The following is a 40448-nucleotide window of genomic DNA, read 5'->3' as shown; positions in this document are numbered from 1 at the left end:
AAATATGACAATGTGAAAATAGATATGTAGGAAAAACTATCGTTAATGTTCATTTTTGTAGGTTTTTACGAACTGTTTGAGGGGGCGTGTCATATTTGATATAAATAGAGGTGAATCCCATGAAAACTGAGTCTCTATGTCGCACCTAAATTATAACCACCTTTACTATTTTTGGATGGTCTGCAAGCAAGGGTCTGTTACTAAAGCTGCTGAAGCATTGTTTTTAACACCTCAAACAGTAACTGGTCAGATTAAAGCGCTTGAAGAAAGAATGGATGGCAAATTAACGAAGCGTAATGGTCGGAGTGTTGAACCCACAGAGCTCGGTCAGCTAGTTTTTAAATATGCAGATCGTATGTTTGGCTTAAGCTACGAGATGCTTGATATCGTTAACTATAGTCAGCATTCCAATATTTTATTTGATGTCGGTGTCGCAGATGCTTTGTCTAAAAGGTTTGTAAGTAAAATATTAATGACCACCATCCCTGATGACAGCCGAATCCATTTACGTTGTTTTGAGTCTACTCATGAGTTGTTACTTGAACAGTTATCACAACATAAGTTAGATATGATTTTATCTGACTGTCCTGTTGATTCAGGGAAGAGTCCTGGGCTATTCAGTAAAAAACTAGGTGAAAGCGGTATGAGCTTTTTCTGTTCTGGTGATATCGAAGGGGTTAGCTTCCCAGCTGTATTAGAACAAAAGAAATTACTCATTCCTGGAAGTCGAACATCAATGGGCAGAAAAGTCTTACAGTGGTTTGATAGGCAAGGACTAAAGCCAGATATTCTTGGTGAGTTTGATGATGTGGCATTAATGAAAGCCTTTGCTCGTTATCATCCAGATGTGATCTTATTAGCGCCAACGGTTTATATATCAGAGCTTGAAGAAGACATCTCTTTACAGCTACTTGGAAATATCGAAGAATTTAAAGAAGAGTACTACGTCATATTTGCTGAAAGAATGATTCAGCACCCGGCAGTTAAAAATGTATGTGATGCCGATTTCAGTAAATTGTTTGAATAACCTCATCTATAAATGAATAGTTTGGAAATACATCAATTTGGATTATTATCCCAAGTATATTGATAGTAAATAGTATTAGTAACATCGAATTTTCTGGTTATTAATGTCAGAAGTTGTATAGGAGTCGGCTTATGAACTTGAAAGATATGGAACAAAACTCATCCCAAGCGGTGATTTTGTTAAAAGCGATGGCTAATGAGCGACGTTTACAAATTTTATGTTTACTGCACAACTCTGAACTATCTGTTGGTGAACTGTGTGGAATGCTGGAATTAAGTCAATCTGCGCTATCTCAACACTTAGCGTGGTTACGTCGAGATGGTTTAGTCCAAACGCGTAAAGAAGCACAAACTGTTTATTACACATTGAGTAGTAGTGAAGTGAAGGCGATGATTGAACTTCTACACAGCATCTACTGTGAGTAAAACGAGCTGTAAATAAAAACTAAGTATCGAGTCCTGAAGTGTAGAAGCTGAAGGTCAAAATTTGTATCAGGCTCTATTAGAAAAATAGAAGTAAGCTTTAAGTGCTAATTAATGGCTTAGGGCTGGTGGTAAAAGCGACATGCTCAAATTTTAGATATAAAAAAACCGGCCAAGGCCGGTTTTTTCGTTAAGCGTTGTAATCGCAGTTCTAATTAAAGAGCTTTGATTGCAGCAGCGAAACGAGACTTATGACGAGCAGCTTTATTCTTATGAATAAGGCCTTTAACCGCCATACGGTCTAGAAGTGGTGTAACTTCTACAAGAGCTGCAGTTGCAGCTTCTTTATTGCCAGCTTCAATAGCTGCAATAGTTTTTTTCATGTAAGTGCGCATCATAGAACGACGACTAGCATTGTGCTGGCGACGTTTCTCAGCTTGGATAGCGCGCTTCTTAGCAGATTTACTGTTTGCCAAGGGTCTAACTCCCAAAAACTTAGTTCGGTGACAATTTAAGGGCGAGGACTATCCCTCACTAGCACTTAATTGTCAAATGATTTGTGCAAAAACCCAGCTAAGCCAAACAATATTTGGATTGGAAGAGTCATCGCGGTTAAGATGGCGGGGATTCTAACAGCATTTGTAGACCAATGCTAATAAATATACCTTCAAGAATAGGATAGTATTTATCCTTGCCTAAAAGTAATCAACCAGTGTCAGAGGTTTTTGTGAGTAAACGACTGTTAAAGTCAGGCATGATCGTCAGTGCAATGACGTTTGTTTCCCGAGTGTTAGGGCTTGTACGAGATGTTGTCGTCGCCAATTTAATGGGGGCTGGAGCAAGTGCCGATGTCTTTTTCTTCGCAAATAAAATTCCCAATTTTTTGCGCCGATTATTTGCCGAAGGGGCATTCTCTCAAGCTTTTGTACCTGTATTAACTGAATATCATGCAAAAGGTGACAAAGACAAAACCCGTGACTTGATTGCTAAAGTGTCAGGTACCTTAGGTGTATTAGTTTCCATTGTGACCATTGCTGGTGTTTTGGGATCTGGGGTTATAACGGCCATGTTCGGGGCTGGGTGGTTTATTGATTGGCTTAATGATGGACCGTCAGCACCTAAGTTTGAATTGGCGAGCTTTATGCTCAAAATTACTTTTCCTTATTTATGGTTTATCACTTTTGTTGCTTTATCTGGAGCCATTCTTAATACCCTAGGTAAATTTGCTGTTTCATCATTTACCCCTGTTTTTTTGAATGTGATGATTATCGGCAGTGCGTGGTTTATCTCTCCTAATCTTGCTCAGCCTGAAATTGGCTTAGCGATCGGTGTATTTTTAGGTGGCTTAGTACAGTTTCTTTTTCAAATGCCCTTTCTTATCAAAGCTGGAGTATTGGTTAAACCTAAATGGGGATGGCGAGACCCGGGTGTTGTAAAGATCCGCACGTTAATGATCCCCGCGCTATTTGGTGTATCTGTCAGTCAAATTAATCTGTTGTTTGATACCTTTATCGCGAGCTTCTTAGCCACTGGCTCTATTAGTTGGCTTTATTATTCAGATAGATTACTAGAATTCCCACTCGGTTTGTTTGGGATTGCTATTGCGACCGTGATTCTTCCTGCTCTATCCCGTAAACACGTAGATGCCGAAGGCGAAGGTTTTGCTCATACTATGGATTGGGGCATTCGCATGGTTCTTCTATTAGGCATTCCAGCAATGTTGGGGCTGATTGTTTTAGCTAAACCAATGTTGATGGTTTTATTCATGCGCGGAGAATTTACACCTCATGACGTAGACCAAGCTTCAATGTCTCTTGTCGCTTATGCTTCGGGGCTGCTGAACTTTATGTTGATTAAGGTTTTAGCTCCCGGATATTACTCACGACAAGATACAAAAACGCCAGTGAAATACGGCATTATCGCCATGACGACTAATATGGTGTTCAACGCTATCTTTGCTTATTTCTATGGATATGTAGGGTTAGCCATTGCCACGGCACTTTCCGCATTCGTGAATATGGCATTACTTTACCGAGGCTTACATCGAGCGGGTGTGTATCAGCTAACTAAGACGACTTTAATCTTCAGTGCAAAATTGGTGTTAGCGGGTGGTGTCATGGTCTCGGCAATTTTATGGCAGCTAGAAAGCTCTCAGCAGTGGTTATCTTGGACCTTCGCTGATAGAGCATTTATGTTAGCGGCATTAATAGGTTTTGGTGCGGTTGCTTATATCGCTTCAGTGCTTGCTTTAGGCGTCCGAGTAAAACATTTAAAAGCCGCGACAGATTAATGCTGATTAGTATATAATCCGTCGGTTTCACACAATAAATGATGCAAAATTACAGGTTTTAGCTGGTTATAATGGAACTTATCCGAGGCATTCACAATATTAAAGCGCAGCATAATGGCTGTGTATTAACCATAGGTAACTTTGATGGTGTTCATTTAGGGCATCAGGAAGTTTTACAACAAGTATCGCGTCAAGCTGACTTGTTAGCGTTACCTTCTGTTGTCATGACATTTGAACCGCAACCTATGGAGTTTTTTGCTAGGGATAAAGCGCCGGCGCGCCTGACTCGCTTGCGAGATAAGTTTGTTCAGCTCAGTAAACTTGATATTAATCGATTGCTGTGTGTGAATTTCAATCAGTATTTTTCGAGTTTATCTGCCGAAGCATTTATTAAAGAATTGCTTGTCGATAAGCTTGGCGTTAAATTTTTAGTTGTTGGTGATGACTTCTGCTTTGGTAAAGGTCGTACTGGTAATTTCGCTATGTTAAAGCAAGCGGGTGAAAAATATGGTTTTGAGGTGGTGAGCACCCAGAGCTATTGTTTAGATAAACGCCGCGTGAGTAGCACGGAAATACGAAATGCATTGGCTGCAGATGATTTTGCAAATAGTGCAACGATGCTAGGGCGTGATTACAGTATCAGTGGTCGCGTTTCTCATGGTCGTAAATTAGGAAGAACGATAGGTTTTCCTACTGCTAATATTCCTCTTAAACGCTGTGTCTCTCCTGTATCTGGAGTCTATGTTGTGAAAGTTCTCGACCTTGATGGGGTGACCGTCGGTGGAGTGGCTAATATAGGTCAAAGACCAACCGTTGATGGAATTAGGCAACAACTAGAAGTACACTTTTTTGACTTTAAAGCTAATTTATATGGTAAACAGTTAGAAGTAGTACTTTTACATAAACTGCGTAATGAAAAGAAATTTGAATCGTTTGACGCACTTAAAAATCAAATAGAATTAGATGCTGAAGCTGCAAGGGTGTTGCTGCTTCAGCTATAGAATTAACCGGATGATTCCACTGGTTAAAATAATGTCTAACCTCGCCCAATATGACGGAATTAAGAATCGATGAGTGATTATAAAGATACCCTGAACTTACCTGAAACAGGGTTTCCAATGCGCGGCAACCTGGCTAATCGTGAGCCAGAAATGCTTAAACGTTGGTATAAAGAAGATCTTTACGGTGAGATCCGTAAAGCAAAGAAAGGTAAAAAGTCTTTCGTACTACATGATGGCCCTCCATACGCGAATGGCGATATTCATATTGGTCACGCGCTGAACAAGATTCTTAAAGACATTATTATTAAATCTAAGACCCTTTCTGGTTTTGATGCACCGTACATTCCTGGTTGGGACTGTCACGGTCTTCCAATTGAATTAATGGTTGAGAAGAAGAAAGGTAAGCCTGGTCAGAAGATCTCTGCTGCTGAATTCCGTGAAGAATGTCGTAAGTACGCTGCGGGCCAAGTTGAAGGTCAGAAAGAGAGCTTCAAACGTCTGGGTATCATGGGCGAATGGGATAAACCTTACCGCACTATGGATTTCGGCACTGAAGCGAACATCATTCGTTCTCTAGGTAAAATCGCAGACAAAGGTCACCTACTTAAAGGTTTCAAACCTGTTCACTGGTGTACTGACTGTGGTTCTGCTCTGGCTGAAGCTGAAGTTGAATACAAAGATAAAGTTTCTCCATCTATCGATGTGAAATTTTCTGCAGCTGACGAAGCGGCTTTACTAGAGAAATTTACTCTAGCGGAAGGCCACGCTGGTCAAGGCGAAATCTCTATCGTTATCTGGACTACCACACCATGGACTCTGCCTGCTAACCGCGCAGTATGTTTACGTGATGATCTTGAATACGTGCTTATCCAAGTTGAAGAGAATGGTGAACAGCCAGCTCAACGTATCGTTGTTGCTTCTGAACTAGCAAAAGACGTAATGGATCGTGCGGGTATCGAGCGTTTCCATAACCTTGGTTTTGCAACTGGTGCTGAGCTTGAACTTTCTCAGTTCAACCACCCGTTCTACGACTTTACTGTTCCTGCTGTTCTTGGCGATCACGTTACAACTGACTCAGGTACTGGTGTTGTTCACACTGCTCCTGGCCACGGTCAAGAGGATTTCGTGGTTGGTAAGAAGTACAACCTAGAAATTGCTAACCCAGTTGGTTCAAATGGCGTTTATTTGCCAGATACTGAGCTATTTGCTGGTCAGCATGTATTTAAAGCTAACGATTCTGTTTTAGACGTTCTAAAAGAGAAAGGTGCACTTCTGCATCACCACGCTTACGAGCACAGCTACCCACATTGTTGGAGACACAAAACTCCAATTATCTTCCGTGCAACACCGCAATGGTTCATATCTATGGATCAAGCAGGTCTACGTGCAAAAGCACTGGAGTCAACGAAGAATGTTGAGTGGATGCCGGAATGGGGTCAAAGCCGTATCGAAGGTATGATCGAAGGTCGCCCTGAGTGGTGTATCTCTCGTCAACGTACTTGGGGTGTGCCAATTGCTCTGTTCGTTCATAAAGAAACATCAGAACTTCACCCAGATAGCCCAGCTCTTATTGAAAAAGTAGCGAAGCTTGTGGAAGAAAAAGGCATTCAAGCTTGGTGGGATGTAGATTCTGCTGAACTGATGGGTGCTGAAGACGCTGACAAGTACGAGAAAGTACTTGATACGCTAGACGTATGGTTTGATTCAGGTGTAACGCACTTCTCTGTTGTAGATTCACGTGAAGAGTACAACTTCCCGAATGAAGAAAGAACGCACAGTGCTGATCTTTACCTTGAAGGTTCAGATCAACACCGTGGCTGGTTCCAGTCCTCTTTGATTTCATCTATCGCGATGAAAGACGAAGCACCATACAAGCAAGTGCTAACGCACGGTTTCGTGGTTGATGGTAACGGCCGTAAGATGTCTAAATCTATCGGTAATGTTGTTGCTCCTAAAGATGTAACCAACAAGCTAGGCGCAGATATTCTACGTCTATGGGTTGCTTCTACGGATTACACTAACGAAGTTGCGGTTTCTGATGAGATCCTTAAGCGTTCTGCTGATGCTTACCGTCGTATTCGTAACACAGCTCGTTTCTTCCTAGCGAACTTGAACGGTTTCAACCCTGAAACTGACCTAGTTCCTGCTGAAGAAATGGTCGCACTTGACCGTTGGGCTGTTGGCCGTGCTCAAGCTGCACAAGAAGAGATCGTTAAAGCATACGGCGAGTACAACACTCACGGTGTGACTCAGCGTCTAATGCAGTTCTGTTCTATCGAAATGGGTTCTTTCTACCTAGACGTAATTAAAGACCGTCAGTACACAGCAAAGCAGGGCAGCCATGCTCAACGTAGCTGTCAAACTGCGCTTTACTACATCGTAGAAGCGCTAGTTCGTTGGATGGCACCTATCATGTCATTCACTGCAGATGAAATCTGGAACGAGATGCCAGGCGAACGTGACACGTTCGTATTCACAGGCGAGTGGTTCGAAGGCCTGTTTGGTCTTGCTGACGACGAAGAGCTAAGCAACGAATTCTGGACTGAAATCCAGTCAGTTCGTGGGGCGGTGAACAAGCTTCTTGAGGATGCACGTAAAGAGAAAACAATCGGTGGTGCATTACAGGCTGAAGTTACTCTATACGCTGACGACGCACTAGCGGCTAAAATCAACAAGCTAGAAGATGAGCTACGTTTCGTACTTATCACTTCTGCTGCTGTTATTAAGCCACTTAGCGATAAGTCTGATACAGCTCAAGCGACAGATGTTGAAGGTCTGTACGTTGAAGTTGCAGCTACTGAAGCTGAGAAGTGTGATCGTTGCTGGCACCATACTCCAGATGTAGGCACAATTGAAGGTCACGAGAAAATTTGTGGTCGCTGTGTGTCGAACATTGACGGTGAAGGCGAAGTGCGTAAGTACGCATAATTTGCTAGCAAGCAACTGAACTTTTTAGAAATAATATAGCCCCAGTATCTACTGGGGTTATTTTTAGGTTTTAGGAAAAGGTATGAGTGAACAATCACTAACATTGAAACAATCAGGTGTACGTTGGCTATGGTTAGCTCTGCTAGTCTTTATTGCTGATATCGCCATCAAGTTAGTCGTGATGGATAATATGGGTTATGGTTGGGCAAATCGTATTGAGATTTTGCCGTTTTTTAATTTACTGTATGTTCATAATTACGGCGCTGCCTTTAGTTTCTTGAGTGATCAAGGTGGGTGGCAACGTTGGTTATTTACTGGTATTGCTTTTGTTGTGACAGGCATGCTGACTTACTGGATGAGTAAGCTTCCTGCGGCTGAAAAATGGAATAACATTGCTTACGCAATCATCATTGGTGGCGCGGTTGGTAATGTCTTTGATCGCGTTGTGCATGGGTTTGTAGTGGATTACCTAGACTTCTACTGGGGAACATACCACTGGCCTGCTTTTAACTTAGCGGATATGGGGATCTGTATCGGTGCTGCGATGATCATCTTAGATGGCTTTCGTAAGAAAGATGAAAGTAAATAAGCGGTACTGAAGTCAGTTTATAACTCACAGATTAGAATAGCCCTAAGCGCTGTCGGTTGATTCCAACAGCGCTTTTTGTTTATGCTGCACAGGATAAGACAATCAAATAAAACTGTTCTTCCAATAATAAAGAAATCTAAGGAAAGTCACGTGGTAGCAATTAAAAAAGATTCAGCAGTCACTCTACATTTTACAATCAAAATGCAAGATGGATCTGTTGCCGATAGTACCCAGAATATGGGCAAGCCAGCGAAATTTATTATGGGTGACGGAAGCCTGAGTGAGAATTTTGAACAATGTTTGTTCGGCTTAGAAGCGGGTACAAAAAAGTCGATTGAATTAAAAGCAGAAGATGCGTTTGGTATGCCAAACCCAGATCATATTCACCATATGGACCGTGCGAAATTCGTTGGTGATGCTGAAGTAGAAGTCGGCACTATCATGGCATTTTCAGGTCCTGACGGTATGGAAATCCCAGGTATTATCACTGAAATTGCTGGTGACTCGGTGACGGTTGATTTTAATCACCCTCTCGCGGGACAAGACGTTACTTTTGATGTGGACATTTTAGAAGTTGAATAGAGATTGACGGGCAAGGCTAAGAGGTTCTAGCCTTGCCTTCAGATAGACATAGCACCTTACAGTCGATTCTAACCAAGCGCTTCACTGTTTTTGAGCTTCACTGTAGAATGCATGCTTCGCTCATCGCGAACTCCATGGAAACGATTTTAGCCCCGCTTTAAGCTTATAGCCTCTGCGTTAAGCTATGGGTATGTAAAGTGACAATGAATTGAGCAATAAAATGAAAATAATGTTAGCTAACCCTCGTGGCTTTTGTGCCGGTGTTGATCGTGCGATCAGTATTGTTGAACGTGCACTTGAAATGTATCAGCCGCCTATTTATGTTCGTCATGAAGTGGTTCATAACCGTTTTGTTGTTGAAGGGTTAAAACAGCGTGGTGCTATCTTTGTTGAAGAAATCAGTGAAGTGCCTGATGATAATATCGTGATTTTTTCTGCCCATGGTGTATCACAAGCGGTTCGCAAAGAAGCGAAAGAGCGCGAACTTACAGTCTTTGATGCAACTTGCCCATTGGTAACGAAAGTTCATATGGAAGTGGCTCGTGCGAGCCGTAAGAATATGGAAGTGGTACTGATTGGTCATGCTGGTCACCCAGAAGTCGAAGGTACGATGGGGCAATACGCGAGTAAGTCAGGTGGTATGTATTTGGTTGAAAAACCGGAAGACGTTCAATACTTGAAGGTTAATGATGCGTCCAACTTGCACTATGTCAGCCAAACGACATTATCGGTTGATGAAACCGCTGATGTGATTGAAGAGCTGCGCCGTGTTTTTCCTGAGATCCAAGGTCCACGTAAAGACGATATTTGTTACGCGACACAAAACCGACAAGATGCCGTTCGTGAAATGGCGAATGATGTGGATGTGGTTATTGTTGTTGGTTCTAAGAACTCATCAAATTCCACAAGGCTAAAAGAATTAGCCGAAAAACTAGGTACGCCAGGTTATTTAACAGATTGCCCAGAAGACATAAAACCTGAATGGGTAGAAGGTAAGGTTAAGATCGGTGTTACAGCTGGAGCATCAGCTCCTGAAGAGCTTGTGAATCAGATCCTTGATCGTATTCGAGAGTTAGGTGCTGAAGGAATTGAAGAGATTCAAGGACGCGAAGAAAATATGTTCTTCGAAGTGCCTAAAGAGCTGCAAATAAAACAGATAGACTAGGCGAGTCTGAAACGAATCGATTCTGAATTGGAACTTGAGAATGGGTAACCACCAAGTTCCATCAATCGAGCATGCTCAATTTAAAGCGTTTTGTTTAAACTCATCTATTAGTGTATTCCCAACTGTTCTTTTAATACCTTCAAGTAGCGACGGCTCACCGGGATCTCAAAGCCCGTTGAAGTGATGATTTCAGCCAGTCCATTATCTAAAAGCTTTATTTCCTGAATCCATTGTATGTTTACTAAGAACTGCCTGTGACAGCGAATCAAATGAGTTTTTTCCTCTAATATTTTGAGTGTCAGTTGTGAACAAGCGGTTTGAGTTGAGCTTCGTATATGGACACCACTAATATCAGAATAAGCACATTCCACCGATTTACTCGACATAATCACAATTCGGTTATGCCCAATGCATGGGATTTGCTCTAAATTTTCAGGCGCAATTTCATTAACACTTTGCACCGGTAGAGTGAGCCCTTGGTTGTGCACCTTGCTTAATCTAGTCACACTTTTTTGTAGGCGCTGTGGCTCTACGGGTTTGAGTAAGTAATCAAAAGCATTATCTTCAAATGCTTGAATCGCATATTGATCGTAGGCGGTAACAAAAACAACGTAAGGCATGGAATCAGGATCGAGCATGCTTAGCAACTCAATCCCGGTTACTTGGGGCATTTGAATATCAAGATAGACTACATCGGGCTTTAACTTATTTATTTTCTTCAGACCTTCAATAGCATTACTTGCAGAGCCAATCACTTCCACACCGCCAGTTTCAAGTAGTAGCTCCGTTAATTCTTCTCGAGCAAACTGTTCGTCGTCGATGACTAATGCCTTCAACATATTTGCTCCTTAAAAATGTGTGGCTTTCGCAAAGCTACCTGAACTTGTAAAAGTCTCTTTCCTTGTGACATTTCTAAACCTGGTTATGAGTGTGTGAGTGGAGGTGATCGGGTTTAGGGATCATAAAGCTCATTCGTGTAAATTGCTGTGGAATGCATTCTATTTTTAATGACGACGGAGCACCAAATAGATGAGTGAGTCGCTTATCTACAATTTCCATTCCTAAGCCTAGGTGGTTTTCCTTAGGCTTTTGATAGTTACCGGCATTGTCTTCGACTGTAATTTGAAAACCATGAGCAGTTTCTTGGCTGTATATTCGAATACACCCACCTTCGAGTAAGTTCGATATCCCATGCTTAATCGCATTTTCAACCAAAGGTTGCAGAGTGAAACTTGGGAGTTTTAAGTCATATAAACTAGGGTCTATCTCCCAAACTATTTCAAGCCTGTCAGTAAAGCGAGCCTTCTCTATCGTAAGGTAAGAATTGACGTGAGCAAGCTCATCTTTAACCGTCACAGAACTGATATTTTGCTTGAGATTACTGCGGAAGAATTGAGAAAGATGCTGTATGAGACCTCGTGCTGTATCTGGGTCTTTTCTTGTGACCGCACTAATCGTATTCAAAGCATTGAACAAAAAATGAGGGTTTACTTGTGCGTGTAAAAGTTTGATTTCGGCTTGAGTAAGCAAGGTTTGCTGCTGCTGATAGTTACTAAAAAGAAGTTGGCTTGAAAGCAGCTGGGCAATACCTTCAGCCATTGACATGTTGATGGTTGAAAATAATTTTAGTTTAGGTTCGTACAGCTTTATCGTGCCAACCACCTGATCACCTGAACGTAATGGAATAATAAGTGCAGAACCTAATTTGCAGGTGGAAGATAGCGAGCATTGATATGGATTGTCTTTACCATCCAAATAAATAATATCGTTCTTATTCATCGCTTCGAGTGTGGAATGCGATGAAATTGGCGTATTGGGTTTATGGTGTTCATCACCAATTCCAACAAAAGCTAAAATCTTTTCTCTATCGGTAATAGCGACTGCACCAACATTGGTTTCTTCATAGACAATACGAACAATTTGTTCTGCATTTTTTGAATTAAACCCACCGTGTAATATTCCCACAGAGCGTTCTGCAATGGTTAAAGCTCGACGAGAAAAGGTCGCTGAATATTTCTCAAAAATGGTTTTTTTATCTTGGATAATACTCATGAAAAGTGCTGCTCCGCATGAGTTAGCAATAATCATTGGCGCAGCAATATCGGAAACAAGTGCGTAGGACTGAGCAAAAGGCTTGGCAACGATCAGCAAGACAAGCATCTGGATAATTTCGGCAAACAGCGTGATTGAGAAAACAACCATAGGGTTAAATAGCTGCTCAGTTTTATTCCTACGAACCAAATAAATATGAAGTAGCCCGCCAATTAAACCTTCCGCGGTAGTAGAAATAGCACAAGCAAGATCGGTAAATCCACCTAAGGAATATCGATGAATCCCTCCTGTTAGCCCAACGGAAAAGCCAACAACTGGACCTCCAAATAACCCACCCATGACAGCCCCAATAGCTCGTGTGTTGGCGATAGCATCATTGATTTGCAAGCCAAAATACGTCCCCATGATGCAGAATAAGGAGAATACGACATAGAGGCTGAGCTTATGACTTAGGCGAGAAGATACATTGAGTAGGGGAAGGAAAATGGGTGTTTTACTTAGCATGTAAGCAAGTACTAAGTAGACGCACATTTGCTGAAGCAAGGAGAGAACCAGTTCCATTACAAACCCTTAAAGATGAGATGTTATAAGTTTAAGTGATTGATAAATATTAAACAAATAAGGGATTGGCTTAATGCTTAAGGTGCTCGATGTAATGATTAAAGTTAGGTCAAAGCGAGTGACCTAACTTTAATCATTATTGACTTGCTGTTTTAACCCTCAGGTTAATTCATTTTAGACATTTGAAAAATCAGTAGAAAATGAAAAGTTCAGAGGTATCAAATAACTTAAAAAATGAAAAATCTTCCATGTTTTTCTCCTAGCACTAGAGTATTTAGGCGTTTGGTTTTTATCGTTATCTATTTAACCCTAGTGCAGGACATGGTGGTTTTCCACGCCTATTTCTATTCTTATTTGTTGGTCTAGTATTGCCTTGTTTTTGTTTAGGTAAAACTAAGCCCATCACATGATGGGCTTAGAAGGATTTATTTAAGTTTCAATAAACCCAAGTTGCAAGCAAAGGTGTTACTTATTATTGAACCAACAGTGATTGGTGAGATCATTGTCTCTATGCAGTTTTAGTGACTGCTTTATTCTCATCAGCTGATTCATCTTGTTCATTTGCGTAGTCACGCTCACCTTTCCCTTTGGAAATTTTGATGACATAAGCGGCAATCGATAGTGCAGATACAACGCCGACAATAGTCGATAATTGCATTGGTAAGCCAAAACCAAGTTGGCTGTTGCTTAAAATAAAGGTGATACATACTGTTGTCATGAAAATAGCTGGAACTGTTGTTATCCAGTGCAATTTATTATGGCGTAGTAGGTAGGCAGATGCTGTCCACAGCATCATTACTGCTGTTGATTGGTTAGCGAAGCCAAAGTAGCGCCAGATAATACCGAAATCGACTTGAGTCAAAATACCACCTAGAACGAACAGAGGTAATGCCATCAGTAGTCGGTTACGCAGTGTTTTCTGTTCCATGTTGAAGTATTCAGCAAGAATAAGACGGCTTGAACGGAACGCTGTGTCACCAGAAGTGATTGGTAGAATAACCACGCCAAGGAAAGCAAGGATACCGCCAAATACACCCAGTAGACCAAATGAAGCGCTGTATACCACATTACCCGGACCACCGTTTGCAATCGCGTCAGACAGAGACTCAACTGAACCGAAGAAAGATAGAGCAAGTGCACACCAGATTAGGGCGATAATGCCTTCACCAATCATTGCACCGTAGAATACGAAGCGACCATTCTTTTCATTTTCCATACAGCGCGCCATAAGTGGAGACTGAGTCGCATGGAAACCAGAGATAGCACCACAAGCAATGGTAATGAATAGTGCCGGCCAAAGTGGTAGGTCATTTGGGTTCATGTTGGTGAACATGTCTTTCATCTCAAAACCACCCATGATTTGGTGCTCATCAGATAAGCCAATCGCAGTGATTAATCCAACAGACATGAAAATCAGTAGTGCGCCAAATAGTGGATAGAAGCGGCCAATAATTTTGTCGACAGGGACAACTGTTGCGATGATGTAGTAAGCAAAGATGATGACAACCATAGTGCTTGCAGACATCACGAAATCAGTTTGGTCGTTCACTAGGTTAGTGATCATGCCAGCTGGAGCCGAAACGAATACCACACCAACAAGAAGCAGTAGGACAATGGCAAAGATGTTCATAAAGTGTTTTGCGCCATTGCCTAGGTAACGTCCAGTGATGGTTGGAACCGAAGCTCCGCCATTTCGGATAGATAACATGCCAGAGAAGTAGTCGTGTACTGCGCCTGCAAATATACAGCCTAGTACAATCCATAACATTGCCGCGGGGCCGTATAAAGCACCCATAATAGGCCCGAAGATTGGTCCCACACCTGCGATATTAAGTAATTGAACTAAATATACTTTAGGTGTCGACATGGGTACGAAATCCACACCATCTTGTTTGGTAATTGCTGGGGTTTTACGGTTCTCATTGATACCGAAAACCTTTTCGATAAAAGTACCGTAAATAAAATAGCCACCAATTAAAGCTGCTACGCAAGTTAGAAACCACATCATAACGTGTTATCCCTGAGTTGAATGAGTAAGTCAGAGTGCATACTAGAATATGGAAAAAGAAGCTTCACGTGATACTAAAGTGAGTGGTCGAATAGCAAATTAAGTGGTGCTTATTTAAGTTAAGTGGTTTTGGGAAAGCTTGAGTGGTTTAGGATAAGCGCGAGTGGTTAATTAAAATGTCTAAGTGGTTTTAATTTATTTAAGCGGTTTTATCACTTCAGTTGTTAGTTCTTAAAAATATCTAACGCTTTACTATGTCGAGAGTTTCAACAATGCTTAATTTGTTTGAGCGCACTAGAGCACGGCAAATATGAGTACTGTGATTAATAAGGGATTTAAATCGTTCACTGGTTATTATGGCTTTTTAGTGGCAACCTACAGTTATAAAAGTAAGGGATTGAAATGAAAAGAATAACAACGTGTTTATTGGCTATGGCTGTATTGTCTGGTTGTACTGCAAATCTTCAAGATCTAGCAAATGAAGGTGATTGGGTAGAAATTGGTTATCGAGATGGCGTGAAAGGAAACCCCCAGCGTTTATATAGTGAGTTATCAGCATTAGGGAGTGTTGATCAAGCGAGTTATGAAACGGGTTATCAGCAAGGCGTCGAAGAGTTTTGCGATCCGAACCATGCCTTTCAAATTGGGTTATCTGGTCAGTATTATGAAGGTGTATGTGCTGGCTTTGAGCATGCTCAGCAGTTCCGTATGGAATGGCAACGTGGCTGGACTGAATACAGTAACTAGGCTTTCCTTTTAAAGATCTAGTTGAGTATATTCAACTTAACGCGCTTTTATCTTTAATACGATTAGAGATAAAGCGCGTTCTGCTTTTAACTAGACCTGCATTTCACGAGAACTCTATTCAATGAGATCCAAATCTAAAGCTCAGTATTGATCTCGACTGCTTTACGTAGGAAACCTTGTTGCTTAGAAAGTTGCAGCTTTGCGGTCTCTATATCTAGATCAGTTAAGATCATTAAGATCGCAAGTTTAACCTCGTAATTGGTTTCTCTTAATGTCGACACGGCTTGATGCTTTTCACAATCTGTCGCTTGCATCACAATTCTTGCTGCTCGAGCGACCAGCTTTTCATTAGTAGCTTTTACATCCACCATCAAGTTTTGATAGCTTTTTCCTATTCGGATCATACTCGCCGTCGTAAGCATGTTGAGAACCAGTTTTTGTGCCGTGCCTGATTTTAAGCGAGTTGACCCCGTTAATGCTTCAGGACCCACAACAGGACTAATGGCGATTTTAGCAATATCAGCAATTGGAGAATCAGGATTACAAGACAGGGCGATGCTGGTGGCACCGATATCATTGGCATACTCTAAACCGCCAATCACATAAGGTGTCCTACCACTTGCGGCAATCCCAACGAGTACATCATCTTTAGTAAAGTTAATGTCTTTTAGATCGTTTTCCCCAAGTTCAGGTGAATCTTCGGCTCCTTCTTTGGCTTTTAATATAGCCTCTGGACCTCCGGCGATAAGACCGATCACCATTTGGTCAGAAACGCCAAAAGTCGGTGGGCACTCTGAAGCATCAAGTACACCTAAACGACCACTGGTGCCAGCGCCCATATAGATAAGCCGAGCCCCTTTTCTAAAGGCTTCCGTAATTTTATCTACGGCTTGAGCGATTTCGGGTAAAACTTTCTCGACAGCTAGGGGGACTTGTTTGTCTTGCTGGTTAATACGTTCAATTATCTCGTGTGATGAAAGAAGGTCTATATCCATGGTATCTGGATTTCGACCTTCAGAGACGAGCTGAGATAATGCTGAAATTAAAGCGTCGTTGGTCATAGGTATCCTTAAAGATTGTCTACGAGCAGCTGCGGGGAATCAGTCTGCATAATATAAAACACCCAAAGATGCGAGCTTACTGGCTCCTGTCACTTCAGGTAAATTACTGGGTAAGTTATGAATACGCCTTTGTGCTAGCCATGCGAAAGCCATTGCTTCCATGTAATCAGCGCTGACCCCTTTTGAGTCTGTGGAGGCAACATTCCAATTAGGAAGTAAGTGTGCCAGCCTTTCCATTATGAGTGGATTACAGGCGCCACCACCGCAAACCAGTAATTCGGGTTCAGTCCCCAAGCGATAGTGGTTTACTTCGTTTGCTATTGTGGCTGCGGTAAATTCGCAAAGTGTGCGTTGTACATCTTCAACGGCTATAGGCTCAAATTGAGCTAACTGTTTTTCGAGCCAAGGTAAATTAAATAGTTCTCGCCCCGTACTTTTTGGAGGATGTTGCTCGAAATAAGCGTTAAGTAATAGCTGTTCTAAAAGTGGTTGGTGAATGGAGCCTTGTTTAGCAAATTGTGCATCACGATCGAACTTTTGGTTGAGGTGCATATCGACCCAAGCATCCATCAGCATGTTACCAGGTCCGGTGTCATAGCCAAGTACCGGGTGATTTGGTCGCAGAACGGAAATGTTGGCAATGCCACCAATATTGAGAACGATAACTGAGCTAGATCTTGCCTTGAATATCGTGTGATGAAATGCAGGGACTAAAGGTGCACCTTGCCCGCCTAGCGCCATATCTTTTCGTCTAAAGTCAGCAATAGTTTGAATGCCAGTTTTGGTTGCAATGACGTTGGCATCGCCTAACTGCATAGTAAAGGGAGAGGAGCCGGTTGGTTGATGAAAAACCGTTTGACCGTGGTTACCTATCGCAGTGATATCTTTTGCAGAGTAGCCAGATCTTTTGAGTAAATCTAATACGGCATCAGCAAAGAGGTGACCAAGCTGGTGGTCTATCTCACCAATGGCTTTTAGATCTGTCGCTTGACCAATACATATATTGAGTAAGCTTTGTTTCAAGCTATTAAGCATTGGGTACTCACCATGGGCAATAAGGGAAATTTTATTGCCATCAATACTGACTAATGCTGTGTCGACTCCATCCATGCTAGTGCCAGACATCACACCAATATAAAGCTCTCTTTGATTCATTCCTAAACTCTTCCGACATTGGGTTAAAAACATTGTAATGCAAAATCAAAGGGAATAATCTCGATAAGTTTATGAATTTTAGGCTTAGTAAGGGATAAATATGGGACCGTTATGGCTCGATGTTGCAGGTTATGAATTGACGGCAGAAGATAAAGAAGTTTTGGAGCACCCAACCGTAGGTGGTGTCATATTATTTGCTCGTAATTACCATGATAGTGAGCAGCTTCTTGCCTTGAATACCGCTATAAGAAAAGCGGCTAAGCGTCCTATTTTAATTGGTGTTGACCAAGAAGGCGGAAGAGTTCAGCGTTTTCGTGACGGGTTTTCTATCATTCCTGCTGCTCAAGAGTTTGCGAAACATAAAAACGGCGAAGAATTAGCGAAGCAAGCTGGGTGGTTAATGGCGGCTGAGCTTATTGCTCATGATATTGACTTAAGCTTCGCGCCTGTATTGGATAAAGGTCACGAGTGTAAAGCGATAGGAAACCGTGCTTTCGGCGATAATATTGAGACGATCGTTCGCCACAGCAGTGCATTTATATCGGGGATGAAATCAGTAGGGATGGCCGCAACAGGTAAACACTTCCCTGGGCATGGTGGTGTGATTGCTGATTCTCACCTAGAAACACCTTATGATGAGCGCCATGATATTTTTGAAACCGATATGGCGATCTTTAAGGCTCAAATTGAAGCGGGCATTCTTGATGCAATGATGCCAGCGCATGTGATTTATCCCAATTACGACGACCAGCCAGCGAGTGGTTCGAAATACTGGCTTCATACTGTACTTAAGCAGCAATTAGGATTCAAAGGGCTTATTTTTTCTGATGACTTAACGATGGAAGGCGCGGCAATTATGGGTGGACCAGCCGACAGAGCGAAGGCTGCTTTGAATGCGGGTTGTGACATGGTGTTGATGTGTAATAAACGAAATGCACAAATTGAAGCTCTTGATCATTTAGCGATTCAAGAAGTGCCTTTAGCCAACTCATTGCTTAAAAAGCACAACTTTGATTTACCAACTCTTCATTCGGATAGCCGATGGAAAGAGGCTTCAGAGCAAATTAAGAGAATGTTAAACGCTGGGTGATAAATAAACACTCTACAAGTTTTAAGGAGGCGATATGAGAAATATCGCCTTTTTTGTATGTGTGAGACGTGGTTTAGAACTATTTGTATCTTGGAGCTAATTAAAGTTAGCGTGTAAATTTTAATTTACAGTTAATGTTTTTTATTATTTACACTTGCAATCGTTTTTATAGCTGTTATTTTAGTTTCTAAAGATTGTTAGCCCATATGGAAGTTTGGGTGTAAAAATAAATATACAGGTTGAGTTATGCAAAAAAGTGAATTAAGCAATGTCAATATCATCGACGAACAGGTACTGATTACTCCTGAAGAACTTAAAGAAAAATTGCCTTTAAGTGATAACGCTCGTCGCTTTATTCAAGAGTCTCGTGAAACTATCGCTAATATCATTCATAAGAAAGATCACCGTATGCTTGTAGTGTGTGGTCCTTGTTCTATTCATGATCTAGAAGCTGCGAAAGAGTACGCGAAACGCCTTAAAGCATTGTCTGAAGAGCTTAGTGACCAACTGTATATTGTGATGCGTGTGTACTTTGAAAAGCCAAGAACCACCGTTGGCTGGAAAGGTTTAATCAATGACCCACATCTAGATGGAACGTTCGATATTGAACATGGTTTGCATGTAGGCCGTGAGCTTCTTGTTGAATTGGCAGAAATGGAAATTCCATTAGCGACAGAAGCACTTGATCCAATTAGTCCTCAATACTTAGCGGATACTTTTAGCTGGGCAGCAATTGGTGCGCGTACTACCGAGTCACAAACACACCGTGAAATGGCAAGTGGTCTGTCTATGCCAATCGGCTTCAAAAATGGTACTGATGGCAACTTAGGTACGGCAATCAATGCAATGCAAGCGGCTTCTTCAAGCCACCGTTTCATGGGTATTAGCCGCGAAGGTCAAGTTGCATTACTGACGACTCAAGGTAACCCAAATGGTCATGTGATTTTACGTGGTGGTAAGCAGACTAACTACGATTCAGTATCTGTTCATGAGTGTGAGCAAGAGCTTCAAAAAACAGGTCTTGATGCTGCATTAATGGTGGATTGTAGCCATGCAAACTCTCGTAAAGATTACCGACGTCAGCCATTGGTAGCTGAAGATGTAATCCATCAAATTCGTGAAGGCAATAAATCGATTATTGGTCTTATGATCGAGAGCCATTTGAACGAAGGTAACCAGTCTTCTGATATCCCTCTGAATGAAATGAAATATGGCGTTTCAATTACGGATGCATGTATCAATTGGGATTCAACTGAGGCACTATTAAAACATGCACATACGGAGTTAGTCCCGTTCTTAGAGAACCGTCTGAAAGGTTAGTTAAGGTTTATTAGTCAGAGTTTAAAGTTTAAGTGCCTCATTGATTTGGGGCATTTAAGATCTGTCGTTAGTTAGATTCGGGCTAGCACAGGCTTATAGATGAGTAAGGAATAAAATGGCCGTTGAACTGAACGCATTACGCGACCAAATAGATGCAGTCGATAAACAAATGTTGGATTTACTGGCTCAGCGCCTTTCTTTAGTTGAGAAAGTCGGAGAGGTTAAAAGTGAGCACGGATTACCTATTTATGTACCAGAGCGTGAAGCAGCGATGCTTGCCTCTCGTCGTAAAGAAGCGGAAAAAATCGGTGTGCCGCCTCAGTTAATTGAAGATATTTTACGTCGTACTATGCGTGAGTCTTATGCCAGTGAAAAAGACTCTGGGTTTAAGTGTCTCAAACCAGAACTGCGTTCAGTTGTGATTGTTGGCGGTAATGGTCAACTTGGTGGTTTATTTGGACGTATGTTCAAACTTTCAGGTTACGATGTAAAAATCCTAGGAAGTAAAGACTGGGATAAAGCTGATGAGCTATTAGACAACGCAGGCCTTGTTGTGGTTACAGTGCCAATTCACTTGACGGAAGGTGTAATTGAAAAGCTAGGTAACTTGCCGAGTGACTGTATCTTATGTGATTTAACATCCATTAAGTCTAAGCCTTTGCAAACCATGCTTAACATGCATTCAGGTCCTGTTGTGGGTTTACACCCGATGTTTGGTCCTGACGTTCCAAGCCTTGCTAAACAAGTGATTGTTTACAGTGATGGACGTGGTGAAGAAAGCTACCAGTGGCTATTAAAACAATTTGGTATTTGGGGCGCTAGCTTATGTCAAATGGATGCCGCTGAACATGATCATGGTATGACCTTAATTCAAGCACTTCGTCACTTTACTTCATTTGCTTACGGCCTGCATCTAAGTAAAGAAAATCCGAACATTGATCAGTTGTTGAAACTTAGCTCGCCAATCTACCGATTGGAAATTGCGATGGTTGGTCGTCTGTTTGCGCAAGATCCTAATCTATATGGTGACATTATTCTGTCATCAGATGAAAACATTGAGATGATTCGTCGTTTCCATAATTGCTTTGGAGAAGCATTGAAGATTTTAGATGGCAAAGATAAAGAAACCTTTGTTCAAAGCTTCAATCAAGTCAGTGACTGGTTTGGTGATTATTCTCAACAGTTCTTAGAAGAAAGTCAGAACCTATTAAAGCAAGCCCACGACTCTATTCATAGAGGCTAAAATCGGTTTTAAATCATAAAAAAGAGCGACCATTTGGTCGCTCTTTTTTGTATTGAATGTCTAGAAAGTATTTGGTCTATAGCAGGCCAAAAGCAATTAGATCATAGTAGGCTAGAAGTAATTAGATCACCGTAGCCCCAAAGCAATTAGATCATCATAGGCTAATTAGTTGTGATAGGCTTTTTGCTATCTTCACTCGATACCGTTTCAATACTTGAATCTTTGTATGGAACATTGGTTAAATTAATTTGTAGCCTAACCACGTTATCAATTAATTGAACGAGTGGACCCCATTTCACTTTTGTTTCTTTTTCGAAAACGTAATTAAAGTTCTCGGGTGTCCAATCCATTAAGTACTGAGGGTTAAGTGAACGCCCTAAAAAGCGTACTTCATAGTGCAAATGAGGACCGGTAGAGTTACCAGAGTTACCACATTTTGCGATCACATCACCTTTACTTACAAACTGACCGCTGCGAACGTTAAACTTTTGTAAGTGAGCATATGAACTCATGAAACCAAAAGAGTGACGCATGGTTAGAAAGTTACCAAAGCCTTTTTTACTTGGTCTGACGGTTTCGATCACGCCATCAGCTGGCGCAAGGATTTCTTCACCACGCTTACAAGTCAGGTCAATACCGGTATGGGTATGCCTTTTGCCGGTTATTGGGTTAGTTCTTCGACCATAAGATGAAGAGATTCGCTGGTAAGCCATAGGGCTATCATTTGGAATCAAGCGGAACATTGTTGCTCTTACCGCTGAATCAATCGCCGCTGCATCAATACGATCTTCTAAGCTAGAATCATCCGCTAGTAAGTCTTCATCTGCTAAACCTAAAACAGATTCAACATCAAAAACACGCTTTCCGAGCAGTTGAATTTTCCCTTCTTTCTCTGTTAGCTCTTGAGATAAAGAGTGGTTGGTATCCACTTGCTCTTGATACAGAGATTCTACCTCATCTTTTTCAATATGAAGTTGGTTGATAGTACTTTCAAATTCAGCTTGGTTTTTTGAAGTTGTAATTTGTTGGCTTTGATTTTCTGAATATAAATATACAGATCCGCCTATTAATACGGGCACTGATAATAGTGCAGAGGCAATTAATAGAAGGGATTTTCGACCAAAGTAAAACGTCTGTTCCCCTTGGTCTGAAGGAATAGTGATAGAAACTTTTTGGGACATAACTACATAACAAAATGGTTTATTTAACTAACTAGAGCATGTGCTTATTGAATTTAGCTGCCTAGATCGGATAAGTGTTCAATTTCTCGGTGAAGTAACTCATCATCACCGACATTGAGTTCAACTAAGCGTTTCAAATGACTAATACTATCAATATCTAAATGCTCTATGCGTAAACGCATTGAGGTATTGTTGGTAGAAATAATTGAAGCTTCTAGTTTAATCACTACATCACTATCATTTAGCTGAAAGCTAACATGGAGAGGTAAAGAGTGATTGAATAACAAAGCATCATCGCACTGTAGTAATACACCATGTAGGGATAAATCTTGAACAAAACCATTGAGTTGTAATTGGTCTTGTGAAGCTTTAGCTGGAACTTGGTAAATGATTCGTGAAAATCGACGTCTTTCAACCATAATAGTTCTCTCTCATGATTTATTATAAGTACGATGACTTGTAAATACCTAAGGTCGCGATAATAGCGACCTTAGATTAAAATACAAGCAAATTTACTTTGCGATACGCTTGTACTTAATACGGTGAGGCTCTGCAGCTTGTGCACCGATAGTCTGTTTTAGCCATTCAGTATAGTCAGTATAGTTGCCTTCGTAGAAGTTAACCTGACCTTCATCACGGTAATCTAGAATATGAGTAGCAATACGGTCTAAGAACCAACGGTCATGCGAGATAACCATTGCACAGCCAGGGAACTCAAGAAGCGCTTCTTCCAGTGCTCGTAGTGTTTCAACATCTAGGTCATTGGTAGGCTCATCGAGTAGTAATACGTTACCACCTGCTTTTAGCAGTTTTGCTAAGTGAACACGGTTACGTTCACCACCAGACAATTCACCGATAATCTTCTGCTGATCGATACCCTTGAAGTTGAAACGAGAGCAGTATGCACGCGCAGGGATTTCGAAGTTGTTGATCTTAATGATATCAGCACCTTCAGAAATCTCTTGGAATACAGTTTTTGTGTCGTCCATGCTGTCACGGAACTGATCAACAGAAGCCAGCTTAACCGTTTCGCCTAGTTCAACTGTGCCTGAATCTGGCTGTTCAGCGCCACTTAGCATCTTGAATAGTGTCGATTTACCTGCACCGTTGGCACCCACGATACCCACGATTGCGCCTTTAGGCATGCTGAATGATAGGTCGTCGATAAGAACGCGATCACCGAATGACTTAGTTAGGTTCTTAACTTCAAGAACTTTGTCACCTAAACGTTCACCTGGCGGGATGAATAGTTCGTTGGTTTCGTTACGTTTCTGATATTGGCCTGTCGTTAGTTCTTCAAAACGAGCCATACGAGCTTTAGACTTAGCTTGACGGCCTTTAGGGTTTTGACGAACCCATTCCAGTTCTTTCTCGATAGTCTTTTGACGTGCGCTTTCGCCCGCTTTTTCTTGCTTCAAACGCTCATCTTTTTGCTCTAGCCAAGATGTGTAGTTACCTTCCCATGGAATACCTTCGCCACGGTCAAGTTCTAGAATCCAGCCAGCTGCGTTGTCTAGGAAGTAACGGTCGTGGGTAATTGCCACAACAGTGCCGCTGTAATCAACAAGGAAGTGCTCAAGCCATGCTACTGATTCTGCATCCAAGTGGTTGGTTGGTTCATCAAGAAGCAGCATGTCTGGCTTTTCAAGAAGCAGACGACAGATAGCAACACGACGACGCTCACCACCTGATAGGAATTCAATTTTCGCATCCCACTCAGGAAGACGAAGTGCATCAGCAGCACGCTCTAGAGCAGTCTCTAGGTTGTGACCGTCTTTTGCTTGAATTAGAGCTTCTAACTCACCTTGTTCTTTAGCAAGAGCGTCGAAATCTGCATCTGGTTCTGCATAAGCAGCGTAAACCGCATCAATACGCTTAAGTGCATCAGCAACGTCAGAAACGGCTTCTTCAACGATTTCACGAACCGTTTTTGATTCGTCTAGTACAGGTTCTTGCGGTAGGTAACCGACTTTAAGACCTTGCTGTGCACGAGCTTCACCATCGATATCAGTATCAATACCAGCCATGATACGTAGTAGGGTAGATTTACCTGAACCATTTAGACCCAAAACACCGATTTTAGCGCCAGGAAAAAAGCTAAGAGAAATGTCTTTAAGAATTTGACGCTTAGGTGGAACAGTTTTGCTCACCCGAGACATGGTATATACGTATTCAGCCATTGCCGATCGATCCTAATTATTGTTCAAAATTATTGGCTATTTTATACCAATATTGGGGAATATGTTACTCCCTGCCAATAAATCGTATTTTGATGCTTGCTCTATGAAGGTTTAGGTATTCATTATCTTTAAAATACTCAATAAATACCGAGTGTGGACATGGTTGGCTTAGATACAGTAATAATTCAGATGAAGTATTGTTAATTTAATAATATTTACACTCAAAACCTTTACATTTACTGCGATATTTGGCGTTAATAGAGTCATTGCATATCAAACACGCACTAAGGAATAGAGCGGATGTTTTCTCGAATTTTCAAACCTAAGCTAGCAGCTCTAACTGCTGTCATAGTGTCATCAATATCAATGATTCCAAACGGACTTGCTAGCGGTATATCAGAATTAGAAATGCAGCGAGTCAATTATGAAAAGGCACAAGATATTCTTGATAAGAAAGACTTAAAAGCTTATCAAGCGATTCGTCCCAAAATTACCGATTACCCTTTAACGCCATATGTCGATTATCGAGCTTTTTTGGTTGGGCTTGATAAAAAGTCTCCTTCAGAAGTCAGAACCTTCATTGCTGAGAATAAAGCTTTTCCTTTCTCCAATCGTATTAGTGCACCTTATCTGTCTGCTTTGTCTAAAAATAAAGATTGGAAAGGGGTGCTGGAGTATCAAACGCAAGAGCCTGTTGGGGAAAAATACCAATGTATCTACTACCGAGCTCATTATGAGCAGGATCAGAGTGAAGTTGCTTTTAATGGTGCGAAGCAACTCTGGTTAAGCGGTAATGGTGTGGATGATCAATGTGACCCATTGTTTAACTCTTGGGATGATGCAGGGCTACGGACTGATGAGTTAATTCTAGAGCGTATGCTGTTAGCTTTCGAAAACCGTAATGGTAAATTGATGAGCTACCTAATAAAGCAATTAGACAGCAATGAATCAATTGCTCAAGCAAAAGCGATGAAGGCGCTTTACCGTAAGCCTGAAGGCGTTCTGACTTTTGCTAAAAAATACCCAGCTAATGATTTTTATCGTTCTCAAACGGAGTTTGCATTTGAAAAACTGGCGAGAAAGTCTTCTACAGAAGCACAGTCAGTTTTTGAAGACGTAATTAAAGCGCAAAAGTTCCCCGCAGAAAAACAGCAAGAAATGGCTGATTATGTTTCATTTCGCTTAATTAACACTGATTCAGACGATCTAGCTGCGTGGCGAGATGAGGTCATTAGTACAACTTCGAAGCAAACATTGTTAGAGCGAAGAGCTCGCCTGGCGATTCAGCATGCTGATTGGCAAGGGCTTGTTAAATGGATATCGAAGCTGGATGAATCACATCAAGCTTCTTTACGTTGGCAGTATTGGTTAGGTCGTGCAGAAGTTGAGACAGGCAAGGTAACTCAAGGTAAGCAGCGACTCATGGCGATAACAGGGCAAAGAAACTTTTATAGTGTTGCTGCTGCCAAAGAAATCAAACAATCCATTAATTTTTCAACGTCGTCGATATTGCTTGATCGTGAAGCGGTACAGCCTTACCAAGAGGCATTAGTACGAATTACTGAACTGATAGATGTCGATAAAATTGCAGCAGCAAAAAGTGAATGGCGATGGTTGCTTGCAAATGTTTCTAAAGAAGAAAAAGCCATGCTTGCAGCTTATGCCGCTCAGAAAGGTTGGAATCACTTATCTGTAACAGCCAGTATCTCAGCAAAAATCTGGGATAACATAACCCTTAGGTTCCCTGTTGCTCACAAGTGGTGGTTTAACTTTTATGCTGAGAAAAATGGTCTAGATCCTATCACCTTGATGTCTCTAGCAAGGCAAGAAAGTGCACTCGATGCTGATGCTAATTCTCCTGTGGGGGCTCGTGGGATCATGCAGATCATGCCTGCTACAGCTAAATACACTGCGAAAAAATATAAGCTTGCGTATCAAGGTCGTGATGAACTTTATGAGGTGGGGAAAAATATTGAGATTGGTAGCCATTACTTAGATGGTCTATTAAATCAATACGATAATAACCGAATCTTTGCTTTAGCTGCTTATAATGCCGGTCCAAACCGAGTGAAGCTATGGCGTAAAAGAACGGATGGTAAGCTTGATGCCTATGCGTTTATTGAAGCGATTCCATTCAAGGAAACTCGCGGTTATGTGCAAAATATCTTAATGTTTGAAACCTATTACCGAGACATTCTAGGTGTGGATGGTGCTTTCTTAAATGAGCATGAAATCCATAAAAACTATTAGTGAGTAGTTGTGTCCTTCGGTAGGCGGGGTCATTGGGAGTCTAAATTTTAGTCGTAAGCATGAGTTAGCCTTTATAGCTGGCTCATGCTCTTTAACATTGAATAGTTTTGCGTGTTTCGGTATACCTAGTGCTAACTAGCTTGGAAAAAGCCGTACGATGAATGCTATTAATAATAAAGTGAGTCGTTCATTAAGCAGGGTAGCTGAGAATAGGCATTCGATTTTTCTCATGCTTATCTGTCTTATGCACGGTTCTAGCATGAATAAATTAAGAAGTAAGTGTAGGTCATGGCATCACAACCAGAATATGAAAATTGGCAGCAGTTAATGGATTTAGTAAAAAATGCCGCAGATAGCGGGCAGCATGAATTACTACTGACAATGATGATGACTTCTGACGAAAGAGACGCCTTAGTGGCAAGAGTGAATATCCTTTGTGAGTTGATCAAAGGTGATATATCACAGAGGCAGGTTAGCCAGATGTTAGGAGTGGGTGTTGCAACCATTACTCGTGGCTCAAATGAGTTAAAAGCTAAGTCTGAGCAAGAGAAAGAAGACATTGCTCAGTTACTACTGAAATAATAGCTTTAGACTAGATTCAAACTAAAAACGCTAGCCTAGGGGGTAGCGTTTTTTTCGTCTCTCACTTTTCATAGCTTATAGCTGTAGGTGTATCAAGGACCGATAAGTTTGTTTTGTTATCTGTTATTTGCTAATAGTTTATGGCAAGACTAAACGTTATTTAGCTGGAAAGTGCTCAGGGTTCATGAAAGGAATGAGCGCTAAAATCAGGGCTTGATGATAAACAGAGCTTCGAGAAAGTTGATTGTGGGTCAATAAACCAATAGCCCCACCTTGTTGCTTAATATTGTTGGTACCAAATACTTCATCCATCACATCACCCAATTCGTTAGCATGCTCTAGCTTATTTAAAACTGCTGGTGGGAGCATAAGGCTAGCTGAACGAGATTCACCTCTTTGTTTCTGAGATTCAATGATCATCCAAGCAAAGGTCACAGAACCTTCTATTCCAGCTTCCAACCCCACATAAAAGTCAGCACCAGGTTGAGTAAGTTCTGAGTTTCTAACTCGATTTTCAGCCCCTAGATAAGTTTCATCATTAGTCATGGGTTGGTCTGCAACTCCACTTTCTACACTTACTCCTGTAAACGTGAAATCTTCATTTGGGAAAGCAGATTGGAAAGCGCTTTTTACGGCATTAATTTTTGCGGGGTTTAGCGAGGCAATAACTACAGATTTCATGGTTCGGCTCTTAATTTCTGGCGGCGGTTGCCACGCGTAACTTTACTTTAGATTGATTATACATACTGCGTATTAGCGCCTAAACGTGTTTGTGACCAATACATTAGTTCTTCAATTGGCATAGGTTTTCCAAAATAGTAACCTTGCATAAAATCACACTGGTAGTTAGCGAGCCATTGATACATTTCTTCCGTTTCAATGCCTTCTGCGGTCACCATTTTATTTTGAGCATGGCATAGTTCGATGATTGGCTTAACAATATGCTGATTATTGGTTGCCATGAGCGTATCTAAGAATACCTTGTCGAGTTTGATTTTTTGAACAGGGTATTGAACCAGTTGTGTAATAGAAGTGTACCCCGAGCCAAAGTCATCAATGGCGAGCTTGTAACCTAAGCGAGCTAATTCTCTAAGCAAAGGAAAGCCTTGGGATTCAGATTCAAATGTTTCAGTTATTTCAAAATCAATCAGCTCAGGAGGAATTTGATTCGCTTTCGCGTGTTGATGAATAAACTCAGATAAGCGAATCGTTTCTAACTCTGCTGAAGATAAGTTGATTGATAATTGAATAGCATGAGGAAATTGAGCTTGTACTTGATGGAACGACTCAAATGCGTTTTTGATAACCCATTTATCGACAATATCAAATAAACCCGTTTGCTCAGCTATAGGAATGAATTCATCAGGGGAGACAAATCCTAATTCTTTAGAGAGCCAACGTAGCAAGACTTCAACACCAACCACTCGCTGCCCTTTTGCATCTAAATAGGGCATGTACATCAGCTTAAATTCATCATCAAAATGATTTTCTCTTAATGCTCGTTCTATATCTGCGCGGCGTTGTACAAGCTTATCAAGGTCTAATGAGTAGTAGGCATGTTGGTTTTTACCCGCTCGTTTTGCTTGGTACATAGCAGTATCTGCATTGGAAATGAGCTTCTCTATGTTGTCACCATCGGTAGGGTAGGTGGCAATACCAATACTGGCAGTAATAGGGAAGTTACCTAGCTCTGTAATGAAACCATGTTGCATTGGCGCGAGTAATTGGTCAGAGAAATCTTTCGCGACATCACCAGAGTTAGCTGGGGCATTGATGAATACCGAGAATTCATCCCCTGATAATCGTGAAACCATGCAGGTTGCAAAATGGTGACTTTGGTAAGCGTCACAAATGTTTGAAATTCGTTGGGCAAAAGAGACCAAAATAGAGTCACCGATTTGGTGTCCGTACTTATCATTTACGAATTTGAAATTATCGAGATCGAGGTAAAGTACCCAGATAGAACGGTTTATATTTGGTACAGATAAGGAGATTTCAGCATGATTTTGAAATTGATGGCGGTTTGCTATTTGAGTGAGTTGATCTCTTTCGGCTAAGATTTTTGTTTGCTGATAAGTATCATCTAACTCTTGATACATATTATAAAATCGATCAGATAAACGACCTATTTCATCATTATTGTCTAACCGCTCAATGTTTTTCCTTTGTCGCCTTTCTACTTGTTTTAATTGTAAATCTAAGCGGGTAATTGGGTTAATAATGGTTCGGTATAGCAGGGTCAGTAATAACCCCATGGTGACAAGAGCTGACAACACAAATGAAGCGGTAATTTCATTCCAGATTGAATTGAGTTTATTAGTCATCAAAAATTGAGCGGGATCGACGGTTGCATAAAGTGCAGGGGCTAACTGTATTGATTGAGTTAGTCCAGTTTCGATTTGAATTCTTTCGTTAGAAAAAAATAAGCTGGTTTGATAATCGTATTCGATTTGTTTTCGCAATGTACTGAACTTATCCAATGAAACGGAGACGACAACAAAGAATACATTATCAACTTGGTAGCTTAATGGTGTTACCAGTGTGCGTTGATCTAACACCTCATAACGGACCAACAGACCTTCACCTTGAGAGTTGCGAGTGTAACTGATGTTGGAGGTTTCTAGGGTAGTTTGATATTGATAGTTGATGTGTTGAAGTATTTTAGGGTCTATCTGAGCTAAGTGATCATGGCTGTTGTCGGCGTAGTATAAAACATTACGATTCCCATCTAGGAGAGCTAAGCCTGTAAAACTGCTGTTTCCATCTTGAAGTAGATCAATGGTTTCTTTCAGATTATCAATCAGTTCCACTTCGCGATATGGGTTTTCATTAAGAAGAAAGTAATGTTTTATGATGTCACTTTTAATGAGAGTGTAAGAGTAACTATTAAGAAATGACCGAGCTTGACGAAAGTGACCTGCTAATTTTTCCATATCAAGCTGTAGAGCATTTTCTTCCCGCTTGATAAAAGCATCTTTCTGGTTGGTATAAATAATGTAGCTAGACAACGCAGTACTGCACAGTATTACAGGGGCTATAAGAAGTAAAATTTTAGTACTTAGCTTCATGAATGACTACAACAGTATTTATAAACTTAACGTGTAAGCCTATATCAGTTAGAGGTTCGGTGCTATTCATTACCCCTTATTCCGTGAGCTCTTGTGATGGGAATAGAGTTTTATATCAAGAAATGTTATTGATTTTAGGGGGGTACCGTTTGAAAGCTTAGTGGATGTATGACTAGAATTATCACCAAGCTAAGTCGTCAGTTCAGTGTCTATTGCATTTATGCATCACTGATTCGAGCATGATGTTTAAATCATTTCTAGCCAGTGATACATAATTAAATGTTTCTATATTCGGAACATTACTGCAGCTTTACTTGCGTTGCTTTGATATTTTCACTTGGGTAACAACCTAGCACTTTCAAGTGTGTCGTAAGCTTAGTAAGTTCTGCAATGGCATGCTGCATATTTTCTGAATCAAGATGAGCTTCTAAATCGACATAGAACATTTCTTCCCAAGGGTTGCCCATGATTGGACGAGACTCAAGCTTTGTCATATTGATGTGATGACGTTGAAGAACTAGCAAGGTTTCCACAAGGGAGCCTGCCGCTTGCGATGTCGACATAATTAGAGTGGTTTTTGCCGGAATTTGCGTAGAAACCTCAACTGGTTTACGCGCTACAACGATGAAGCGAGTATGGTTCTCTGTTTGGTTTGCAATATTTCCCTGTATAGCTTGTAAGCCATACAATTTACCACTTGAAGCGTTACCAATTGCGGCAACATCATCGCTACCTAACTCTTTCACTTTCAACATCGCATCAGCAGTACTTGCACATGACTCCAGTGTTACTCCATTCATTCGGCTTAAAAATTCGCTGCATTGCTGGTGTGGTTGGGGGTGTGAGTAAAGTGTTTTAATGTCTTCAATTCTAATATCGTTTTTAGCGACCAAACAGTGCTCAATTGGCTGTGACAGTTCACCAACAATGTACAATGTTGTGTGCTGAAGAAGGTCGTACACTTCATTGATAGAACCTGAGCTGGTGTTTTCAATAGGAAGAACACCATAATCGGCATGACCAGACTCAACCGTAGTCGTTACTTCTTTAAAGTGACCGCAGTTAAGCTCAATTAGCTCCATATTTTTACGGCTAAAATACTCTCGACTTGCTAAATGAGAGTATGAACCTTTGGAACCTAAGAACGCGACTCTTGCTAGTGGCTTACGACTTTGCGGGTTCGCTAGGTTTTGTAAGTAAGACTGCTGCAGTAAGACAGAGTCTTCGATGATTGTATGGAAAAGCTTAGTAATATATTGGGCATCGAGTTGGTATTTATCTTTGCCATTATTAATCAGTTTTACTAATAGCTGCTGCTCACGCTCTGCATCACGAACAGGTTTAGAGGTCTCTACTTTACTTTTAGCAACTTCAATACTGAGCTGTCTGCGTTCTGAAAGTAGTGAAAGTAGCTGGTCATCCAGATCATTTAAGCGAAGGCGAATCTCATCGAGAGAAATATGGCGGTCAGTCATGAATTTTTCCTTATAAAAAAGCCTCCCTTATTCGGGAGGCTTTCTGTTCGTTTTTGACTTGTTTTTCTAAAACGACTTAGCCTCCGATTTACGGAAGAAAAAAGAAGTCAAAAATAAACAGGTGTTGGTTATGCATAAAATGTGATTTTTTTATGAGTGTTTACCCACAATAAGCAAGCGTTGTTCGAGCGTCAAGCAAAAAAATAGCGCCGTAGAGGCGCTATTCTCGAATCTTCTCATTTCCTTTATTCAGCTTCGGCTTCGAACTCTTCTATTTCAGGTTTTTCTGAACGGCGAGCTTCCGGTTTATGGATAAGCTTATTAAGTTGACGCTCTAGTTTTTGTTCAACTTCGTTGATTGCTACGTATAGGTCATCATGAATAGATGACGCAACCAGTTTTCCTTTTGGTACTGTCAGAACAGCTTCAAATTTCTTTTTCTTATTTGGTTCTTCGCTAAAGCTTGCTTGGCATCCAATGATGTCAATTTGCCATTTATCAAGCTTTTTAAATTTACTTTCAATGTGCTCACGGATTGCAGAGGTGATGTCAATATTCTTACCAGTGATATTCATTTTCATAGATTCTTTCCTCTGTGGTATCCCTCATGGGTTAACTTCAGATTACTGTTTCAAGGAATAAAAAACGTGATTAAGATCACCTTTGTGGTGTGCGGTATTATTATTAAAATCAAATGTGATCTTACGCAAATCTTTGTTCTTAAAATAATAAAACTGCTTGTTATCAATGACGAAAAGTCTAAATTGGAGGCAAGGTTCCGCTAAAAATTATTGCTGTTTTTAGGGGAGTTTTACAGCTTTGAAAAATGAGCGGTTAAATAACCACCATTCGTTTGAGGACGTTTAATAGGATAGATATTTTGATGGAACGAAGTTTTATCAAATACTGCTAACTGATCAATATCAATGAATGCAGAATTCAATAAAAAGCCGCTTAAACTTTCTCTTTCTAGCTAAAAGTATTTTAAGCGGCTTTTTTGATTTCGAATATGTATGTGTCTGTTAATCAGGTAACTAGCTTTACTCTCCAACTTATCGTAAAGCTTGGAAGAACACTAAGGTAGGTCGCTATTAATGCTTATGTTATTTTTTAGTAACTTAGCATTGCCTGCACCCTTTATCGCTTGTATAGCTTCGAGTTGTTTGTAAATCACATAGTAACGGTTGATGTTTGTGACATAAGTTACGGGTTCTTTACTGACGTATTTTCGTGTGATGATCTCAACATTTTTAAACCACACATTTGGGTCGTATCCCTTTTTCTTTGCAAGGCTTCTCATTTTTCTAATTTTAGCTGGACCAGCGTTGTAGGCAGCTAATGTAAAATATATTTGATCATCAGGGCTGATAGCTTCATCGTTAAAATATCGGTCTTTGATAAAGCGCATGTACTTGATGCCAGCATGAATATTATTGTCGACCTTATGTATATTGGGAATGTTAACGTTTTTATCTCTCGCGGTGCTTGGTAAAACTTGCATAACACCGATAGCTCCCTTATGAGATACACGGCTTTGATCTAGCCCGGATTCTTGAAAGCCTTGAGCTGACATCATTAAAGGGTCGAATTCATATCTATTTGAATACTTTTGGAATACTTCAGATAAATTCGCAACTCGGTCCACTTTTTTGGGGTTAAGCACTCGGCTTAGCCAGCGTGTATTATCAATATATTTTTGGTAAATCACATTTCCCAGTAAGGTGCCTGAGCGAGCTGTTTTTACGTATTGGTTAATTTCTTTTTTTAACTGCGGGCTATTCTTCCTTAAAGCCCAAGCTATTTTGCTATTTTCACGCAAAGGCAGCGATTCATGTATTTGAATATTATCCATCACATTCAGCCAGAGCCTAGCTTTGTGACTATCTAGGATTGTGCTTTCTATATAACCTTGATTAACCAGTTCAATTAATTCGTAATCTTGAAGGGATTCTTCAACAAAGTGAACGTGAACGGGAGGTAAATCCTGCTCGTTCAGCTCTTCATTAACTATTTGGATACTCTCAAAGTAGCTAGAGCTCGCTCTTACCCAAACCTCTCGTCCACTTAATTGTTCTATTGAAGTGAAGCTTTCAGTATCTAGATTTGTAATGATCAGTTCTTTGCTGTTGCTGATCATTGGATTAGCAAAGTCGATCACTTTCAATCGTTTGTCGGTAATGGTCAGGTTAGCTACGGCTACATCACCATAACCAGATTTTAATGAAGGAAGTAAATCATCACGTTGTACAGGAATGATCTGCACATTTAGGTAGGGGTTCTTCTTCTTTAAACTTTTTTCAAAGTGGTAAAGCATTTCAGCAACAATGCCTTTAGGCTTCCCATCTTCTATGAAGTAAAAACCAAGATCAGCAGAGACAAGGACTCTTACCGTACCTTTTTTCTTTAGCTCATCTAAGTCTCCCACATAAGGTGCATTACTTAATGGGGATAGCTCTAATGCATTTAAAAGCGGAGTAAACCCGACAATTAAAATGAGTAATATCAACCTGCTCACATCCACACTCCATGTTGATGTTATGTTAATAGTTATTCATTAAAGATACCGTTTACAATGCGATTCATCAAGTTTGCGTTTGTTTTGGATGAAAAAAACGCACTATAAATAGTGCGTTTAGAGTGGCTTAGATGTACTTACATACTTAGCTTATAAAGGGTTTAGCTCGATAAGTTGTTCTGTTCTTTTTGCCGCATCATCTAGTTTTAATTGGCGGTAAGCTTCCAATTGAATATCTAATGATTTTCTTGCTGCGATAGTATCTGGGTACGTTTTTTGTAGTTCTTGGCTGCGGTTAATTGCTGCAATCCATGCTTCACGGCGCAGGTAAAAATCAGCTGTAGCTAAATCGTATTCGGCTAAACGGTTCTTTAATGCAAACATACGTTTTTGTGAATCTTCAGCATATGGGCTTAATGGGAAGCGCTCGAGTAACTTTTTAAAATCAGCAAAAGCAAGTTTTACTGGCTCTGGATCTCGGTCACTACGGTCTATGTTGAATAGATCATGCATAAAGTTTCGGTCTTGAGCCATATGCGTTAGCCCGCGCATGTACAGTACCCAGTCTTGTTTTTCATGAGTTGGATTTAGGCGTAAAAATCGAGAAATGGTTGCCAAGCCTAACGCAAGGTCATCATTTTTATAGTAGGCGTAGATCAGGTCGAGCTGCACTTGTTCAGAATAAGCACCGAAAGGGTAGCGAGAGTCTAGTGCTTCTAATTTTTCAATTGCAGTTAGCCAGCTGCCACTTTGCAGAGAAACTCGAGCTTCTGAATAGAGAACCGATGGTGGAACATCAGGAACTATTTCGTTGCTACTTGAACAGCCAACTAACAATGTTAATGCCAATAGGCCCGATAAAGTAAAGTGTTTCATGTCCGGGGTCGATTCCTTGAATTTAAATATTTCGTAAGCTTCCGTTACTTTCTAACCAGTAACAGATACAATGATGCAATTATTCTATTTTATCCATACTAATGGGTATTAGTCTCACGGTTTTTAAAAAAGTTCGATATGGCTCAGCAGATAACATTAACAGACACAGTAAAAAGCAGCCAGTTAGGTCAACGTTTAGACCAAGCTGTCGCTGAACTATTTACCGATTTTTCTCGCTCTCGTATTAAAGAGTGGCTTCTTGACGGCAAAATCCAAGTGGATGGCGAAGTTATCACTAAACCGCGCACCATAGTTTTGGGCGGTGAAGCGATCATCTTACAAGCGGAGCTTGCAGATGAAGAGCGCTGGGAAGCACAAGATATTCCGTTAAACATCGTCTATGAAGATGATGATTTATTGGTTATCAATAAACCTCGCGATCTGGTTGTACACCCAGGCGCAGGTACGCCGGATGGAACCATACTTAACGCATTGCTTTTCCATTACCCTCAGATTGCTGAAGTACCTCGTGCGGGTATTGTGCACCGTCTTGATAAAGACACAACAGGTCTTATGGTTGTGGCTAAAACGGTTCCAGCTCAAACTCGTCTTGTGCGTGCTCTTGCTAAACGTCGTATTACTCGTGAATATGAAGCAATTGCAATTGGCAAAATGACTGCGGGTGGTGTTGTTGAGAAAGGCATTAGCCGTCATGCAACTAAGCGTACGTTAATGGACGTTAATGAATTGGGTAAGCCTGCGGTAACTCACTACCGTGTTGCGGAGCACTTCCGCGAACATACTCGTATTCGTTTGCGTCTAGAAACAGGTCGTACTCACCAAATCCGTGTTCACATGTCATACCTTCAGCACCCGCTGTTAGGTGATATTGCGTACGGTGGTCGTGCACGTATTCCTAAAGGTGCATCTGAAGAGCTGACGACAATGATTCGTTCTTTTGATCGCCAAGCACTGCATGCTGTAATGCTTAAATTTGTTCACCCTATTACGGGTGAAGAAGTTGAGTTCCACGCACCTATTCCAAATGACATGGTTGTGATGGCAGAAGCATTACGTGTTGATGCTCGCGAAAATCACGAAGACGACATCTAATCATGTCAATAATCATCCCTAACTGGAATTCGCCTTCAAATGTCAAAGCAATTTCTTCGACAAGAGTGGGTGGTTTTTCAAAAGATGAATATCGAGGGTTAAACCTCGGTACTCATGTTGGGGATGACATTAGTTTAGTTCAGAAGAATCGAAAATATCTTCAATACCAAGAAGGCATGCCTAGTGCTCCCGTCTGGTTAAATCAAACTCACTCTACCAATGTAGTTGAAGTGGTGAAGCCTACTTTAGATGTTTTGGATGCAGATGGCGCATTTTCAATGTCTCCTGGTGTTGTATGCTCTGCAATGACAGCCGATTGTCTTCCTGTATTGCTAACGAATACTTCCGGCACTCAAGTTGCGGCAGTTCATGCGGGTTGGCGTGGTCTTGCTGGTGGCATTATTGAAAATGCGATATCCAAATTTAGAGAACATGATCCACAAAGCGAAATTATGGCTTGGCTTGGTCCTGCTATTGGCTCTTCAGTGTTTGAAGTAGGAAGTGATGTAGTTCAAGCTTTTGTTGATTTTGACTCGAATGCGAAAGCTGCATTTCAAACAAAGCCCGAACAGGGCAAGTGGTTGGCGAACATGTCTCAATTAGCACGTCAGCGTTTGAACTTAGTGGGGGTCACTGAAATCTCAGATTCAAATCTTTGTACTTACTCAAATCCTGATTTATTTTATTCATACAGAAGAGATGGAATAACGGGTCGTCAAGCAACATTCATCTGGATGACGTAACGCTTCTATATAATCTCTATATCTTTTCGATTTGTTCGCTCTCATATCTTTATCTCCCCCCTTGAAAATTCACGTTACCGTATCCATCTTCTAACCATAAAGAAAACATAATCTTAATGAGTTAGGAAGGTTGGAATGCGTCTCGATCGTTTCACAAGTAAATTTCAAATTGCGATATCTGATGCACAGTCGCTCGCACTTGGTCGTGATCATCAATATATCGAGCCTGTACACTTAATGGTTTCGCTATTAAATCAAGATAGCAGTGCCATTCGTCCATTATTGACGATGCTAAATGTTGATGTTGTTCAGTTACGTTCGAAATTGAGCGAGATGCTCGACCGAGTTCCTAAAGTTAGCGGGATAGGCGGTGATGTCCAACTTTCCAGTGCTATGGGCACACTTTTCAATATGTGTGACAAAGTGGCGCAAAAGCGTCAGGACACGTACATTTCTTCTGAGGTATTTCTACTCGCAGCAATCGAAGATCGAGGACCTTTAGGTAACTTGTTAAAAGAGCTAGGGGTAACTGAACCGAAGTTGACTCAAGCTATTGAAAAGATTCGAGGCGGACAAAAGGTGGACGACCCGAATGCTGAAGACAGACGACAAGCTTTAGAAAAATTCACTATAGATTTAACAGAACGTGCAGAGCAGGGGAAATTAGATCCGGTTATTGGGCGTGATGATGAAATCCGTAGAACCATTCAAGTACTGCAGCGCAGAACCAAGAACAACCCTGTCATCATTGGTGAACCAGGTGTAGGTAAAACGGCAATTGTTGAAGGATTGGCACAGCGTATTATCAATAATGAAGTACCAGAGGGGTTGCGTGGTCGACGTGTTCTATCTTTAGACATGGGATCACTAGTCGCGGGTGCGAAATATCGAGGCGAATTTGAAGAGCGCCTCAAATCAGTATTGAATGAGCTTTCTAAAGAAGAAGGCAACGTCATATTATTTATTGATGAACTTCATACCATGGTTGGTGCGGGTAAAGGTGAAGGTTCTATGGATGCTGGAAATATGCTTAAACCAGCATTAGCTCGGGGCGAACTTCATTGTGTAGGAGCGACTACTCTTGATGAATACCGTCAATATATCGAAAAAGATCCAGCTTTAGAGCGTAGATTCCAGAAAGTACTCGTTGATGAGCCAACAGTGGAAGACACGGTTGCGATTCTTCGTGGGCTAAAAGAACGTTATGAGCTTCATCATCATGTAGAAATAACTGATCCTGCTATTGTCGCCGCTGCGAGTTTATCCCATCGTTATGTTTCAGACCGCCAGTTGCCCGATAAAGCGATCGATCTTATTGATGAAGCGGCTTCAAGTATCCGTATGCAAATTGATTCGAAACCTGAATCTTTAGATAAGTTAGAGCGAAAAATTATTCAGCTCAAAATTGAGCAGCAAGCTTTAACTAATGAGAATGATGAGGCAAGTAACAAGCGTCTTAATACACTGCAAAATGAATTGCTAGATAAAGAGCGTGATTTTGCAGAGCTAGAAGAAGTTTGGAATGCGGAAAAAGCAGCGCTTTCAGGTACACAACATATTAAAGCTGAATTAGAACAGTCTCGCATGGATATGGACTTTGCCCGTCGGGCGGGTGACTTAAACCGTATGTCTGAACTTCAGTATGGACGCATTCCAGAATTAGAAAAGCAATTGGATCTCGCCACGCAAGCTGAGATGCAAGAAATGACACTACTACGTAATAAAGTGACAGAAGCTGAAATCGCCGATGTACTGTCAAAGCAGACCGGTATACCCGTTTCAAAAATGTTAGAGGCTGAAAAAGAAAAGCTTCTCAAGATGGAAGGTGTTCTGCATAACAGAGTAATTGGTCAAGCTGAAGCGGTTGAAGTGGTTTCTAATGCAATACGCCGTAGTCGAGCTGGGCTCTCTGATCCAAATAAGCCTATTGGGTCTTTTCTATTTTTAGGTCCTACAGGGGTAGGGAAAACGGAATTATGTAAGACGCTCGCAAATTTCATGTTTGATAGCGATGATGCCATGGTTCGAATTGATATGTCTGAGTTTATGGAGAAGCACTCTGTTGCTCGGCTTGTTGGTGCTCCTCCTGGTTATGTAGGATATGAAGAGGGCGGATACTTAACTGAAGCTGTTAGAAGAAAACCTTATTCCGTTATTTTACTTGATGAAGTAGAGAAAGCTCACCCTGATGTCTTTAATATATTACTCCAAGTTCTGGATGATGGTCGTTTGACTGATGGGCAAGGAAGAACAGTTGATTTTCGTAATACAGTTGTAATCATGACTTCTAATTTAGGGTCATCACGTATTCAAGAAAACTTCTATTCACTTGATTATCAGGGAATCAAAGATGAAGTGATGGATGTGGTAGGGAAGCACTTTAGACCAGAGTTTTTGAACCGTGTTGATGAAAGTGTTGTTTTCCATCCGCTAGGGCAAGAACATATTAAATCAATAGCGTCGATCCAGTTACAGCACCTTAGCAAGCGAATGGAAGATAATGGATATGAGTTAGAAGTAACCACTCCAGCATTAGATCTTATTGCTCAAGTCGGCTTTGACCCTGTTTATGGCGCTCGTCCATTAAAAAGGGCAATACAACAAAGTGTAGAGAACCCATTAGCAAAAGCGATTTTAGCAGGCAAAGTTGATCCAGATAAGAAAGTCCAGTTGCGTGTAAATAATGACAAAATTGTTGCTCATCAATAATGGTGATGTTTTTCGTGCTAAGAAAATAATCAAAGTGATGTAAATATTATCGCTTTGGTTGTTTTGTGTTCATGTGAGTGGCTAATCGTAATTTTTCCTTGAACTCACTAAATTAGTCTCTATAATCCGCTCTCGTTGTCAGGCAAGACTAAACAGTCTCCTGAAACGATAGCGGTTAATTTTTTAATAAATTAAGCCTAGATAATTAAAGCAAAAAAGTGTTTGACACTGAGTTTTGATTCGCTAGAATGACCGTCCACTTGAGAGGCTTCATTAACTTGAAGTGTTGAAAGTAAAGCTCTTTAACAATTTAAACCTATCAATCTGTGTGGGCACTCGTTGATGAATATCACTAGTTTGTTTTCGCTTTTATAAGCAAAGGCAAACAGATTCCTCGGAATCAAAATGGTATCAATGAACTGAGTGACCAATACGAGATTAAGTTTACTTAATCTTGGCACAGTCAATTCATTACCATTCTGTTGGAATGGTAATAGCTTTAGAATTACATGTTC

The 40448-nt window shown here is 40.9% G+C and carries 32 protein-coding genes and 1 other annotated feature; of the genes, 17 read left to right on the top strand and 15 right to left on the bottom strand.

The annotated features are described in order from the left end of the window. Positions 1-136 precede the first annotated feature (136 nt). Together nhaR and F0226_RS19435 are read left to right on the top strand one after the other, a co-directional pair. The gene (gene nhaR / locus F0226_RS19440; protein ID WP_137374553.1) at positions 137-1027 is read left to right on the top strand and encodes a transcriptional activator NhaR; all 891 of its coding nucleotides are present in this window, start codon (positions 137-139) and stop codon (positions 1025-1027) included. 131 nt (positions 1028-1158) lie between these two features. Continuing rightward, positions 1159-1452: a metalloregulator ArsR/SmtB family transcription factor gene (locus F0226_RS19435; protein WP_171737193.1), complete on the top strand. Its 294-nt coding sequence runs from the start codon at positions 1159-1161 to the stop codon at positions 1450-1452. A gap of 212 nt (positions 1453-1664) precedes the next feature. On the opposite strand, the gene rpsT is transcribed toward F0226_RS19435, so the two are convergent. Further along, the gene (gene rpsT / locus F0226_RS19430; RefSeq protein ID WP_137374555.1) at positions 1665-1925 is read right to left on the bottom strand and encodes a 30S ribosomal protein S20; all 261 of its coding nucleotides are present in this window, start codon (positions 1923-1925) and stop codon (positions 1665-1667) included. Positions 1926-2176: 251 nt separating this feature from the next. Here rpsT and murJ point away from each other — a divergent pair, with 251 nt between their 5' ends. From murJ to ispH, 6 genes are all read left to right on the top strand, one after another. Then, entirely contained in the window at positions 2177-3739 is a 1563-nt protein-coding gene (gene murJ, locus F0226_RS19425) for a murein biosynthesis integral membrane protein MurJ (protein ID WP_345776535.1), read from the top strand. Positions 3740-3810: 71 nt separating this feature from the next. Next, positions 3811-4740: a bifunctional riboflavin kinase/FAD synthetase gene (gene ribF / locus F0226_RS19420; RefSeq protein ID WP_171737191.1), complete on the top strand. Its 930-nt coding sequence runs from the start codon at positions 3811-3813 to the stop codon at positions 4738-4740. A gap of 69 nt (positions 4741-4809) precedes the next feature. Beyond that, the gene (ileS, locus tag F0226_RS19415) at positions 4810-7668 is read left to right on the top strand and encodes an isoleucine--tRNA ligase (protein ID WP_171737190.1); all 2859 of its coding nucleotides are present in this window, start codon (positions 4810-4812) and stop codon (positions 7666-7668) included. A gap of 82 nt (positions 7669-7750) precedes the next feature. Further along, positions 7751-8257, top strand: a complete 507-nt coding sequence (gene lspA, locus F0226_RS19410; protein WP_171737189.1) for a signal peptidase II — start codon at positions 7751-7753, stop codon at positions 8255-8257. A 150-nt stretch (positions 8258-8407) separates the two neighbouring features. Beyond that, positions 8408-8839 (top strand): FKBP-type peptidyl-prolyl cis-trans isomerase, encoded by a 432-nt coding sequence (gene fkpB / locus F0226_RS19405; protein ID WP_171737188.1) that lies wholly within the window; start codon positions 8408-8410, stop codon positions 8837-8839. 220 nt (positions 8840-9059) lie between these two features. Then, positions 9060-10004 carry a 4-hydroxy-3-methylbut-2-enyl diphosphate reductase gene (gene ispH / locus F0226_RS19400; protein ID WP_171737187.1) on the top strand — a complete coding sequence of 315 codons (945 nt, stop codon included), beginning with the start codon at positions 9060-9062 and terminating at the stop codon, positions 10002-10004. A 107-nt stretch (positions 10005-10111) separates the two neighbouring features. On the opposite strand, the gene btsR is transcribed toward ispH, so the two are convergent. The 3 genes from btsR to F0226_RS19385 all read right to left on the bottom strand — a co-directional run bounded on the left by btsR (position 10112) and on the right by F0226_RS19385 (position 14625). After that, positions 10112-10843, bottom strand: coding sequence for a two-component system response regulator BtsR (gene btsR, locus F0226_RS19395; RefSeq protein WP_171737186.1), 732 nt, complete (start codon positions 10841-10843; stop codon positions 10112-10114). Between the two features lie 73 nt (positions 10844-10916). Beyond that, complete coding sequence (locus F0226_RS19390) at positions 10917-12617, bottom strand: sensor histidine kinase (protein WP_171737185.1); 1701 nt, start codon at positions 12615-12617, stop codon at positions 10917-10919. 508 nt (positions 12618-13125) lie between these two features. Beyond that, positions 13126-14625 carry a carbon starvation protein A gene (locus tag F0226_RS19385; RefSeq protein WP_171737184.1) on the bottom strand — a complete coding sequence of 500 codons (1500 nt, stop codon included), beginning with the start codon at positions 14623-14625 and terminating at the stop codon, positions 13126-13128. Positions 14626-15027: 402 nt separating this feature from the next. Between F0226_RS19385 and F0226_RS19380 the strand changes: the two genes are divergently transcribed. Continuing rightward, a complete protein-coding gene (locus F0226_RS19380) occupies positions 15028-15372 on the top strand; it encodes a DUF2799 domain-containing protein (protein WP_171737183.1) in 345 nt (114 codons plus the stop codon). 134 nt (positions 15373-15506) lie between these two features. Here F0226_RS19380 and murQ read toward each other — a convergent pair whose 3' ends face one another. Beyond that, complete coding sequence (gene murQ / locus F0226_RS19375) at positions 15507-16433, bottom strand: N-acetylmuramic acid 6-phosphate etherase (RefSeq protein ID WP_171737182.1); 927 nt, start codon at positions 16431-16433, stop codon at positions 15507-15509. A gap of 39 nt (positions 16434-16472) precedes the next feature. Beyond that, entirely contained in the window at positions 16473-17588 is a 1116-nt protein-coding gene (locus F0226_RS19370) for an anhydro-N-acetylmuramic acid kinase (protein ID WP_171737181.1), read from the bottom strand. 100 nt (positions 17589-17688) lie between these two features. Between F0226_RS19370 and nagZ the strand changes: the two genes are divergently transcribed. From nagZ to tyrA, 3 genes are all read left to right on the top strand, one after another. Next, positions 17689-18678 carry a beta-N-acetylhexosaminidase gene (gene nagZ / locus F0226_RS19365; protein ID WP_171737180.1) on the top strand — a complete coding sequence of 330 codons (990 nt, stop codon included), beginning with the start codon at positions 17689-17691 and terminating at the stop codon, positions 18676-18678. A 246-nt stretch (positions 18679-18924) separates the two neighbouring features. Beyond that, complete coding sequence (locus F0226_RS19360; protein WP_137374569.1) at positions 18925-19998, top strand: 3-deoxy-7-phosphoheptulonate synthase; 1074 nt, start codon at positions 18925-18927, stop codon at positions 19996-19998. A 115-nt stretch (positions 19999-20113) separates the two neighbouring features. Continuing rightward, positions 20114-21241, top strand: coding sequence for a bifunctional chorismate mutase/prephenate dehydrogenase (tyrA, locus tag F0226_RS19355; protein WP_171737179.1), 1128 nt, complete (start codon positions 20114-20116; stop codon positions 21239-21241). Between the two features lie 161 nt (positions 21242-21402). Here the strand turns inward: tyrA and F0226_RS19350 are convergent, their stop codons facing one another. From F0226_RS19350 to ettA, 3 genes are all read right to left on the bottom strand, one after another. Further along, positions 21403-22422: a M23 family metallopeptidase gene (locus F0226_RS19350; protein ID WP_171737178.1), complete on the bottom strand. Its 1020-nt coding sequence runs from the start codon at positions 22420-22422 to the stop codon at positions 21403-21405. A gap of 53 nt (positions 22423-22475) precedes the next feature. Further along, positions 22476-22841, bottom strand: a complete 366-nt coding sequence (locus tag F0226_RS19345; protein WP_171737177.1) for a PilZ domain-containing protein — start codon at positions 22839-22841, stop codon at positions 22476-22478. Between the two features lie 93 nt (positions 22842-22934). Next, a complete protein-coding gene (gene ettA, locus F0226_RS19340) occupies positions 22935-24602 on the bottom strand; it encodes an energy-dependent translational throttle protein EttA (RefSeq protein WP_171737176.1) in 1668 nt (555 codons plus the stop codon). Between the two features lie 300 nt (positions 24603-24902). Between ettA and sltY the strand changes: the two genes are divergently transcribed. Both sltY and trpR read left to right on the top strand, forming a co-directional pair. Next, positions 24903-26852, top strand: a complete 1950-nt coding sequence (sltY, locus tag F0226_RS19335; protein ID WP_171737175.1) for a murein transglycosylase — start codon at positions 24903-24905, stop codon at positions 26850-26852. Between the two features lie 288 nt (positions 26853-27140). Then, positions 27141-27434: a trp operon repressor gene (trpR, locus tag F0226_RS19330; protein WP_171737174.1), complete on the top strand. Its 294-nt coding sequence runs from the start codon at positions 27141-27143 to the stop codon at positions 27432-27434. Between the two features lie 156 nt (positions 27435-27590). Here the strand turns inward: trpR and yjjX are convergent, their stop codons facing one another. The 6 genes from yjjX to F0226_RS19300 form a co-directional block, all read right to left on the bottom strand. Continuing rightward, positions 27591-28115 carry an inosine/xanthosine triphosphatase gene (yjjX, locus tag F0226_RS19325; RefSeq protein ID WP_171737173.1) on the bottom strand — a complete coding sequence of 175 codons (525 nt, stop codon included), beginning with the start codon at positions 28113-28115 and terminating at the stop codon, positions 27591-27593. A gap of 56 nt (positions 28116-28171) precedes the next feature. Beyond that, positions 28172-30502 carry an EAL domain-containing protein gene (locus tag F0226_RS19320; RefSeq protein WP_171737172.1) on the bottom strand — a complete coding sequence of 777 codons (2331 nt, stop codon included), beginning with the start codon at positions 30500-30502 and terminating at the stop codon, positions 28172-28174. Positions 30503-30801: 299 nt separating this feature from the next. Continuing rightward, a complete protein-coding gene (gene pheA, locus F0226_RS19315; RefSeq protein ID WP_171737171.1) occupies positions 30802-31977 on the bottom strand; it encodes a prephenate dehydratase in 1176 nt (391 codons plus the stop codon). Positions 31978-31989: 12 nt separating this feature from the next. Then, positions 31990-32110 (bottom strand) — a sequence feature (Phe leader region). A 112-nt stretch (positions 32111-32222) separates the two neighbouring features. Beyond that, positions 32223-32558 (bottom strand): ribosome-associated translation inhibitor RaiA, encoded by a 336-nt coding sequence (gene raiA, locus F0226_RS19310; protein ID WP_171737170.1) that lies wholly within the window; start codon positions 32556-32558, stop codon positions 32223-32225. A 494-nt stretch (positions 32559-33052) separates the two neighbouring features. Beyond that, positions 33053-34498 carry a transporter substrate-binding domain-containing protein gene (locus tag F0226_RS19305; RefSeq protein WP_171737169.1) on the bottom strand — a complete coding sequence of 482 codons (1446 nt, stop codon included), beginning with the start codon at positions 34496-34498 and terminating at the stop codon, positions 33053-33055. A gap of 144 nt (positions 34499-34642) precedes the next feature. Further along, positions 34643-35368 carry an outer membrane protein assembly factor BamD gene (locus tag F0226_RS19300; protein ID WP_171737168.1) on the bottom strand — a complete coding sequence of 242 codons (726 nt, stop codon included), beginning with the start codon at positions 35366-35368 and terminating at the stop codon, positions 34643-34645. Between the two features lie 138 nt (positions 35369-35506). On the opposite strand from F0226_RS19300, the gene rluD reads away from it, so the two are divergent. From rluD to clpB, 3 genes are all read left to right on the top strand, one after another. After that, positions 35507-36481, top strand: coding sequence for a 23S rRNA pseudouridine(1911/1915/1917) synthase RluD (rluD, locus tag F0226_RS19295; protein WP_171737167.1), 975 nt, complete (start codon positions 35507-35509; stop codon positions 36479-36481). Between the two features lie 2 nt (positions 36482-36483). Beyond that, a complete protein-coding gene (pgeF, locus tag F0226_RS19290) occupies positions 36484-37224 on the top strand; it encodes a peptidoglycan editing factor PgeF (RefSeq protein ID WP_171737166.1) in 741 nt (246 codons plus the stop codon). Between the two features lie 135 nt (positions 37225-37359). Next, entirely contained in the window at positions 37360-39933 is a 2574-nt protein-coding gene (clpB, locus tag F0226_RS19285) for an ATP-dependent chaperone ClpB (RefSeq protein ID WP_171737165.1), read from the top strand. Positions 39934-40448 lie beyond the last annotated feature (515 nt).

Origin of the sequence: Vibrio sp. 99-70-13A1 (genome assembly GCF_013114625.1) — a bacterium.
Classification (GTDB): domain Bacteria; phylum Pseudomonadota; class Gammaproteobacteria; order Enterobacterales; family Vibrionaceae; genus Vibrio.
This window is presented reverse-complemented; position numbering and strand designations above follow the sequence as displayed.

Excerpts from the sequence above, each read along its gene's own strand:
- nhaR (WP_137374553.1), top strand. The coding sequence starts at position 137 with ATGTCGCACCTAAATTATAACCACCTTTACTATTTTTGGATGGTCTGC.
- F0226_RS19435 (WP_171737193.1), top strand. The coding sequence starts at position 1,159 with ATGAACTTGAAAGATATGGAACAAAACTCATCCCAAGCGGTGATTTTG.
- ribF (WP_171737191.1), top strand. The coding sequence starts at position 3,811 with ATGGAACTTATCCGAGGCATTCACAATATTAAAGCGCAGCATAATGGC.
- ileS (WP_171737190.1), top strand. The coding sequence starts at position 4,810 with ATGAGTGATTATAAAGATACCCTGAACTTACCTGAAACAGGGTTTCCA.
- lspA (WP_171737189.1), top strand. The coding sequence starts at position 7,751 with ATGAGTGAACAATCACTAACATTGAAACAATCAGGTGTACGTTGGCTA.
- ispH (WP_171737187.1), top strand. The coding sequence starts at position 9,060 with ATGAAAATAATGTTAGCTAACCCTCGTGGCTTTTGTGCCGGTGTTGAT.
- btsR (WP_171737186.1), bottom strand. The coding sequence starts at position 10,843 with ATGTTGAAGGCATTAGTCATCGACGACGAACAGTTTGCTCGAGAAGAA.
- F0226_RS19390 (WP_171737185.1), bottom strand. The coding sequence starts at position 12,617 with ATGGAACTGGTTCTCTCCTTGCTTCAGCAAATGTGCGTCTACTTAGTA.
- F0226_RS19385 (WP_171737184.1), bottom strand. The coding sequence starts at position 14,625 with ATGATGTGGTTTCTAACTTGCGTAGCAGCTTTAATTGGTGGCTATTTT.
- F0226_RS19380 (WP_171737183.1), top strand. The coding sequence starts at position 15,028 with ATGAAAAGAATAACAACGTGTTTATTGGCTATGGCTGTATTGTCTGGT.
- murQ (WP_171737182.1), bottom strand. The coding sequence starts at position 16,433 with ATGACCAACGACGCTTTAATTTCAGCATTATCTCAGCTCGTCTCTGAA.
- F0226_RS19370 (WP_171737181.1), bottom strand. The coding sequence starts at position 17,588 with ATGAATCAAAGAGAGCTTTATATTGGTGTGATGTCTGGCACTAGCATG.
- nagZ (WP_171737180.1), top strand. The coding sequence starts at position 17,689 with ATGGGACCGTTATGGCTCGATGTTGCAGGTTATGAATTGACGGCAGAA.
- F0226_RS19360 (WP_137374569.1), top strand. The coding sequence starts at position 18,925 with ATGCAAAAAAGTGAATTAAGCAATGTCAATATCATCGACGAACAGGTA.
- tyrA (WP_171737179.1), top strand. The coding sequence starts at position 20,114 with ATGGCCGTTGAACTGAACGCATTACGCGACCAAATAGATGCAGTCGAT.
- F0226_RS19350 (WP_171737178.1), bottom strand. The coding sequence starts at position 22,422 with ATGTCCCAAAAAGTTTCTATCACTATTCCTTCAGACCAAGGGGAACAG.
- F0226_RS19345 (WP_171737177.1), bottom strand. The coding sequence starts at position 22,841 with ATGGTTGAAAGACGTCGATTTTCACGAATCATTTACCAAGTTCCAGCT.
- ettA (WP_171737176.1), bottom strand. The coding sequence starts at position 24,602 with ATGGCTGAATACGTATATACCATGTCTCGGGTGAGCAAAACTGTTCCA.
- sltY (WP_171737175.1), top strand. The coding sequence starts at position 24,903 with ATGTTTTCTCGAATTTTCAAACCTAAGCTAGCAGCTCTAACTGCTGTC.
- trpR (WP_171737174.1), top strand. The coding sequence starts at position 27,141 with ATGGCATCACAACCAGAATATGAAAATTGGCAGCAGTTAATGGATTTA.
- yjjX (WP_171737173.1), bottom strand. The coding sequence starts at position 28,115 with ATGAAATCTGTAGTTATTGCCTCGCTAAACCCCGCAAAAATTAATGCC.
- F0226_RS19320 (WP_171737172.1), bottom strand. The coding sequence starts at position 30,502 with ATGAAGCTAAGTACTAAAATTTTACTTCTTATAGCCCCTGTAATACTG.
- pheA (WP_171737171.1), bottom strand. The coding sequence starts at position 31,977 with ATGACTGACCGCCATATTTCTCTCGATGAGATTCGCCTTCGCTTAAAT.
- raiA (WP_171737170.1), bottom strand. The coding sequence starts at position 32,558 with ATGAAAATGAATATCACTGGTAAGAATATTGACATCACCTCTGCAATC.
- F0226_RS19300 (WP_171737168.1), bottom strand. The coding sequence starts at position 35,368 with ATGAAACACTTTACTTTATCGGGCCTATTGGCATTAACATTGTTAGTT.
- rluD (WP_171737167.1), top strand. The coding sequence starts at position 35,507 with ATGGCTCAGCAGATAACATTAACAGACACAGTAAAAAGCAGCCAGTTA.
- pgeF (WP_171737166.1), top strand. The coding sequence starts at position 36,484 with ATGTCAATAATCATCCCTAACTGGAATTCGCCTTCAAATGTCAAAGCA.
- clpB (WP_171737165.1), top strand. The coding sequence starts at position 37,360 with ATGCGTCTCGATCGTTTCACAAGTAAATTTCAAATTGCGATATCTGAT.